Source organism: Phytomonospora sp. NPDC050363 (assembly GCF_040655735.1).
GTDB lineage: Bacteria > Actinomycetota > Actinomycetes > Mycobacteriales > Micromonosporaceae > Phytomonospora.
In genome coordinates this window covers 287,817-343,648 of record NZ_JBFAKK010000009.1, presented here as the reverse complement: position 1 = coordinate 343,648, position 55,832 = coordinate 287,817, and the positions used below count along the sequence as shown (strand labels likewise).

General features: G+C 71.4%; 52 protein-coding genes and 2 pseudogenes (2 of these 54 cut by a window edge). 21 read left to right on the top strand and 33 right to left on the bottom strand.

What is annotated here, in order from left to right; translation table 11 throughout:
• On the bottom strand, positions 1 to 220 hold the 5' portion of the coding sequence (locus tag AB0I28_RS25300) for a glycosyltransferase 87 family protein (protein ID WP_357497234.1). 1,031 nt of this gene lie to the left of the window's left edge; the window shows 220 of its 1,251 coding nt (coding positions 1-220); its start codon is at positions 218 to 220; its stop codon lies beyond the left edge, outside the window.
• A gap of 247 nt (positions 221 to 467) precedes the next feature.
• Here AB0I28_RS25300 and AB0I28_RS25295 point away from each other — a divergent pair, with 247 nt between their 5' ends.
• Positions 468 to 1,079 (top strand): carbonic anhydrase, encoded by a 612-nt coding sequence (locus AB0I28_RS25295; protein WP_357497232.1) that lies wholly within the window; start codon positions 468 to 470, stop codon positions 1,077 to 1,079.
• Between the two features lie 37 nt (positions 1,080 to 1,116).
• On the opposite strand, the gene AB0I28_RS25290 is transcribed toward AB0I28_RS25295, so the two are convergent.
• The 3 genes from AB0I28_RS25290 to AB0I28_RS25280 form a co-directional block, all read right to left on the bottom strand.
• Positions 1,117 to 1,740: a hypothetical protein gene (locus AB0I28_RS25290; RefSeq protein WP_357497230.1), complete on the bottom strand. Its 624-nt coding sequence runs from the start codon at positions 1,738 to 1,740 to the stop codon at positions 1,117 to 1,119.
• A 57-nt stretch (positions 1,741 to 1,797) separates the two neighbouring features.
• Positions 1,798 to 3,327: a glycoside hydrolase family 3 N-terminal domain-containing protein gene (locus tag AB0I28_RS25285; protein ID WP_357497228.1), complete on the bottom strand. Its 1,530-nt coding sequence runs from the start codon at positions 3,325 to 3,327 to the stop codon at positions 1,798 to 1,800.
• A 140-nt stretch (positions 3,328 to 3,467) separates the two neighbouring features.
• Complete coding sequence (locus AB0I28_RS25280) at positions 3,468 to 3,959, bottom strand: DUF3145 domain-containing protein (protein WP_357497226.1); 492 nt, start codon at positions 3,957 to 3,959, stop codon at positions 3,468 to 3,470.
• 455 nt (positions 3,960 to 4,414) lie between these two features.
• Here AB0I28_RS25280 and AB0I28_RS25275 point away from each other — a divergent pair, with 455 nt between their 5' ends.
• Positions 4,415 to 4,747, top strand: coding sequence for a hypothetical protein (locus AB0I28_RS25275; protein WP_357497224.1), 333 nt, complete (start codon positions 4,415 to 4,417; stop codon positions 4,745 to 4,747).
• 71 nt (positions 4,748 to 4,818) lie between these two features.
• Here the strand turns inward: AB0I28_RS25275 and AB0I28_RS25270 are convergent, their stop codons facing one another.
• Positions 4,819 to 5,427, bottom strand: coding sequence for a helix-turn-helix domain-containing protein (locus AB0I28_RS25270; RefSeq protein ID WP_357497222.1), 609 nt, complete (start codon positions 5,425 to 5,427; stop codon positions 4,819 to 4,821).
• A 98-nt stretch (positions 5,428 to 5,525) separates the two neighbouring features.
• Between AB0I28_RS25270 and AB0I28_RS25265 the strand changes: the two genes are divergently transcribed.
• The 4 genes from AB0I28_RS25265 (at position 5,526) to AB0I28_RS25250 (ending at position 8,570) form a co-directional block, all read left to right on the top strand.
• On the top strand, positions 5,526 to 6,674 hold the full coding sequence (locus AB0I28_RS25265; RefSeq protein WP_357497219.1) for an FAD-dependent monooxygenase: 1,149 nt from the start codon (positions 5,526 to 5,528) through the stop codon (positions 6,672 to 6,674).
• A 28-nt stretch (positions 6,675 to 6,702) separates the two neighbouring features.
• Entirely contained in the window at positions 6,703 to 7,254 is a 552-nt protein-coding gene (locus AB0I28_RS25260) for a hypothetical protein (RefSeq protein ID WP_357497217.1), read from the top strand.
• 52 nt (positions 7,255 to 7,306) lie between these two features.
• Positions 7,307 to 7,831 (top strand): ATP-binding protein, encoded by a 525-nt coding sequence (locus AB0I28_RS25255; protein ID WP_357497215.1) that lies wholly within the window; start codon positions 7,307 to 7,309, stop codon positions 7,829 to 7,831.
• Positions 7,832 to 7,937: 106 nt separating this feature from the next.
• Positions 7,938 to 8,570, top strand: a complete 633-nt coding sequence (locus tag AB0I28_RS25250) for an MBL fold metallo-hydrolase (protein ID WP_357497213.1) — start codon at positions 7,938 to 7,940, stop codon at positions 8,568 to 8,570.
• A gap of 52 nt (positions 8,571 to 8,622) precedes the next feature.
• Here the strand turns inward: AB0I28_RS25250 and AB0I28_RS25245 are convergent, their stop codons facing one another.
• Positions 8,623 to 8,883 carry a MerR family transcriptional regulator gene (locus tag AB0I28_RS25245; RefSeq protein ID WP_357497271.1) on the bottom strand — a complete coding sequence of 87 codons (261 nt, stop codon included), beginning with the start codon at positions 8,881 to 8,883 and terminating at the stop codon, positions 8,623 to 8,625.
• A 2,832-nt stretch (positions 8,884 to 11,715) separates the two neighbouring features.
• On the opposite strand from AB0I28_RS25245, the gene AB0I28_RS25240 reads away from it, so the two are divergent.
• Positions 11,716 to 12,639 carry an ABC transporter ATP-binding protein gene (locus AB0I28_RS25240; protein ID WP_357497211.1) on the top strand — a complete coding sequence of 308 codons (924 nt, stop codon included), beginning with the start codon at positions 11,716 to 11,718 and terminating at the stop codon, positions 12,637 to 12,639.
• Positions 12,636 to 14,204 carry an ABC transporter permease gene (locus AB0I28_RS25235; RefSeq protein WP_357497209.1) on the top strand — a complete coding sequence of 523 codons (1,569 nt, stop codon included), beginning with the start codon at positions 12,636 to 12,638 and terminating at the stop codon, positions 14,202 to 14,204. The genes AB0I28_RS25240 and AB0I28_RS25235 overlap by 4 nt, the downstream gene beginning before the upstream one ends.
• 35 nt (positions 14,205 to 14,239) lie before the next feature.
• Here AB0I28_RS25235 and AB0I28_RS25230 read toward each other — a convergent pair whose 3' ends face one another.
• The 6 genes from AB0I28_RS25230 to AB0I28_RS25205 all read right to left on the bottom strand — a co-directional run bounded on the left by AB0I28_RS25230 (position 14,240) and on the right by AB0I28_RS25205 (position 20,230).
• Positions 14,240 to 15,004 carry a hypothetical protein gene (locus AB0I28_RS25230; RefSeq protein ID WP_357497207.1) on the bottom strand — a complete coding sequence of 255 codons (765 nt, stop codon included), beginning with the start codon at positions 15,002 to 15,004 and terminating at the stop codon, positions 14,240 to 14,242.
• Positions 15,005 to 15,172: 168 nt separating this feature from the next.
• Positions 15,173 to 16,603, bottom strand: a complete 1,431-nt coding sequence (locus AB0I28_RS25225; protein WP_357497205.1) for a carboxyl transferase domain-containing protein — start codon at positions 16,601 to 16,603, stop codon at positions 15,173 to 15,175.
• Positions 16,604 to 16,610: 7 nt separating this feature from the next.
• Positions 16,611 to 17,831: a beta-ketoacyl-ACP synthase II gene (fabF, locus tag AB0I28_RS25220; RefSeq protein WP_357497203.1), complete on the bottom strand. Its 1,221-nt coding sequence runs from the start codon at positions 17,829 to 17,831 to the stop codon at positions 16,611 to 16,613.
• Entirely contained in the window at positions 17,828 to 18,070 is a 243-nt protein-coding gene (locus AB0I28_RS25215) for an acyl carrier protein (protein WP_357497201.1), read from the bottom strand. The genes fabF and AB0I28_RS25215 overlap by 4 nt, the downstream gene beginning before the upstream one ends.
• 43 nt (positions 18,071 to 18,113) lie before the next feature.
• Positions 18,114 to 19,070, bottom strand: a complete 957-nt coding sequence (locus tag AB0I28_RS25210; RefSeq protein ID WP_357497199.1) for a beta-ketoacyl-ACP synthase III — start codon at positions 19,068 to 19,070, stop codon at positions 18,114 to 18,116.
• Positions 19,067 to 20,230: an acyltransferase domain-containing protein gene (locus AB0I28_RS25205; protein ID WP_357497197.1), complete on the bottom strand. Its 1,164-nt coding sequence runs from the start codon at positions 20,228 to 20,230 to the stop codon at positions 19,067 to 19,069. The genes AB0I28_RS25210 and AB0I28_RS25205 overlap by 4 nt, the downstream gene beginning before the upstream one ends.
• Positions 20,231 to 20,396: 166 nt before the next feature.
• Between AB0I28_RS25205 and hrpA the strand changes: the two genes are divergently transcribed.
• Together hrpA and AB0I28_RS25195 are read left to right on the top strand one after the other, a co-directional pair.
• Entirely contained in the window at positions 20,397 to 24,293 is a 3,897-nt protein-coding gene (gene hrpA, locus AB0I28_RS25200; RefSeq protein WP_357497195.1) for an ATP-dependent RNA helicase HrpA, read from the top strand.
• A 44-nt stretch (positions 24,294 to 24,337) separates the two neighbouring features.
• The gene (locus AB0I28_RS25195; RefSeq protein ID WP_357497193.1) at positions 24,338 to 24,871 is read left to right on the top strand and encodes a GNAT family protein; all 534 of its coding nucleotides are present in this window, start codon (positions 24,338 to 24,340) and stop codon (positions 24,869 to 24,871) included.
• Positions 24,872 to 24,896: 25 nt separating this feature from the next.
• Here the strand turns inward: AB0I28_RS25195 and AB0I28_RS25190 are convergent, their stop codons facing one another.
• Positions 24,897 to 26,423: a DUF1707 domain-containing protein gene (locus AB0I28_RS25190; protein ID WP_357497191.1), complete on the bottom strand. Its 1,527-nt coding sequence runs from the start codon at positions 26,421 to 26,423 to the stop codon at positions 24,897 to 24,899.
• Between the two features lie 82 nt (positions 26,424 to 26,505).
• Here AB0I28_RS25190 and AB0I28_RS25185 point away from each other — a divergent pair, with 82 nt between their 5' ends.
• From AB0I28_RS25185 to AB0I28_RS25175, 3 genes and pseudogenes are all read left to right on the top strand, one after another.
• Positions 26,506 to 26,799 carry a cupin domain-containing protein gene (locus AB0I28_RS25185; protein ID WP_357497189.1) on the top strand — a complete coding sequence of 98 codons (294 nt, stop codon included), beginning with the start codon at positions 26,506 to 26,508 and terminating at the stop codon, positions 26,797 to 26,799.
• Between the two features lie 33 nt (positions 26,800 to 26,832).
• Positions 26,833 to 28,923: a prolyl oligopeptidase family serine peptidase gene (locus AB0I28_RS25180; protein WP_357497187.1), complete on the top strand. Its 2,091-nt coding sequence runs from the start codon at positions 26,833 to 26,835 to the stop codon at positions 28,921 to 28,923.
• Between the two features lie 531 nt (positions 28,924 to 29,454).
• Positions 29,455 to 29,751, top strand: a pseudogene (locus AB0I28_RS25175) (MarR family transcriptional regulator); the annotation flags it as partial.
• Positions 29,752 to 29,763: 12 nt separating this feature from the next.
• Here AB0I28_RS25175 and AB0I28_RS25170 read toward each other — a convergent pair.
• The 10 genes from AB0I28_RS25170 to AB0I28_RS25125 form a co-directional block, all read right to left on the bottom strand.
• Entirely contained in the window at positions 29,764 to 30,204 is a 441-nt protein-coding gene (locus AB0I28_RS25170; protein WP_357497185.1) for a nuclear transport factor 2 family protein, read from the bottom strand.
• A 68-nt stretch (positions 30,205 to 30,272) separates the two neighbouring features.
• Complete coding sequence (locus AB0I28_RS25165) at positions 30,273 to 31,094, bottom strand: glycoside hydrolase family 16 protein (RefSeq protein ID WP_357497184.1); 822 nt, start codon at positions 31,092 to 31,094, stop codon at positions 30,273 to 30,275.
• 134 nt (positions 31,095 to 31,228) lie between these two features.
• A complete protein-coding gene (locus AB0I28_RS25160) occupies positions 31,229 to 32,389 on the bottom strand; it encodes a helix-turn-helix domain-containing protein (protein ID WP_357497182.1) in 1,161 nt (386 codons plus the stop codon).
• Between the two features lie 63 nt (positions 32,390 to 32,452).
• Positions 32,453 to 33,481: a hypothetical protein gene (locus tag AB0I28_RS25155; protein WP_357497180.1), complete on the bottom strand. Its 1,029-nt coding sequence runs from the start codon at positions 33,479 to 33,481 to the stop codon at positions 32,453 to 32,455.
• 4 nt (positions 33,482 to 33,485) lie between these two features.
• Positions 33,486 to 33,845, bottom strand: coding sequence for a YbaB/EbfC family nucleoid-associated protein (locus AB0I28_RS25150; RefSeq protein WP_357497178.1), 360 nt, complete (start codon positions 33,843 to 33,845; stop codon positions 33,486 to 33,488).
• 8 nt (positions 33,846 to 33,853) lie between these two features.
• Entirely contained in the window at positions 33,854 to 34,201 is a 348-nt protein-coding gene (locus tag AB0I28_RS25145) for a YbaB/EbfC family nucleoid-associated protein (protein WP_357497176.1), read from the bottom strand.
• Between the two features lie 112 nt (positions 34,202 to 34,313).
• Entirely contained in the window at positions 34,314 to 35,198 is an 885-nt protein-coding gene (locus AB0I28_RS25140; protein WP_357497174.1) for a hypothetical protein, read from the bottom strand.
• 138 nt (positions 35,199 to 35,336) lie between these two features.
• A complete protein-coding gene (locus AB0I28_RS25135) occupies positions 35,337 to 35,957 on the bottom strand; it encodes a lactate utilization protein C (RefSeq protein WP_357497172.1) in 621 nt (206 codons plus the stop codon).
• Positions 35,954 to 37,384 carry a LutB/LldF family L-lactate oxidation iron-sulfur protein gene (locus AB0I28_RS25130; RefSeq protein WP_357497170.1) on the bottom strand — a complete coding sequence of 477 codons (1,431 nt, stop codon included), beginning with the start codon at positions 37,382 to 37,384 and terminating at the stop codon, positions 35,954 to 35,956. The genes AB0I28_RS25135 and AB0I28_RS25130 overlap by 4 nt, the downstream gene beginning before the upstream one ends.
• The gene (locus AB0I28_RS25125) at positions 37,381 to 38,139 is read right to left on the bottom strand and encodes a (Fe-S)-binding protein (protein WP_357497168.1); all 759 of its coding nucleotides are present in this window, start codon (positions 38,137 to 38,139) and stop codon (positions 37,381 to 37,383) included. The genes AB0I28_RS25130 and AB0I28_RS25125 overlap by 4 nt, the downstream gene beginning before the upstream one ends.
• 125 nt (positions 38,140 to 38,264) lie before the next feature.
• Between AB0I28_RS25125 and AB0I28_RS25120 the strand changes: the two genes are divergently transcribed.
• Positions 38,265 to 38,798: a hypothetical protein gene (locus AB0I28_RS25120; RefSeq protein ID WP_357497166.1), complete on the top strand. Its 534-nt coding sequence runs from the start codon at positions 38,265 to 38,267 to the stop codon at positions 38,796 to 38,798.
• Between the two features lie 3 nt (positions 38,799 to 38,801).
• Here AB0I28_RS25120 and AB0I28_RS25115 read toward each other — a convergent pair whose 3' ends face one another.
• The 3 genes from AB0I28_RS25115 to AB0I28_RS25105 form a co-directional block, all read right to left on the bottom strand.
• Positions 38,802 to 39,383: a DUF4352 domain-containing protein gene (locus tag AB0I28_RS25115; protein ID WP_357497164.1), complete on the bottom strand. Its 582-nt coding sequence runs from the start codon at positions 39,381 to 39,383 to the stop codon at positions 38,802 to 38,804.
• Between the two features lie 458 nt (positions 39,384 to 39,841).
• A complete protein-coding gene (locus AB0I28_RS25110) occupies positions 39,842 to 40,423 on the bottom strand; it encodes a DUF4352 domain-containing protein (RefSeq protein ID WP_357497162.1) in 582 nt (193 codons plus the stop codon).
• A 614-nt stretch (positions 40,424 to 41,037) separates the two neighbouring features.
• Positions 41,038 to 41,385, bottom strand: a complete 348-nt coding sequence (locus tag AB0I28_RS25105) for a hypothetical protein (RefSeq protein ID WP_357497160.1) — start codon at positions 41,383 to 41,385, stop codon at positions 41,038 to 41,040.
• A gap of 161 nt (positions 41,386 to 41,546) precedes the next feature.
• Between AB0I28_RS25105 and AB0I28_RS25100 the strand changes: the two genes are divergently transcribed.
• On the top strand, positions 41,547 to 41,942 hold the full coding sequence (locus tag AB0I28_RS25100) for a GNAT family N-acetyltransferase (RefSeq protein WP_357497158.1): 396 nt from the start codon (positions 41,547 to 41,549) through the stop codon (positions 41,940 to 41,942).
• A 30-nt stretch (positions 41,943 to 41,972) separates the two neighbouring features.
• Here the strand turns inward: AB0I28_RS25100 and AB0I28_RS25095 are convergent, their stop codons facing one another.
• Complete coding sequence (locus AB0I28_RS25095) at positions 41,973 to 42,512, bottom strand: NADAR family protein (RefSeq protein WP_357497269.1); 540 nt, start codon at positions 42,510 to 42,512, stop codon at positions 41,973 to 41,975.
• Between the two features lie 108 nt (positions 42,513 to 42,620).
• Here AB0I28_RS25095 and AB0I28_RS25090 point away from each other — a divergent pair, with 108 nt between their 5' ends.
• A complete protein-coding gene (locus AB0I28_RS25090) occupies positions 42,621 to 43,013 on the top strand; it encodes a hypothetical protein (protein ID WP_357497156.1) in 393 nt (130 codons plus the stop codon).
• Between the two features lie 2 nt (positions 43,014 to 43,015).
• Positions 43,016 to 45,580: a DUF4132 domain-containing protein gene (locus AB0I28_RS25085; RefSeq protein WP_357497154.1), complete on the top strand. Its 2,565-nt coding sequence runs from the start codon at positions 43,016 to 43,018 to the stop codon at positions 45,578 to 45,580.
• On the opposite strand, the gene AB0I28_RS25080 is transcribed toward AB0I28_RS25085, so the two are convergent.
• On the bottom strand, positions 45,568 to 46,473 hold the full coding sequence (locus AB0I28_RS25080) for an ADP-ribosylglycohydrolase family protein (protein WP_357497267.1): 906 nt from the start codon (positions 46,471 to 46,473) through the stop codon (positions 45,568 to 45,570). The two genes, AB0I28_RS25085 and AB0I28_RS25080, sit on opposite strands and share 13 nt — an antisense overlap.
• A 99-nt stretch (positions 46,474 to 46,572) precedes the next feature.
• Here AB0I28_RS25080 and AB0I28_RS25075 point away from each other — a divergent pair, with 99 nt between their 5' ends.
• From AB0I28_RS25075 to AB0I28_RS25065, 3 genes are read left to right on the top strand one after another with little or no spacing between them, the layout of a single operon-like run.
• A complete protein-coding gene (locus AB0I28_RS25075; RefSeq protein ID WP_357497152.1) occupies positions 46,573 to 47,562 on the top strand; it encodes an aldo/keto reductase in 990 nt (329 codons plus the stop codon).
• Positions 47,559 to 48,407: an amidohydrolase family protein gene (locus tag AB0I28_RS25070; RefSeq protein WP_357497150.1), complete on the top strand. Its 849-nt coding sequence runs from the start codon at positions 47,559 to 47,561 to the stop codon at positions 48,405 to 48,407. Before AB0I28_RS25075 ends, AB0I28_RS25070 begins: the two co-directional genes overlap by 4 nt.
• A gap of 11 nt (positions 48,408 to 48,418) precedes the next feature.
• Complete coding sequence (locus AB0I28_RS25065) at positions 48,419 to 48,745, top strand: L-rhamnose mutarotase (RefSeq protein WP_357497148.1); 327 nt, start codon at positions 48,419 to 48,421, stop codon at positions 48,743 to 48,745.
• On the opposite strand, the gene yaaA is transcribed toward AB0I28_RS25065, so the two are convergent.
• The 3 genes from yaaA to AB0I28_RS25050 form a co-directional block, all read right to left on the bottom strand.
• On the bottom strand, positions 48,732 to 49,511 hold the full coding sequence (gene yaaA / locus AB0I28_RS25060; protein ID WP_357497146.1) for a peroxide stress protein YaaA: 780 nt from the start codon (positions 49,509 to 49,511) through the stop codon (positions 48,732 to 48,734). The genes AB0I28_RS25065 and yaaA overlap by 14 nt on opposite strands.
• Before the next feature lie 54 nt (positions 49,512 to 49,565).
• Entirely contained in the window at positions 49,566 to 50,291 is a 726-nt protein-coding gene (locus AB0I28_RS25055; protein WP_357497144.1) for a hypothetical protein, read from the bottom strand.
• Positions 50,292 to 50,471: 180 nt separating this feature from the next.
• Positions 50,472 to 52,541, bottom strand: a complete 2,070-nt coding sequence (locus tag AB0I28_RS25050) for a cellulose binding domain-containing protein (protein ID WP_357497142.1) — start codon at positions 52,539 to 52,541, stop codon at positions 50,472 to 50,474.
• 25 nt (positions 52,542 to 52,566) lie between these two features.
• Between AB0I28_RS25050 and AB0I28_RS25045 the strand changes: the two are divergent.
• Positions 52,567 to 54,207 (top strand): annotated as a pseudogene (locus tag AB0I28_RS25045) (NAD(P)/FAD-dependent oxidoreductase); the annotation flags it as partial.
• Positions 54,208 to 54,324: 117 nt separating this feature from the next.
• On the opposite strand, the gene AB0I28_RS25040 reads toward AB0I28_RS25045, so the two are convergent.
• Positions 54,325 to 55,230, bottom strand: a complete 906-nt coding sequence (locus AB0I28_RS25040) for a cation diffusion facilitator family transporter (RefSeq protein WP_357497265.1) — start codon at positions 55,228 to 55,230, stop codon at positions 54,325 to 54,327.
• A 236-nt stretch (positions 55,231 to 55,466) separates the two neighbouring features.
• Positions 55,467 to 55,832, bottom strand: partial view of an anthrone oxygenase family protein gene (locus AB0I28_RS25035; protein ID WP_357497140.1) — the 3' portion only. Its footprint extends 99 nt past the window's final position; 366 of the gene's 465 nt are visible here — the last part of the coding sequence; the start codon falls outside the window, past its right edge; the stop codon is at positions 55,467 to 55,469.

Here is a 55,832-nt window from a genome sequence, read left to right as displayed (position 1 = left end):
AGTAGGCGTAGAGATCGTCGCCGTCCAGCCAGCCGGCGATGGCGTTGTGGTAGATCCGCAGGTCGTAGAGGCGGTAGAAGGGGACCGCGGCGATCAGCGCGGCGGCCCACACGACGCAGAGACCGCCGACCGCGACCAGGGTCCTGCGACGCTTGCGGACCCTGTCGACTGTGGACGCTTCGGTCCCGGTGGCGGTACGGCTGCGCAGCTCAAGAGGCATGAGAACTTTCCGGACCGTTGGGAGCTTTCCGTTTGGCAGCCTAGACGATGGCGACAAGCGCCGGTGCCGGGACACGGCGCGTCCATCGGGGCTCCTGAGCATTATGTCGAGTATCGTCCCATTCATGCCCGTCCATCGACACGCCCTCGTCCCGCGCGGACATGTGCGCGCCATCACCGCCGTTCCTCATCACAGGGAAGTGGGAAAGGCTTGCGACCTTCTGAGCCCCACTGGAAGGATCGGCGGCATGTCGATCAAGCTGAACGCGGCGGAGACCCGTCCCAGCGCCACCGAGGTACTTCGGCGGCTGCAGGAGGGCAACCGGCGGTTCGTGGCCGGCGAACCCGAGCACGGCCATGATGTCGCCGCGGCCCGGCGCCACGCCGAGGAGCAGAACCCCGTCGCGGCGATCTTCACCTGCGTCGACTCGCGGGTGACCGCCGAAGCCCTCTTCGACCAGGACTTCGGGCAGCTCATCGTCGTGCGGACCGCCGGTCACGTCCCCGACCGCGCGGCGATCGGGTCGCTGGAGTTCGCCGTCGCCAAGCTCGCCGTTTCGCTCATCGTCGTCCTCGGGCACGGACATTGCGGGGCCATCGAACTGGGTGTCAAGGCCGCCCGCGACACCATCGAGGGCACCGCCGCACCGAGCGGCTCGATGTCCTACCTGGTCGGACAGCTCTACCGCTCCTCAGCGCAGGCGCTGCGCGAGGATCCGGAGAACCCGAACGAGGCCGCGATGCGGCTCCAGGTGATGCACACCGTCGCCGAACTGCGGGCGGCGAAGGACCTCGCGGCCGCCGACGTCGTGGGCGCGCGCTACGACCTGGGTTCGGGTCTCGTCCGGCTCGTCGACTGAGAAACGCCCGTCCCGCCGTCACCGGCGGGACGTTTCGCTACCTGCGCTTCGGCGGGGCCATCTTCAGCCCGCCGCGCTCGATGGCGCGCCCGAGCAGCCAGATGCAGCGACCGGTGCCCCGAAACAGCAGCCCGAAGCCGATCCGGAAGACCCGCGCGACCTTCTGGCCGCCCGTGGTCGCCGGCGGGAGCGGGGGCGGCGGCTGCCAGGCCTGCTCCGCCCGGTAGTCCGGCGTCACGGCCTGCGGGTTGTAGGGCTCCCGCGAGGACTCGTAGCTCGGCATGTCATAGGCCGGGGGCGTGTACGCGGCCGGTTCGTACTCGTAGGAGGGCTGCGCCGGAGGGGGCGGAGCCGGAGTCGCCGCGACCTGCTTCTTGCGACGTTGCGTCTGCGCGGGCTGCTGGGCGACGGTGGTCGCCGGAGGAGGAGGCGGTGGCGGCGCGCTGCCGCTGCGACGGCTCCCGCTGGTCTCCGCGGGCGGCAGCGAGAAGCTGCCCGCGCTCGGCGCGGCCTGCGCGGCGGGCTGCGAGGGCGGATCCCACAGGGGGTTGCCCGGCGTCGGCTCGGCCGGGCGGGCCGTGGCCGGCGGCCTCGGAGCGGCCGGACGGGCCTCCTCCGGCCACAGTGGAACGTCCGACGGCAGCTGCGGCGGATTGGTCATGGCACGGCCTCACAGGGGTTCGGGTGCGTCAATCGTACGCAGCGGGCGCAAGCCCGGTCAGCAGCTGCTTCCCGGTACGCCCTTCACCGTGACGGGCAGGTGGCCGGGGGCCTTGGCCTCGCCGGTGAGCACGTCGGCGACGGCCTCCATCGAGGCCTTCGTGGTCCCGAAAGCCGCCACACGCACGCCCGACTTCACCTTGCCCAGGATGAAGGGCGCGTCAGTGGAGACGATCACCTCGGCGTCGACGTCCACGTCGGCGGCGGTGTCGCCGAAGCCGGCGAGCTGGATCGTCGTCCCGGCGTCGCCGCGGACCTCGACGCCCCTGGCCGAGAGCGCCTTCGCCAGCCGCTCGCGGGTCGTGTCGGCGCCGCCGACCACCCGCACCGGCGAGCCGATCGACTTGCCGCACTCACCGGCGACCTGCGTGATCGCCGCCCGGGAGATCTCGGCGGCGACATCGCGCGCCGAACCCAGGACCTCGTCGAGCTCGTCGGCGGGCGGGCGGGTGAAACCGGCCAGCCACTGCTTGAGGGCGACCACGCGTGTGGCGGCCTCGACGAGGCGCTCGCGGGGGAGTTTCCCGCTGGCGAGGGCGTCGCGGAGGCCCTTGTACGCCTTCTTGAGGTTCTCGGGCATCAAGATCAGGTCGTTGCCGGCCATCAGCGCGCGCACGGCGGCCTCGCCGGCACCGTGGCGCTCGGTGATCGGCTGCATCTGCATGGCGTCGGTGACCACGACGCCCTTGAAGCCGAGCTCGTCGCGCAGCAGGTCGATGAGGACCTTCGACGACAGCGTGGCGGGCACGCCCGGGTCGATGGCCTGGACGTCGAGGTGCCCTGACATGACCATCGGCACGCCCGCGGCGATGGCGGCCTTGAAGGGGACCAGGTCGGCGGCGAGGAGTTCGTCGCGGCTCTGGTTGAGTTCGGGCATCGACTTGTGGCTGTCGACGTCGGTGTTGCCGTGTCCGGGGAAGTGCTTGACCGCGCCGGCCAGGCCGGCGCCCGCCAGGCCCGCGATCACGGCGACGACCTGCTCGGCGACCGCGGCGGGGTCGGAACCGTAGGAGCGCGAGCCGATGACGGTGTTGCCGGGGTTGGCGATCACGTCGGAGGTGGGCGCGAAGTCGACGTTGACGCCCAGCGCGGACAGCTCGCCTCCGACGCCCTGCCAAGCGCGGGTGGTCAGCGCGGGGTCGGCCGCGGCGCCGAAGCCCATCGCGGCGGGCAGTGCGGAGATGCCGGAGGTGATCCGGGTGACCGCGCCGAACTCCTGGTCGATGCCGATGACCAGGGGGAGTCCGCCGTTGACCTCGGAGGCGGCCTTCTGGAGGCCGTCGGTGAGGCGGCGGATCTGCTCGGGGGAGTCGAGGTTGGTGCTCGGGTTGGTGCCCGCGGTGGGGTCGTCGGCGGTGAAACGCATCAGGATCAACCCGCCGAGATGGTACTTCCGCACCATGTCACCAGGGGTGTCGACGCCCGCGTGGGCCTGATTGGCGGCGCGGGAGGCGGCCGTGACGTCGTCGGCGTCGTTGCCGTAGGCGTGCGGCATCAGGACAAGGCCGAGCAGTTCCTCGTCGGTCATGGCCGCCACCATAGCTTGCGCCGGGGACTCGGGCGAAGGTACCGACGAGGGGGGCGAGGTGGGTTCCTCCTTGGCCTGGCAGCCGGCGAGCGCCGAGACGCCCGCAATCGCGAACAATGTCCGTCGGGTCAACACCCGCGCTAACTTACCTGCGTCAACCAAGTGGCGGGAGCGCCCTCACCGGCGTGACGGTAGGGCTCGAGTTCGGCGTCCCAGGACGTGCCGAGCAGTTTCTCCATGCCGTGGCGGATGGCCTCGGCGCCGGCGTTGCCGGAAAGGAGAGCGCGCAGGCGGTCCTCCGGCACGACGAGGTCGCCGTTGGCGCTCATCGTGGCACGGAACACACCGCGTCCGGGGACGTACATGATGCGTTCACCGTCGACGCCCGGACTGGGCTCCTCGGTGACTTCGAATCGCAGCATCGGCCACTGTTTGAGGGCAGCGGCGAGCTGCGAGCCCGTGCCTGCGGCACCGGACCAAGTGCATTCGGTCCGCAGAGTTGTCGGATCCGCGGACTGCTTCGTCCACTCAAGACTCGCGCGGGTGGCGAGCACCCTTGCGATGGCCCACTCGACGTGCGGACACACGGCGGTTGGGCTTGAGTGGACGTAAACGACCCCTCGCGTGGGCACGTGAGACCTCCTGGGTTGTCCTTGATGCGCCTTCCCCCAACGCACCTGGCGAACCGCAAGAACGGCCCGTACCCACGAGCCGATCCCCATCTTGACTTATGGGTCCTACGTTGCGCCAGTGATTCGGCGAGATTGGCCGCCAGGAATCTGACTATCCAAGGTGGAGGATACGGGGAGTCACCATCGGCTCCACTCCGCTGTCGGCTGGATGCACGCTCGGCCGATCGGGTAGAGTTCGCCTGTTGCGGGTGACCCCGCACCGCCGGGCCGCCGAGCGGCCCGTGTCGGGAAACACCGCCTCCCCGGGGGTGGTGCCCCAGGTGGCGCTGGCCGCTGCGGGAGGTCAACGGGTAGAGTTGCCCGGTCCGTCTTTCGCGAGACGGGCGAGTGACTTGTTGAAGTGACTTGTGTGAAGTGGAAATATTCAGCAATACCTAATCGTGAGGAGTAGCTGCGTGGCCAGCAACACGTCTAAGACCGCGCGCGCATCGGTCCGCGCCGGCCAGGCAGGCCAGGGTGGCGGTCTGAGCGTGCTGGGTGAGTTCAAGTACCTCATCCCGCTCAACCAGGGCAAGCACGTTTACGTCCGCAACCTCACCAACGGCAAGACCGTTCACGCGGCTACCGACTCGGAGCGGTTCGTCGAAGAGGTCCGCTCGCTTGGCGAGGCCGGCCACGGCGCGAAGATCCAGGCCGAACTGGAGGCGCTGACGACGGCGTTCCCCTCGGACGGCTGGGACAAGACCTCGAAGCGTCTCGCGGACGCTGGAGTCTTCGGCGGCGAGTAGACCGCTGCCGGGCCCTTGGCTCGACGCGCACCCGGGTTACCGGGTGCGCGTTTTTTCTTGCCCTCGTGCGGTCACTCCGCCTGGGTCCAGGGGCGCAGTGCCACCTTCGTGGCCGCCTTCAGGTCCTCGCGCATCGCCGCCGGGTCGCCGTCGAGCGCGCCGGGCCGGTCGAGGATCGCCTGGAGCGCGCCCGTCACCGCGCCGATGAACGCACCCACGAGGGCGCCCGCCGACACCTCGTCGAGCTGGTCGGGGAAGGCGTCGCGAAGATGGCGGGCGATCTCGCGCTGCGCGTCGAGCTGCAGCTGGAGGCCCCGGCCGCGTACCGCCGGGACGGTGGCGGTCAGGCGCAGGCGCAGCGCGGCCGTCCGGCCGAGCATCTCGTCGGCGGCGGGCCCGAGGTCGGTGAGCGTGCGCACCAGCACCTCGGCGGGGGTCTCGCCGGGGGTGCGCGTGGCGACGGCCTCGACGGCGGCGGCGATGCGCGCGTCGGCCTCGGGGAAGAGGACCTCCTCCTTCGATGCGAAGTAGCTGAAGAAGGTGCGGGTGCCGATCTCGGCGGCCGCGGCTATGTCGGCGACGGTCGTCTCGTCGTAGCCGCGGGTCTCGAACAGCTCGGTGGCCGCCTCGACGAGCGCGCGGCGGGTGCGTTCGCGCTTGCGGTCGCGCAGGGACGTCATGCGCGCGAGTGTACTGCATCCGATGTCGGCTCGCACTCATTGCAATTCTGCACTCGATGCAGTTACGCTTTCCTCATCCCCCCGAGAGGAGCGTTCCCATGGACGTCCTTGTTTCCGGGGCCGGCGTCGCCGGCCCGACCCTCGCCTACTGGCTCGCGCGTGGCGGCCACCGGGTCACCGTCGTGGAGCGCGCCGGCGACCTGCGCTCCAGCGGCAGCCCTGTGGACGTGCGTGCCGGCGCCGTCGAGGTCGCCGAGGCCATGGGCGTCATGGGGCGTCTCAGGGAGGCGGCGACCGAGGTCGACGGCCTCAGCTTCCTCAACGGGAAGGGCCGCCGCACCGGGTACGTCGACCTCCGCGCCTTCCAGCGCGTAGGGGGCGGTCGTGAGGTCGAGATCCCGCGCGGCGACCTCGCGGCGGTGCTCCACGAGGCGAGCCGGGACGTCGCCGAGTACCTGTTCGGCGATTCCATCGCCGCCCTCGTCCAGGACGCCGAGGGTGTCGACGTCACCTTCGAGAAGACCGCGCCCCGCCGCTTCGACCTCGTCGTGGGCGCCGACGGTCTGCACTCGACGACCCGCCGCCTCGCCTTCGGCCCGGAGGCCGAGTACGTCCGCGGCCTCGGCCTATACGTCGCGACCATGCCGGTCGAGGGGGAGGTCGGCCGCGACGTGCTGATGTTCAACACCCCCGGCAGGATGCTGTCCCTGCACCCTTCGCGCGGACGGGCGCTGGCGGCCTTCATCTTCCGGCACCCGCCGATCCCGGACTTCGATCACCGCGACACCGCCCGGCACCGGCGGGTTCTCGCCGAGGTCTACGCCGGCGACGGGTGGCGGGTCCCCGAGCTGCTCGCGCGGGTCGCCGAGACGCCCGACCTCTACTTCGACGCCGTCAGCCGCGTCGACATCGACTCCTGGACGAAAGGACGCGTGACCCTTCTCGGCGACGCAGCCTCCTGCGTCTCGCTGTTCGGCGACGGCACGTCGACGGCCATGGTCGGCGCCCGCGCCCTCGCCGAGGAGCTGGCCGACGGCTCACCGGTGGCCGTCGCGCTGCGCCGTTACGAGGAGCGCCACCGCGCGGTCGTCGGCGCCAAGCAACGCGGGGTGGGGGCGGCGGCGAACCTGCTGATCCCCGCCACCCGCGCCGGCATCGCCGTACGCAACATGGCCACGCGCCTGTGGCCGGTCGTGGCCGCCGGCCGCCGGCTCACCAGCCGCCGTCGCGCGCCCGTGGCGGCGTGATCTTGCGGGGCTCCCTTACCCTCCCGGCATGTCAGTGAGCGGTGTGCACGCCCAGCCCGGCGGGCGCGTGCGGGTCAAGGCCTCGGCGCGTGGACTCCACGTCTGGCCGCAGGGCCGGTGGGACTTCCTCGGAGAGGACTGGGCGGTCGGGCTGTCGGCGCTGTGGCTGCTGGTGGTCGGGCTCATCGGTGTCGGGCAACTCGGGTCGGGGAGCGTGCCTCTGGGGGCGGTCCTCCTGCTGGCGGGGATCGTCGGGGGCGTGCCGGCGCTCGTCCAGCTCGTCGCCGAGGCGATCGGCCACGTGCTCTTCCTCATGCTGCTGCCGGTCGTGGTCATCGGCTTCCCGCTGCTGTTCTTCCGGCCCGTGCGCCGCACGCTGGGGAAACTTTGGGGGAAACCCCTCAAGGACCGGTATCTGACGCCGGCCTCGGGCATCGCCGAGCTTCGTTTCCATCCCGGGCCGGTCATCGACGTCGTTCGCGTCGACGGGGGCGGTGTGCGCCTGTCGGCGAGCGGCCGGGCGGGGGAGAAGTTGAGCGCCGAACTCGCGAAGCTGGGGGCGGTCCGGCGTATCCCGTGACTCTGCGAGGAGCGGGAAGCACGAGATCCGGCCCGCCTGACAAGATCGGGGCGTGACGACCTTGTTCCTGACGGTCGGGCTGCCGGGGTCCGGAAAGACCACGAGGGCCCGGCTGCTGGCGAAGCGGCACAGCGCGCTGCGGCTGACTCCGGACGAGTGGATGATCCCGTTGTTCGGCGATCCGCAGCCGGACGGGAAGCGCGACGTGCTGGAAGGACGGCTGCTCTGGCTCGGTCTGGAGGCGCTGAGGCTGGGGACCAACGTGGTGTTGGACTTCGGATGCTGGTCTCGGGACGAGAGGTCGGCGATCCGCTGGCTGGTGACGTCCGTGGGCGCGTCCTGCGAACTCGTGTACATGCCGGTGGACCATGAGACCCAGCGCGCCCGGATCGCCCATCGCCGGTCGACCACGCCTGAGCAGACCTTCGCGATGAGCGAGGCAGATCTCGCGCACTGGAGGACGCTGTTCGAGGAGCCCGACGCCGCCGAACTCGCCGGGCCCGGGCCTGGAGGCCCGCCCCCTGGGTGGTCGGGATGGCCGGAGTGGGCCGCCGATCGGTGGCCGTCCCTCGCGTGACTGTCGGGCCGGCGTCGGTGGGGCGAGTCCGGGGCCGACCGTGAGCGCCCCGAACGATTCGACGACGCGGCGGAAAGATTCGCCGGACGGTCCTAGTCTGAGGGCCATGCGACTGACCAAGTTCACCCACGCCTGTGTCCGCCTTGACGACGGGGACCGCGCCCTGGTGATCGATCCCGGTGTCTGGGTCGAGCCGGAGGCACTCGACGGTGTCACCGACGTGCTGGTCACCCACGAGCATTACGACCACCTCAACGCCGAACTCCTCGCCGAGGCCGCCAAGCGAGGTGTGCGCATCCACGCCCACCCCGACGTGGCCGAGCAGCTGACCGACCTCGCCGACGCCGTCGAGCCGATCAGCGCGGGCGAGAACCGTACCGTCGGTGGTTTCCTGGTCGAGGCCGTCGGCGGCGAGCACGCCGAGATCTACGAGGGCAGGCCGGGTTGTGCCAACCTCGGCTTCCTCGTGGACGCGCCGAGCGGGGTCGTCTACCACCCCGGGGACTCGCTTTTCGTGCCCGGGGTGCCGGTGGGGACGCTGCTGGTGCCGGCCTCCGCGCCGTGGCTGAAGCTGTCGGAGGCGCTCGACTTCGTGCGGGCGGTGCGGCCGCATCGCGCGCACCCGATTCACGACGCGATCCTCAGCGAAGCGGGGCAGGGCCTGGTCGACGGCTGGTTCGACATGGCCGGCCGTACGGTGTACAGCCGGATCCCGGTCGGCGAGAGCGTCGAGGTCTAGGGGGTCGGGGTGTAGGGCGTCGAGGTCGAAGGCGTCGAGGTCAGTGCGCGTCCTAGGTCTTGCCGTGGGCGTCGCGCTCGGCGTTGATGCGCAGGGCTTCGGCGAGCTGGTCTTCGAGGATGATGATGCGGCAGGCCGATTCGAGGGGTGTGCCCTTGTCGACGAGTTCGCGGGCCCGGCCGGCCAGGCGGAGCTGGTAGCGGGAGTAGCGGCGGTGGCCGCCGTCGGAGCGCTGCGGGGTGATGAGCTCGGCGGTGTCCAGTGAGCGGAGGAACGCCTGCGTCACGCCGAGGAGTTCGGCGGCCCGGCCCATGCTGTAGGCGGGGTAGTTGTCGTCGTCGAACTTGTCCTCGTGGCCCGTGGTGGGGATGTCCTGTGCTTCCAATAAACGCAACCTTTCGATGAACGCGGACAGGGGCTCCGGTGCGGATGCACCGGAGCCCGGAGTGTTCTTACACCATCAACCGGCCGTTAGAGCCGGTACCGAACTGCGCGTCGACCACGAAGGTGGCGGCGACACGCGAATGCGTTGTCGATACCGCTGACCACCTCCCTTTCGATGGGACCGCTGCACCCGGCGGGGGTCGTGCGAACCGCTCGGGTGATATCGGATGGCGCGCTCACTCCTTTCCCATGGATTTCCGGCCGCTGGGGCCTTTACTGTTTCGGTGTTGCCGACTTGCTTGTCGCTGGTTCTGCTGTGTTGCTGATGTTGCGGCGGTTCTGATGTTGCCGTGTTTCTGGTATTGCGGTCTTGCCTGGTATTGCTGTTTCTAGTAGCGCTGGTTTTCTGGTATCGCAATGTTTCTGGTAGTGCTGTGGTTCTGGTAGCGCTGTGTTGCTGTTCGCGGCTCACCGCCCCGGAACCCCGTGCGCTTACCTGGTCCCGGCCGCCTGAGCCGCGCTCTTGCCGTGCACTTTCACTTCACCCTTTCCCAGGGACGGTCTGTGTTGCCGACCGTCCGCGAACCTCGCCGGGAGCCCGTTCCCTTAGCGGCTCGAACCGGCGGGTCTGCATCCAGCACGGACGACTAGTCGCTGTCGTCCCTTATGGACCCTCTTAGTTCTACAAGAGAAAAGATAGCACTCGAGGCAAGGGATGTCTACAGCGGCGGGTGGAGATTTTCTGGCGGGGTGTGGGGAGGCATCGAGTGCGGCTGGGGGACCGGGGTGGGGGAGGAGTGGGGAAGGAGTGGGGGATGGGGTGGAACGCCTGGTGGCAAGGCATGGGGACGGCGGGACGGGTGGGGAGGAGGTGATGGACGGCGGGGGAGATGGGAGGAGGAGATGGGGAAGTGATGGATGGGGTGGGAGGGAAGTGCCGAGCTCCGCGAAGGACCGTCCCACCCGAACCGAACCGAACCCGAACCCCGGCCGCGCAGGGGGAAGGGAGATGGCGGTGGGTGGGGGGGAAGGGAGATGGCGAGTGGAGTGGGAGGGAAGGGAGATGGCGAGTGGAGTGGGAGGGAAGGGAGATGGCGGTGGGTGGGGGGAAGGGAGATGGCGAGTGGAGTGGGAGGGGTTATGGGGGATGTCGGCGGGGAGGGGTCGCCGGCCCTCGCGCGGCAAGCCCAGGGAAGGAACGCGATCGGCGCCGGGGCTGAGATGACGGGCCGGGCTGGGACCGCGGGGCGGGGCGAGCGGAGGAGTGGCGTGCACAGGCCTGCGTCGCAGGTGTGGGCCGAGAGGCAGAGGGGTGCGTGGGCCTGGCGCGCCTGGTGGATTCCACCCTGTGTCTTCACCTCGCGGCATGGCGGTGCGCGGGTGGAGGACCGCAAGGCGTGCCTGCCCGGCGCTGGCGATGGCGATGGCGATTGGGGCCGCAGCGGTGGTCGTGGAGCGGGGCGGGCGCTGTTAGCGTGGCGCACGCACAGGGCGGGCCGGGCCGGGTGAGGCAGGGCCAGGTAGAACCAAGCAGAACCAGGCCGAGCCGTACTGGCCGAGACGGGCCGGGTCGTGCGAGCCGAGCTGGGCCGGGCCGTGCGGGCCTCGGTGTGAGGGTGGCGGCCGCGTCGCGCGCTGCCGACGTGAGGACCGCGCCGTCAACTCCCACCCCTCCGCGCGCGACCGTGCTGCGGTGGTGAACACGTCTCCCAGGCCGTTCTCGCGCGGCCGCAGGTCACCGGTGGCGGTGGTCCGCCGGGCGCCTTTCATCTGTCCATGGCGGGACCTGCGGGGGCGCCCCTCGGCCGACCATCCGGTTCTCCTGCTCGCGTTCCCCTCTCGCCAGTCGGCGTCGTCGGGCATATCTCCTGCCGGACTCACGCCAATCCGCCAATCCGCCAATCCGCGACTCACGCTGGTCCGCCGGTCCGCCGGTCCGGCGTCCCGAGCCCCGGCCTCCTTGCGCGGGATTCCCGTCCCGGTTGCCCGCTCCATCCGCTCGCCCGGCGCCGCCGGGTTCTCCGCCGAGGCGTCGGCCCAACGTCGGCGGGTTACCTCTTCCTCCCGGCGGGTCTGCGCCCACGACCGGTTCAGAGGCGTCAGGTTTTCCCGCTCCCTCGCCGCTCCTGCGCCCACCGGCTGCGCGCCGCCGGGCTTCCCCTTCCGCCGGTCGGACCTGCGCTCACGCGCTGGTCCGGCACCGTGGGGCTTCCCGGTCTCTCCCGCTGGACCTGCGCTCACGCGCTGGTCCGGCACCGTGGGCTTCCCGGCCTCTCCCGCCGGACCGTGCCCACGCGCTCGCCCGCCAGCGTGGGACTTTCCGGCCTCTCCCGCCGGACCTGCGCCCAAGCGCTGGCCGTCGCCGGATTCGCCTTCCTGCGAGTTTGCGCTCGCGTGCCGCCCAGCACCGCTGATCCCCTGCGGGACATTCGTTGCCCCGTTCCGCGCCCAGTCTGCCTAGTCCAGTCCTCCGGCAGGCCCTTCCCGCAGCCCGCCCCGCGCCCAGCCCGGCACCGCCCCTCGCCGGGTGTCCGCCCGCCGGGTTCCCCGCAGTCCCCGCCACCCGCCCAGTCGCCACGCGCAGTCCGTGCCCAGCCCGCCCCCTGCCCCCCCGCAGCCCTCACACCGGATCTCCACCCGCCCCGCCTGCCCCGCTCCACCCCAGCCCTGCCCGCTCCACCCGCCCCCTAGCCCTCGTCCCAGCACGGGTGTACCGTCAACAACGTTCAGAAGGTTCACTACTTACTGAAAGATAAAAACCATGATCGCTCCCACCCCCATCACCGCCACCGGCCTCCGCAAGCGCTTCGGCGCCACCACCGCCCTCGACGGCCTCGACCTCGAAGTCCACGCCGGCGAGATCCACGGTTTCCTCGGCCCGAACGGCGCCGGCAAGTCCACGACGATCCGGATCCTGCTCGGCCTCATGCGCGGCGACGGGGGGCGGGCCGTCGTCCTCGGCGGCGACCCGTGGCGCGACGCCACCGAACTCCACCGCCGTATCGCCTACGTCCCCGGCGACGTGGACCTGTGGCCGCAGCTCACCGGCGGCGAGGCGATCGACCTCCTCGGCGCGGTCCGCGGCGTCGCCTCCACCCGTGCCCCCAACACCCCCACCGCGCGCCGCAACGAGCTCATCGAACTCTTCGACCTCGACCCCCGCAAGAAGTGCCGCGCCTACTCCAAGGGCAACCGCCAGAAGGTCGCCCTCATCGCCGCCTTCGCCTCCGACGCCGAACTCCTCATCCTCGACGAACCAACCTCGGGCCTCGACCCGCTGATGGAGGCCGTTTTCCAGCGCCGCGTCCTCGCCGAACGCGACCGGGGCCGCACGATCCTCCTGTCCAGCCACATCCTCTCCGAGGTCGAGGCCCTCTGCGACCGCGTCAGCATCGTCCGCAAGGGCCGCACCGTCGAGACCGGCACGCTCGCCGACCTCCGCCACCTCACCCGCACGTCGGTCACCGCCACCCTCGCCGGACCCCCGGCGGGCCTGGCCGCCCTCCCCGGCGTCACCGACGTCGCCACCGACGGCGACACGGTCACCTTCCACGTCGCCGACGGCCGCCTCGAAGCCGCCATGAGGCTCCTGGCCGCCGTCGGCATCCGCTCCATCACCAGCCGCCCGCCCACCCTCGAAGAACTCTTCCTGCGCCACTACGAAAGCGAGGCGACGGTCCGATGACCGGCACACTCCGGCTCCTGCGGCTCGTCCTGCGCCGCGAACGCGTCCTCGCTCCACTGTGGATCCTCCTGCTCGGCTCCTTCGCCGCCGGGCAGGCCGGCCGCTACGCCGCCACCTTCACCTCCGACTCCGCGATCGCCGACTTCGCCGCCGAGATGGCCGGCAACAAGGCCCTGCTCGCCTTCTCCGGCCAGGTCTACTCACCGACTCTCCCCGGCATGACCGTCTGGAAGATCGCCGACACCGTCTTCGTCCTCATCGGCCTCGTCGCCGTCCTCACCGTCGTGCGCCACACCCGCGCCGAGGAGGACGGCGGCCGCGCCGAACTCCTCGGCGCCGGAGCCGTCGGCCGTGCCGCACCGCTTTCCGCCGCGCTGCTGTTCACCTGGTCGGCCTGCGCCCTCACCGGACTCGTCGCCGCCCTCGGCATGATGAAGCAGGGCTTCGACGCCGAAGGCTCCATCGCGTTCGGCCTTGCCGTGGCCGCGGTCGGCATCGTCTTCGCGGCCGTCGCCGCCCTCGCCGCGCAGCTCACCGACAACGCCCGCGGCGCCGTCGGCCTCGCCGGACTCGCCCTCGCCGTCGGCTACGTCCTGCGCTTCCTCGCCGACGGCGGCGACCGCGAACCGCTCAAGTGGTTCTCCCCGCAAGGCTGGAGCCACCTCGTCAAGGCCTACGCCGGCAACGACCTCACCCCGCTCGCCCTCAGCCTCGCCCTGACCACGGCGGCCACCACCGGCGCCTACGCCCTGCGAGCCCGGCGCGACCTCGGCGCCGGCCTCATCGCCCAGAAGTCCGGCCCCGCCGACGGTCGGCTCCGCTCCCCGCTCGCGCTCGCCTGGCGCGTCCAGCGCGGACTGCTCACCGGGTGGCTCGCCGGGATCACCGTCGCCGGAATCGCCTTCGGCTCACTCGCCACGGCCATCCCCGGCCTGGCCGGGCAGGGCGCGTCCATCACCGAGTTCTTCGACCGCTACGCAGCTGGCGGCCACACCGACCTCGTCGACACCTACCTGTGGCTCATGGCCCTCAGCCTCGGCTACGTCACCGCCCTCTACCCGCTCCTCGCCGTCCTGCGCATGCGCGCCGAGGAGACCGGGGGCCGCGCCGAACTCCTCCTCGCCGGGGCCCTCTCCCGCACCCGCTGGGCCGGCGGGCACCTGCTCATCGCCGCCGCCGGCTCCGCCGCGATCCTCACCCTCGGCGGACTCGCGATGGGCGCGGTGGCCGGCGACCCGTGGCGCGTGCTCGGCGCCGTCGCCCTCCAGACACCCGCCGTCTGGGCGACCGCCTCGGTCGGCGTGCTCGCCTTCGGGCTGCTGCCGAAGGCGACCGGCTGGATCTGCTGGGGCGTCTTCCTCTTCGTCAACCTCTTCGGGGAGATCCTCGGGCCGATCGTCGGGATCCCTTACTCGGCCTCGAAGACCGTCATTCCCTTCCTGTACCTGCCCAAGGTGATCTCCGGCGGCGACTTCACGGCCCTGCCGGTGCTCGCCCTCGCGGCCCTGGCGGTGCTGTTCACGGCCGCGGGCGTGGCCGGGCTGCGCAGGCGCGCGGTCGCCTGACCGCGATGCCCCGGCCGTCGTGCCGGGGCATCTGCTCACCTCCCCGAGCGCCCGGTCCCACCGCACAGGTCGCACATGCTCCCATCGGCGTAGCCGCCGGTCCCCGCGCAGATCGTGCAGGGCAGACTCCGCGCGCCGGGCGTCTCACCGTGGAACACCGCGCGCTCGACGGCCTGCACCAGGTACTCCGCGCCCGGCGTGAAGCCGGTGACCGTCACGGTGCCGCCGCCGTGCAGCAGGAAGCGGCAGTGCCCGTCTCGGCCGGTCACCCGGTGGTACCAGCCGCCGTTGCCGGGTGTGGGTTTCACATCGGCGATGGTGTCCCACGCGAAGGTCCTGGTGGCACCGGCGTAGGAGTGCGCGAGGCCGCCCTCGTGGACGTCGAAGACCTCACCGCGCCTGGCCCAGGAGAGGCCGCCCAGGACGAGCCCGAAGGCCACGGCGCCCAGCCCGCCGCCGAGCAGGACACCGCCGCAAGGGCCGGGGGTCGTGACGCTGTCCCAGGTGAGGACCGTCGCCGGAACCGCGAAGGCCAGCACGATCAACCCGCCGCAGAACGCGCAGATCGCGGTGACGGCCCGGCGGTTGTTGTCGGTGGTGTAGGTCTGCACGTGGCGGCCGAGCGCCTCGACGGAGACCGGTGAGCCCGCGGGTGGAAGCCGTGCCCGCGATGGCCGGGTCGCGGCGAGCGCGGCGACCCGTTCGTTTTCCTTGCGGCGGGCGACGACGTAGGCGATTACGCCGACGGTGACCGGGAAGACGACGATGAGGGCTGTCGCGAGGACGATCGCGGGATCCATCTCGGCTCCAAACGTCGAAGAGGCGTCGAACGCCGACAACGTTGCACAAGTCCGTCGAATCGCACAACGGTCATCGCGCCGGGTCGAGACGAGGCCACGCGTGCGGGCTCCAGGACGCATCGATGCCCCGGTCCGCACCGGACCGGGGCATCGTGAAAGCGCTTCGTCCTACAGGGGGATGTTGCCGTGCGCGCCGCGCGCGGCCGGTGCCGCCGCGATCGCCTCGGCGATGCGCCGGCGCGTGTCGGCCGGCTTGATGACCTCGTCGACGACGCCGATCTCGACGGCCTTGGCAACACCGCCGGCGACCCGCTCCTGTTCGGCGATCAGCTCCTGCCGCAGGACCTCGCGCTGCTCGGGCGGGCAGGCGGCGAGCTTCCTGCGGTGCAGGATGTTCACCGCGGCGGCGGCGCCCATGACGGCGACCTCGGCGTCGGGCCACGCGAAGACCGCCGTCGCGCCGAGCGCGCGTCCGTTCATCGCGATGTAGGCGCCGCCGTAGGTCTTGCGCGTCACGAGGGTGACACGCGGGACGACCGCCTCGGCGAAGGCGTGCAGCAGTTTCGCGCCGCGTCGCACCACGCCGTCCCATTCCTGGCCGAGGCCGGGCAGGTACCCGGGCACGTCGACCAGCACCACCAGCGGAACCCCGAGCGCGTCGCACATGCGCACGAAGCGGGCCGCCTTCTCCGCGCTGGACGTGTCGAGGCAGCCGCCGAGCCGCAGCGGGTTGTTGGCGATCACGCCGATCGTGCGCCCGCCGAAGCGGCCGAGCGTGGTCACGATGTTGGGCGCCCAGCGGGCGTGCAGCTCCACCGGCGCCTCGATGTCGCTCCCCTCGGGATCGTCGAGGAGACGCCGCACGACCGGCTTGACGTCGTAGGCGCGGTTGGCGCGGTCGGGGAGCAGCAGCGACAGGTCCTCGCTCGGCGAGGCGTCGGCCACCGACAGGCGGCCCTGCCCGCCCAGCAGGGAGGCGACGCGGCGGCCCGTGTCGATCGCCTCCGCCTCGGTCTTCGTGGTCACGTGCACCACGCCCGAGCGGCGGCCGTGCGGTTCGGGACCGCCGAGCCTGGCCATGTCGACCTGCTCACCGGTCACGCTGCGGACGACCTCGGGACCGGTCACGAAGATCCGGCCCGCGTCGGACATGATCACCACGTCGGTCAGCGCCGGCCCGTAGGCGCCGCCGCCGGCGGCCGGGCCGAGCACGATCGAGATCTGCGCGACCCGGCCCGACGCGCGCACCATCGCGGCGAAGACCTGCCCGACCGCGTCGAGCGCCACCACGCCCTCGGCGAGGCGGGCTCCCCCCGAGTGCCAGATCCCGACCACCGGCACGCGCTCGCGAACGGCGAGGTCGATCGCCTCGACGGTGTGCGCGCACCCGTCGAGCCCCATCGCGCCGCCCATCAGGCGGGCGTCGGAGCAGTAGGCGACCACCGGTGTCCCGTTCACGTCGCCGCGCGCGGTCATCACGCCCGAGTCGTCGCGACCGGAGATGTGGCGCATCGTGCCCTGGTCGAACAGGTCACGCAGCCGCACCTCCGGGTCGCGCCGGTCGATCACGGGCGCCTCGGCGGTGACCGGGGTCGTCATTTCGTCCTCAGGCCTTCACGAACAGCAGCGACACGTTGTGCCCGCCGAAGCCGAAGGAGTTGTTCAGGGCGGCCGGGACGGCCATCTCCCGCTTGACGTCGCGGGCGACTTCGAGGTCGAGCGCGTCGTCGGGGTCCTCGAGGTTGATGGTCGGAGGGACCACGTCGTTTCGCACGGCCAGGATCGCGGCGATCGACTCGACGGCACCGGCGCCGCCCAGCAGGTGACCGGTCATCGACTTGGTGCTGGTCAGCAGCACGTGGTCGCCGATGGCGGTCTTGATGCCGTGCACCTCGCCGACGTCCCCGACGGGAGTCGAGGTGGCGTGGGCGTTGACGTGCTTGACGTCGCCGCCTTCCAGGCCTGCGTCGCTGAGCGCGAAGCGCATCGCGCGGATGCCGCCCTCGGGGTCGGGCTGGACGATGTCGAAGCCGTCGGAGGTCAGACCCGCGCCGGCGAGCCTGGCGTAGACCTTCGCGCCGCGCGCGGCGGCGTGGTCGGCACGCTCCAGGACCACCGCACCGGCGCCTTCGCCCATGACGAAGCCGTCGCGGGCCTTGTCCCAGGGACGGGAGGCGCGCTGCGGTTCGTCGTTGCGGGTCGAAAGGGCCCGCATCGAGGCGAAACCGGCCAGCGGCAGGGCGTGGATGACCGCCTCGCAGCCGCCGGCGACGACGATGTCGGCGCGGCCGGAGCGGATCATGTCGAGGCCCCACGCGATGGCCTCGTTGCCCGTCGCGCAGGCGCTGGTCGGGGCGTGCACCCCGGCCTTGGCGCCCAGTTCGAGGCCGATCCAGGCGGCCGGCCCGTTCGGCATGAGCATCGGCACGGTGTGCGGCGACACCCGGCGGGGGCCGGAGGCCTCCAGGATGTCGTCCTGGGCGAGCAGGGTGGTCGCCCCGCCGATCCCGCTGCCGAAGCAGACGCCGAGGCGGTACTTGTCGACGTCGTCGTCGACCGCGGCCAGTCCGGCGTCGGCGTAGGCCTCACGCGCGGCGATGATCGCGATCTGCTCACTGCGGTCGAGCCGGCGCAGGCGCACCCGATCGATCTTCTCCGAGGGCTCGACGGCCAGCTGCGCGGCGATGCGCACCGGCAGCTGCGCGGCCCAGTCCTGGGTGAGCGGTCCGACACCCGAGCGGCCTTCGAGCATGGCCTCCCAGGTGGACGCGACGTCCCCGCCGAGCGGGGTCGTCGCGCCTAGACCTGTGATGACTACGTCGGTCACTTGGGAGCCTTCTCGATGAACGTCACGGCGTCACCGACCGTCTTGAGGTTCTGGACCTCGTCGTCGGGGATCTTGACGTTGAAGCGCTCTTCGGCGGCGACGACGACCTCGACCATGGACAGCGAGTCGACGTCCAGGTCGTCGGTGAACGACTTGTCCTCGGCGGCGTCCTCGGGGTTCACACCGGCGACCTCTTCGAGGATTTCGGCAAGGCCTTCACGGATCTCGTCACGGGTCATTACTGGTTCTTCCTTCCGGTTGTCAGTCACTTCTGGGTGACAGCTAGGGGCAACGGATGATCTGGCCGGCGTAGGTGAGCCCGCCTCCGAAGCCGAAGAGCAGGACCGGCGCGCCCGAAGCGATCTCGCCGCGCGCCACCATCTTGGACAGAGCGAGAGGGACCGACGCCGCGGAGGTGTTGCCCGACTCCACGATGTCACGGGCGATGACGGCGTTGTCGGCGCCCAGTCGTTTCGCGATGCCCTCGATGATGCGCAGGTTGGCCTGGTGGAAGACGACCGCGCCCACGTCACCGATGTCGACCCCGGCCGCCTCGGCGGTCTTGCGGGCCAGCGGGGCGAGGGTCGTGGTCGCCCAGCGGAACACCGACTGGCCGTCCTGGTTGATGTAGGGGTGCTCGGCGGAGATGCGCACGGCGGTGCTCATCTCGGGAACCGATCCCCACACGACCGGGCCGACTCCGGGGGCCTCGTCGCCCTCGACGGGGGCCAGGACCACCGCGCCGGCGCCGTCGCCGAAGAGGATGCACGTCGAGCGGTCGGTCCAGTCGGTGAAGTCGGAGAGCTTCTCGACGCCGATGACCAGCGCCCTGGTGGCGGCGCCGGCGCGGATGGCGTGGTCGGCGACGGCGACGGCGTGGGAGAAGCCCGAGCAGGCGGTGTTGACGTCCATCGCGGCGGGCGCGGTGATCCCGAGCCGGGCGGCGACGGTCGCGGCGACGTTGGGCACGCGGTCGACGGCGCTGCACGTGGCCACGACGACGATGTCGACGTCGGCGGCGGCCAGGCCCGAGCCGGCCAGGGCCTTCTCGGCGGCCGAGGCGGCCATGTCGGCGACCGACTCGTCCTCGGCGACGCGCCGCTCCTTGATGCCGACCCGGCTGACGATCCACTCGTCGTTGGTCTCGACCATCTTGGCGAGGTCTTCGTTGGTGAGGATCTTCGACGGCTGGTAGTGGCCGATGCCGATGACCTTGGTCCCGTTGACGCCGGTGGTCACAGGATGCCTCCAGGATGGATGCGGGCGAGCGGTTGACCGGCGGCGATCGGGTCGTCGTCGGAGGCGAGCCATTCGACGAGCACTCCGGTGTGCGCGGCGACGAGGTCGACGGGCTCCCGGCGGGTCAGCACCCGTCCGAGCAGGTCGCCCTCGGTGACCTCGGCGCCCTCGGCGATCTCGGCCGGGGCGAATCGCCCGGCGGCCGGTGAGACCGCGACGTGGAACGAGACGCCGGGCTCGGTGCTCGGCACCACCCCGTGCCGCGCGATCAGGTCGCGGGCCTTGCCGAGGTCGTCGGGCGTGTTGACGGTGACGATCTCGATGCCCTTGAGCGCGCGCTTCGCCAGACCCGCGAGCGTCCCGGCGGGCGGCAGCTCGATGATCGCGGTGACGCCGAGGTCGGCGAGCGTCGTCATGCACTTGTCCCAGCGGACCGGCGAGGTGACCTGGCGGACCAGACGGCGCACGGTCTCCTGGCCGCCCGCGACGGCGGCGCCGTCGGCGTTGGACAGCAGGATCCGGCGCGGGTCGTGGCTGGTGATGCCGCCGGCGAGCTCTTCGAGGGCCGCGCGGGCGGTGGCCATGTACGGGGTGTGGAAGGCACCGGCGACCTGGAGCTTGATGATCCGGGCCTTCGCGGGCGGCTGCGCGGCGAGTTTGTCGATCGCCTCGGCCGAGCCGGCGGCGACGGTCTGCCCGGCGCCGTTGACGTTGGCGGCGTAGGCGCCGGCGGCCTCGATGGCGGCGGCGACCTCGTCGGGGTCCCCGCCGAGGACGGCGGCCATCCCGGTCTCTTCGAGGGCGCAGGCGGCGGCCATCTCGCGGCCGCGGACGGCGGCCAGCGTCAGCGCGGTCTCACTGGAGAAGACCCCGGCCAGCGACCCGGCGGTGATCTCGCCGATCGAGTGCCCGGCGAGCAGGCCCACGTCGTGCAGCGGGAGGTGCTCGGCGGCCAGGAGACCGGCGGCGACCAGCAGGGGCTGGGTCTTGGCGGTGTCCTTGATCTCGTCGGCGTCGGCTTCGGTGCCCAGGTGGACCAGGTCGACGCCGGCGAGGGCCGACCACCAGTTCAGGCGCGCTCGCGCGCCCGGGAGGTCGAGCCAGGGGGACAGGAAGCCGGGCTTCTGGGAGCCCTGGCCTGGAGCCAGTAGAGCTAGCACCCGTTGACTGTCGCCCACTTGTCACTCTCCGCGCGAGAGCGCCGCCTACGAGATCGAACGAGGTCTGTTGGAGGGTTCCTACAAATGGGGCTGGTGGGTATGCCCAAGAGGGCGTGACGGAAAACCAGACGACCTCGTCACAGTGCTGGCCTATTCTTGATCGGCCATGACTGCGCCTGACCGATCCTCCCCCGCCGCCCTGCGCCGCCGCCTGTCCGAGCTCCTGCCCGCCGACGAGGCGCGCCTGCGTCGCAGGCTGGACGGTCTGCGCGGGGCCGAGCCGAACCCGGGCGTCCTCGCCGAACTCATCACGAACATAGAGCAGGCCGAGGCCAAGATGGCCTCCCGCCGCGCGGCGGTGCCGAAGATCACCTACCCGCCGCAGTTGCCGGTCAGCGAGCGCCGCGACGAGATCCTGGCCGCCATCCGCGACAACCAGGTCGTCATCGTCGCCGGTGAGACCGGTTCGGGCAAGACCACCCAGATCCCCAAGATCTGCCTGGAGGCCGGCCGCGGCATTCGCGGGCGCATCGGCCACACCCAGCCGCGCCGCCTGGCCGCACGCACCGTCGCCTCCCGCATCGCCGAGGAACTCGGCACCGAGCTCGGCGGCGCCGTCGGCTGGAAGGTCCGCTTCACCGACAAGGTCGGCGACAACACCCTCGTCAAGTTGATGACCGACGGCATCCTGCTCGCCGAGATCCAGTCCGACCGGCTGCTGCGCGCCTACGACACGATCATCATCGACGAGGCCCACGAGCGCAGCCTCAACATCGACTTCATCCTCGGCTACCTCAAGCAGCTCCTGCCCCGCCGGCCGGACCTGAAGGTCGTCATCACCTCGGCGACCATCGAGACCGAGCGCTTCTCCCAGCACTTCGGCGACGCGCCCGTCATCGAGGTCTCGGGGCGCACCTATCCCGTCGAGGTCCGCTACCGGCCGATCTTCGACGAGGCCGAGGACCGCGACGAGGACCCCGACCAGATCTCGGCGATCATCGAGGCCGTCGAGGAACTGTCCCTCGAAGCGCCCGGCGACGTGCTGGTCTTCCTGTCCGGCGAGCGCGAGATCCGCGACACCGCCGACGCGCTGAACAAGAAGAAGTACCGCAACACCGAGGTGCTTCCCCTGTACGCCAGGCTCTCCAGCGCCGAGCAGCAGCGGATCTTCCAGTCGCATCCCGGCCGGCGGATCGTACTGGCCACCAACGTCGCCGAGACCTCGCTGACGGTCCCGGGCATCAAGTACGTGGTCGACCCGGGCACCGCGCGGATCTCGCGCTACAGCCACCGCACGAAGGTGCAGCGCCTGCCGATCGAGCCGGTGTCGCAGGCCTCGGCCAATCAGCGCAAGGGCCGCTGCGGCCGTACCTCCGACGGCATCTGCATCCGGCTGTACGCCGAGACCGACTTCACCTCGCGTCCGGAGTACACCGATCCGGAGATCCTGCGCACCAACCTGGCCTCGGTCATCCTGCAGATGACCGCCGCCGGGCTCGGCGAGATCGAGAGCTTCCCCTTCATCGACCCGCCCGACCGCCGCAACATCAAGGCCGGCATCGAGCTGCTGGTCGAGCTGGGCGCGATCGACCCGGCGCAGGAGGATCCGCGCAAGCGCCTGACGCAGTTGGGCCGCAAGCTGGCCGCGCTGCCCGTCGACCCGCGCCTGGCGCGGATGGTCCTGGAGGCCGAGCGCAACGGCTGCGTGCGCGAGGTCATGATCATCGCCTCGGCGCTGTCCATTCAGGACCCGCGGGAGCGTCCGGTCGAGAAGCGCGAGGCCGCCGACCAGAAGCACGCCCGCTTCGCCGACCCCGAGTCGGACTTCATGGCCTACGTCAACCTGTGGAACCACCTCACCGAGCAGCAGCGCGAGCTGTCGTCGAACCAGTTCCGCCGCACGGTGAAGTCGGAGTACCTGAACTTCCTGCGGGTGCGCGAGTGGCAGGACATCCACAGCCAGCTCCGCCAGGTCCTCAAAGGACTCGGGATCCAGCCGGGCGACACCGTCGCCGACCCCAAGAACGTGCACACCGCGCTCCTGTCGGGTCTGCTGAGCCACATCGGCCTCAAGGACGGCGACAAGCGCGAGTACACCGGGGCCCGGGGCGCGAGGTTCGCGATCTTCCCGGGCTCTTCGCTGTTCAAGAAGACGCCGCGCTGGGTGATGGCGGCCGAACTGGTCGAGACCTCCCGCCTGTGGGGCCGCATCGCCGCCAAGATCGAGCCCGAGCAGGTCGAACCGCTCGCCGGCCACCTCGTGAAGCGGACCTACAGCGAGCCGCACTGGGAGAAGAAGGCCGCCGCGGTGATGGCCTTCGAGAAGGTCACGCTCTACGGCGTGCCGATCGTGGCCAAACGCAAGGTCAACTACGGGCGCATCGACCCGCCGGTGGCGCGGGAACTGTTCATCCGCAGCGCCCTCGTCGAAGGCGACTGGGACACCCACCACCGCTTCTTCAGCGACAACCGCGCGCTGCTCGACGACGTCGAGGAGCTGGAGCACCGGGTCCGCCGCCGCGACATCCTCGTCGACGACGAGACGCTCTTCGACTTCTACGACCAGCGGATCCCCGCCGACGTCGTCTCCGGCAGGCACTTCGACTCCTGGTGGAAGAAGGCCCGCCACGATCAGCCCGACCTGCTGAGCTTCGAGAAGTCGATGCTCATCAACGAGGGCGCCGGCGGCGTCAACCGCGACGACTACCCCGACTTCTGGGACAGCGCGGCCGGCATCCGGTTGCGTCTGTCCTACCAGTTCGAGCCGGGCGACGCCGCCGACGGCGTCACCGTCCACATTCCACTCCCGGTGCTCAACCAGATCACGCCGGAGGAGTTCACCTGGCAGATCCCGGGCCTGCGCGAGGAACTGGCGACCACGCTGATCAAGTCGCTGCCGAAGAACCTCCGCCGCAACTTCGTGCCCGCCCCGGACTACGCCCGCGCCGCGCTGCACACCATGTCGCCCGGCGAGCGCTCGATGACCGACGAGCTGGAGACGGCGCTGCGGACCCTGACCGGCGTGCCGGTCCCGCACGGTTCCTGGGACTTCACGAAGGTCCCGGCGCACCTGCTGATGACCTTTCGCATCCTCGACGACAAGGGCAAGCGCATCGGTGAGAGCCGCGACCTCTCGGCGCTGCGCACCGAACTGGCCGGCCAGATCCGCGCCGAGGTGAACCTCGACGCCGACAGCGTCACCCGCGAGGGCCTGCGGACCTGGGACTTCGGCGCGCTGCCGCGCCTGTACGAACGCAAACGCGGCGGCTACGAGATCAAGTCCTACCCGGCCCTGGTCGACGAGGGCGCCAGCGTCGCCATCCGCCTGCTCGACACCCCCGCCGAGCAGAGCCGCGCGATGTGGGCGGGCACCCGCAGGCTCCTGCTGCTCAACAGTCCCTCGCCGATCAAGCACGTCCTCGGGCGCCTGTCCAACCCCGCGAAGCTGGCGCTGGCGGCCAACCCCTACGCCAAGATGGGCGACCTCTTCGACGACTGCGTCACCTGCGCCGCCGACACCCTCATGACCCGCAACGGCGGGGTCGTGTGGGACCGCGACTCCTTCACCGCGCTCCACGACGCCTTCCGCGCCGAGCTGATCGACACCACCGACCTGGCGGTGCAGACCGTCCGCAAGGTGCTGGTCATCTGGCACCGCATCGACAAGCGCCTGAAGGGAACGGGCAACCTGGCCTGGCTGCCGTCGCTGACCGACATGCGCCAGCAGCTCAACGGCCTGGTGTTCCCCGGGTTCGTCTCGGCGACCGGGCTGCACATGCTCGCGCACCTGCCGCGCTACCTGGAGGCCGTCGACCGGCGCCTCGACCGGATCGGCCAGAACCCCGGCCGCGACCGGGACCTGACCGAGCAGCTGGAGTACGTCGAGGAGGCCTACGCGAAGCTGCTCGCCGAGCTGCCGCCCTCGCGGCGGTCCTCGGTCGACGTCAAGAACATCCGCTGGATGATCGAGGAACTGCGGGTCAGCTACTTCGCGCAGGGGCTCGGCACGGCCTACGCGATCTCCGAGCAGCGCATCGCCAAGGCGATCAACTCGGTGCGCTAGTTAAGCGGTCGACACGGTGATCACCAGCGGCGACGATGCCACCGATGACTACACATGACGTACCACCCGTCCGCCTGGTCGACCTGTCGCACGAGGCACTGAAGGCCCTGCTCGCCGACGACCTCGCCGAGGGCAGCCGCCTGACCGGGATCGAGCTGACGCCGGAGCTGATCAGCGAACGCAACAAGCGCACCTGGAAGTACCGTGTCGATTTGCTGGCCGTGGACCCCGCCGCCGAGGCGTGGGCCCTGCCGCAGGTGGCCCTCAACGCCGACGGTGAGATCGTCGGGCGCGGCGGCTTCCACGGCCCCCCGGATGAGCGGGGCATGGTCGAGGTCGGCTACTCCGTGGATCCCGGGCACCGCCGCAAGGGCTACGCCACGGCGCTGCTGGCGGCCATGCTCAAGCGGGCCGCCGAGGCGCCCGACGCGCTCGTCGTGCGCGCCTCGGTCAGCCCGGACAACGTCGCCTCGCTGGCCACGATCGCGAAGTTCGGCTTCGTCCACGTCGGCGAGCTGATGGACGACGAGGACGGCCTGGAACTTCTCTACGAGCGCCCCGCACAGGACGCGTCCTGATGTAGGCGGCCGGCCCGGGCCGTTCCTAGTCCGCGTCGGCGGGCATCCAGCCGTACGGCCGCGGGCCGTACCGGTGGCGCAGTCCGGTCTCGTGGGGGCCGAAGCGCTCGGTCCTCGACGTGCCCTCGGTGCGGCCCGCTCGCGTCTCCTCGCGGTTGGTGACGGTGAGGCCCGACAGCGGATAGAGCCTGCTCTGCCAGCAGAGCCTGACCGCCTCGTCGAACAGGGCGTCCGGCACACCCTTCACACCCGGAGCGGGATGGAAACCGACCGTGACCGTGCCGTCCCCGAACTCGGCCTTGCACGTGCGCGCCTCGGGGCGAGTGCCGAGCTCGCGGGCGATGCCCGCGATGACCTCGCGGGTGCGTGCCTGAACCTCCTTGGCGCCGATGTGCGCGAGCGCGTGGATCCCCAGGAGGAGCGCGACGACCGGCACCCAGCCGCCGCCGACGGTCAGGCCGAGCAGCACGGTTCCGCCTGCGGCGATGCCCCAGCCCCAGGCGGCGAGGACCGCGATGAAACCGAGCTTCCACAAGGGCTTGGGATGCAGCCGGCCCCACCAGTGGCGAGGCCGGGGGAGCAGCGCGGAGTTGTGCACACCCGCGTCGAATAGCCGGTCGAGCGGGCCGCGCCAGGCCGGGCGCGCCGGGACGGCGAGGTCGGCGAGCAGCGGGCGGGTCTGGGCGACCGTCTTGGCGGCGTAGGCGGCCTTGAGGCGGCTGTCGTACTCGTCGAGGTCGAGGCGGCCGTCGTCGAGCGCGCTCTTGAGCAGGGCGGCGGTCTCGGCGCGGTCGGCGTTGCTCAGGCGGCGCGACCTGCCGGTGAGATCCTGGGTGAGCCGCCCCAGGTCGGCGGTCGTCCGCGCGGAGGCCGCGCGTCCGGCGCGGGTCTCGTACTTCCCGTGGTCGAGGCGGCCGTCGTCCAGGGCGGCGGCGAGTTGCCCTGCGACGCGCGAGCGGTCGGCGTCGCTCGCGCGCTCGTGAAGGCGCCCGGTGACCGCCGCCAGGCCGCCGACCAGCCCGGCGGAGGCGATCTCGGCGGCGAGGGCCTCGTGCTCGCCGGGTTCGAGGCGGCCGTCGGCGACCGCCCGGGACAGCTCGGCGAGGGCCGCGTCGCGGTCGGCCTCGGCCGGGCGCAGGTCCGCCTCGGTCGCGCGGGGCCAGTCGGGCAGGCCGTGCAGGATCCGCGCGAGCCCGTCGTAGGTCACGGCCTCGCCGAGGCCGAGGACCCGCTCGGTGTACTCCTCCGGCGTCAGGCGGCCCGCCGAGGCGGCGTCGCTGAGCACACCGGCGGCCAGATGCCTGTCAGCGGCACGGATCCGGGCGCCGTCGACCCAGTCGCGTTCGTTCCTGCGGGCGGGCAGGTCGGCGACCACTGCCGCGAGCCGGCCGCGAGCCTTGGCCGAGGCGACGGTCAGCAGCCGCTGCTCATGCTCCACCGGGTCGAGGCGACCCTCCTCCAACGCGAGATCGACGATGCGGCGCACCGCGTCGCGATCGGCGTGGGTGGCGCGCAGACCGGGCGAGCCTCCGTCGGACCAGCCGAGCATCATGCGGGGATCGTAGAGGACGCGTGCGCACGACGCGCACGCCTGAGCGCGACCCTTCCCGCCCGCGATCGGTACCGTGTGCCACATGCGCAGACTCACCCTCGCCGACCTGGAGTCCCGGGGCATCGGCCCGGTCTACGTTCCGGTCGTCGCCGGTCATTCCGCCGACGGCAACGACGGTGACGGTCATCACCCGCCGCACGACGTGCCCGAGGTCCTGTGCGTGCTGCACGGCGAGGGCATCGTCGAGATCGACGGCATACCGACCCCGTTCGGCAGCGGCGACGTCTTCATCATCGAGCCCGGTGAGCAGCACCGCCTGATCGGCCACGGGGACCTCCCCGTCGTCCACGCCTGGCTCCAGTTGCGCGGAGCCTGACGTTCCCTCGGCGGGCGTGTCAGGATGATGGTCATGTCCGCCGAGAGCCTTCCCCGCCAGCTCAGCCGCACCCGCCACTTCGGCTCGGGCGCGCCCGGGTCCTTCGCCGTCTCCGCCGACGGCGGCACGGTCTTGTTCCTCCGCTCACGCGCCGGCGACGACCCGGTCGCGCTGCTGTGGGCGCTCAACGTGGCCACCGGCGAGGAGCGGGTCCTCGTCGACGCCGCAGCGCTGGCCGTCGAGGGCGAACTGCCCGAGGCGGAGAAGATTCGCCGGGAGCGCGCCCGCATCCGCTCGGCGGGCATCACCGCCTTCAACACCGACGCCGAGACGCGCCTTGCCGTGTTCGCGCTCGCCGGTCAACTGTGGACGGTCGAGGTCGCCACCGGTGTCGCCAAGCGCGTCGCGGGGACCGACGGCGCGGTCGACCCGCGCATCGACCCGACGGGCCGCCGGATCGCCTACGTCCGCGACGGTTCCGTGCGCGTCGTGGAGTCCGACGGGACGAACGACCGCGCGATCGCCGAACCCGACGGCCCGGTCGTGCGCTACGGCGTCGCCGAGCACGTCGCCTCCGAGTCGATGCACCGCTACCGGGGCCACTGGTGGGCGCCCGACGGCGAGCGGCTGCTGATCACGCGGGTCGACGAGTCGGCCGTCGACGTCTGGTACATCAGTGATCCGGCCGAGCCGGCCGCCCCGCCGCGCGAGTTCCGCTACCCGGCGGCCGGAAAGACCAACGCCGACGTCGGCCTGTGGGTGTACACATTGGACGGTTCCGCGCCGGTCGAGGTCGACTGGGACCGCGCCGGCTTCGAGTACCTCGCCGAGGCCGGCTGGGACGCCCACGGCCCGATCGCGGCCGTGCAGAGCCGCGACCAGCAGACCGTCCTCGTCCTGGCCGTCGACCCCGCCGACGGTTCGACCACCGTCCTGCACACCGAGCGCGACGACGCCTGGGTCGACCTCATCCCCGGCACGCCCGCCCGGACGGCCTCGGGTGATCTGGTGTGGATCGGAACCCTCGACCGCCGCCTTTACATCGGCGGAGAGCCCGTCACCCCCGAGGGCCTCTACGTGCGCGCGGTCTCGGCCGTCGACGGCGACACCGTGCTCTTCAACGCCTCCACCGCCCCCGTCGCGGTCCACCTGTGGACCTGGCGACCCGGCGAGGGCGCCCGCCGCCGCAGCGTCGAGCCCGGCCTGCACCGCGGGGCCGTCGGTGGAGACACACTCGTCCACACCGCCTACACCCCCGAGTCGGTCGCCGCGCGCGTCCGCGTCACCCGCGAGGACAGGCCTGCGGCCGAGATCAAGTCCTTCGTCGAGGAGCCGGTGCTCACCGCCAAACCCGAGTTGCTCGTGCTCGGTGAGCGCAAGCTCAACACCGCGCTGTTCCTGCCGTCCTGGTACGTGCCGGGCGAGGCGACGCTGCCGGTTCTGATGGACCCCTACGGCGGCTCGGCGGCCCAGAAGGTCATGGCGGTGCAGAACTTCTCGACGCTGGTGTCGCAGTGGTTCGCCGAGCAGGGCTTCGCCGTGGTCGTCGTCGACGGCGCCGGTACCCCCGGCCGCGGCCACGCCTTCGCCCGCGAGACCTACCTGGACAAGTCGACGCCGGTCCTCGAAGACCAGGTCGCCGCCCTGCTGGAACTGGGCAGGCTGCGTCCCGAACTGGATCTGTCCAAAGTGGGCATCCGCGGTTGGTCCTTCGGCGGCTACCTCGCCGCCCTCGCCGTTCTGCGCCGTCCCGACGTCTTCCACGCGGCGGTGTCGGGCGCGCCGGTCACCGACATGCGCATGTACGACTCGCACTGGCAGGAGCGCCACCTCGGCGACCCCGAGGGCAAGCCCGAGGTCTACGACCACAGCTCCCTCATCGCCGACGCCGAGCGCCTGTCCCGGCCGCTGCTGCTCGTGCACGGCCTCGCCGACGACAACGTGTTCCCCGTGCACACGATGCGGCTGTCGGCGGCACTGCTCGCCGCCGGCCGTCACCATGAGGTCCTGCCGCTGATGCGCGCCACGCACATGCCCACCGACGGCGCCGCGGCCGAAGGGCTGCTGTACCACCAGGTGCGCTTCCTCAAGCGCTCCCTGGGAGTCGAGGAGCAGCCTGTCTGATCACTGCGGGCCGCCGCCGATCCTGTCGAGGTACGCGCCGATCTCGGCGTTCCCGCCTCGCGCCGCGATGTGACCGGCCGGACCAGCACGAGCTCGGGTCCGGTGACGCCGTAGGCGTCCCGGCCGAGCTCGCCGCTCACCCGGTGGACCCGCAGGTCGATCCAGGCGGGTACCGGCGGCGCGTCGGCGTGGCCGCCGAAGGCGAGCAGCGTCCAGTGCGGCCCGCGGAACACGTCGAAGAGGCGGATCCTCCCGCCGGTCGACGGATCCGCGCCGACGGCGTCCGGCGCGCGCTCGCCCGGTCGTGCCGGGTGTCGTCCGGCGAGTGGGGTCGCGGTGAGCGGACTGTTGGGGTAAGCGATGTGAGACCGGTGGTGAAGTCGTCGGTGAGACCGCGCTGTGCGGCCGGGCCGTCGTCGGCGGCCGCCGCGCGCATGACCATGCGCATCTTCTCGGTGCTGTCGGCGAGGACCGCGCGGGCCACCGGCAGGCGCTCGGCCTCGTAGGTGTCGAGGAGAGTCCCGGCGCGTCGGCGAGATAGCCACGAGAATGCAGGTGGAGGGCCCTCACGTCACCCGGCATCTCAACGGGCTCGAACAGCGTGGCCTCGTCGAACGGGTCGTGGTCACCGATGATCGTCGCGCTCGCCACGTCGCGCTCACCGAGGCGGGGGAGGAGACGGCCGACCGTTGCCTGCGCGCGGTCCGCGACTGGTTCGGCGAGGCGCTGGCGGACTGGCCGGCGGCCGACCGGAAAGACCTCACACGCCTGCTCGGCCGCCTGATCGACGACCTCGCGGCACATGCCGCCAAGGGCGACTCGCGGTGAGACGAGGGCTTCCTACCCCAGCCGCACGGCGTCCGACCCCCGCGTGTGCGTCAGCGTGAACACCATCGCCGAGCATCGCCACCCGGCGGGGGTCCGGACGAGCGTGTGCTCGTAGGTCCCCCAGAACTCCCACAGGTCGTTGTCGAGCTTGTTGTACCCGGCGCCCTTCGAGAACACCCAGGCGGTGTCGCCGTCGAGGTTGATCTCGTGGTTGGTCCGCAGGTGGTAGCTCGACTTGCGCTCGTGCAGGTTGGTGCGCCACGAGGCGACCAGCGCGGCCGCCGGGATGACGGTCGGGGCACCGCCGCCGAGGCTGGAGAAGTCGACGTGCACGTGCTCGGTGAACAGCGAGAGGCAGTGCTCCCAGTCCTTGACGTCGACGGAGTTGTCGATCGCGTCGACGACGGCCTTGATCTCGTGCATGTCCGCGAGGAGCTCGATGGGTTTGGGCATCACGGATCGGTCCTTACGCGCGGGAGTGGAACGGTCGTGACAATAGTGCGCCACGACCGCCCCGAGGGCTACCAGGCCCTCGCGTAGTCGACGGTGAGGGTGCTGTTCATGTCCGGATCGGGCGAGACCTTGCACTCCCACGTGCCGTCGGGGCACTGGCGGTCGGTCGCCCAGCCGCCCACCGCGACGTTGAGCACGATCTTGGCCGGGGAGTTCGCCGGTACGACGAAGGGCTCCTCGACGACGAAGACGCCGTCGATGGAGATCTTCACGGTGCCCTGCGGACCGGTGGTCCACTCGGCCTCGTAGATGTGCCACTGGCTCGGGTCGATGCCGGCGAACTCGGCCCCGTTGCCGTTGGCGGGTGTGTGCACGTGCCACTGCGGGACCCAGGATCCGCCGCCGCCGTTCTCCATCAGGTCGATCTCGCCGTACTGCGGCCAGACGTCCTCGGGCTGCCCGAGCGTCCAGATCGCCGGCCAGGCGCCCACCTCGAAGCCCGACATCCTCGCCCGGACCTCGACGCCGCCGCCGGCGCCGATGAGCGTGTTCGACTCCACACGCGCCGAGGTGTACTGGTAGGACTTGCCGTCCACGACGGTGACCTCGTCCCGCGCGGTGATCACCAGGTTGCCGTTGCCGTCCAGCTCGGCGTTGTGGCCTCCGTCGGTGTAGCACTGCCGCTCCTTGTCGGCAGGCCGTCCGCCCCACTCGCAGCCGGTCTGCTGGGTCCACCGGGTCGTGCTGGGCTGTGCTCCGGCGGTGCCGTTGAAGTCCTCGTTGAAGACCCAGTCGGCCTGGGCCGGTTCGGAGACGATCACCGAGGCCGCGGTCGCGGCGACGGTCACGGCTGCCAGGGCGGCCGCGCGCAAGGGCTTGGTCAGGCGCATGGAGGGCGGTCCTTTCGTCGAGGGACCGCGCCAGGCTATTGGATCATCCACAGTGGGGGAAGAAGGCCGGGTGGAAACCTTCCCATCGCACGGGTGCGACTGTGCGGAGGGCTATGCGCTGAACCGGTCCACCGCTAGCGCGGCAGCTCCCCGCTCGGATCGAGCCGCCCGATCGCCAGCGCCAGCCGCAGCGTGAAAGCGTCATGGGAGACCGTCGGCGAGAACCCCGTCACCTCGGTGATCCGCCGCAACCGGTACCGGACGGTGTTGGGGTGCACGTACAACGCGCGCGCCGTCCCCTCAAGGACGCCGCCGCTGGTGATGAACGCGTCCATCGTCTCCAGCAGCTCGCCGCCGGCCTTCGTCAGCGCCGTGTAGATCTGCGTCGACAGGACCTGCCGCGCGTGCTGGTCGCCCAGCAGCGCCCGTTCGGGCATCAACTCCGTCGCCGACACCGGACGCGGCGCATCCGGCCAGGCCGCCGCCGCGCGAAAACCCATCTGCGCGGCCCGCGCCGACTCGCTCGCCTGCTCCAGCGTCGGTACCGCCGGACCCACCACGATCGGCCCGTCGCCGAACTTCCCGGCCAGCTTCTCGACCGTCGCCAAAGGCTCGGCGACCCCGCCGAGCACCGCCACCAGCCGGTCTCCGTGCACGCCCGCCAGCACGTCGACGCCCAAACGGCGGGTCGTGCGGTGCAGCGCGTGCAGCACGGCACTGGCCTCACCACCGGGGGAGCGCCCGACCGCCACCGAAACCGGCGTCGCGTCCGACCAGCCGAGAGCCGCCGCGCGCGAGGTCAGCTCGTCGCCGGCCTCACCGCGAAGCAGCGCGTCGACCAGCAGCGCCTGAAGGCGCGCGTCCCAGGCGCCCCGCGTCTCGGCGGCACGCGCGTACACACGCGCGGCGGCGAAGGCCACCTCGCGCGAGAAGCGCAGCACCGCCTCGGCCAGCTCGGCGTGCTCGCCCTTGGCCGCCAGCTGCGGCACCTGCTCCTCGACGACCTCGATGGTCACCTTCACCAGTGCCACGGTGTGCTGGAGGGTGATCGCGCGCGCAAGCTCCATCGGCGCGGCCTCGAAGACCTCGTCGGAGATCGCCGAGTCGACGCCATCGGCGCGCAGCCACTCGACGAAGGACCGCACGCCGGCCTGCGCCACGAGCATGACCATCGACCGTTGGTCGGCGGGCAGATCGCGGAACCACGGGAGGACCTCGTCCATCCGGGCAACGCTCTGGGTGGCCAGCGCTCCGGCCGCCCGCTCGACGTTGCGGATCGTGGCAGCGAGTTTCATCGCGTCAGCCTGCCATGCGCTGAACCGGTACAGGCGGGGCGGTCGGACATGCTGCTCCGTGGGCTACTGGTCGTCCATCTGCTTGTTGAACGAGGACGTGGTGTCCTCGTCGATCATGCCGTACAGTTCGCCGATCTCGCTCAGGGAGCCCGCCACGGAGTCCATGCGCGCGTCGGCGTCGCGGTAGAGACGCCGGTCACGGGCCATGACCGCGTGGACGTCGGCGTAGAAGTCGACGCCGATCCCGAAGGCGCCCGGCGTCAGGTGGGCGTCGGCGGCCTCGGCCTGGTGGCGGGCGGCGCTGCCCCAGTACGTTCCGTTGTTCCGAAAGGCGGCGACCATCGTGGCCATGGCCTCGGTGTCCATCCGCAGCTCTCCGCCGGGCCGCCAGTTGTCCTTGCGGTCGGCGTCGCTCCACGACGGGTTGGCCGCCTGGTCGGTGGGGACGGGCAGGCGCGGATCGCCGAGGTCGGCGACGCCGGGGAGGGCGGCGACCTCACCGAGCTTCTCGCCGGCCTTGTACTGGTTGTTGGCCAGGTTGATCAAGGCCCCGGCGATGCCGCTGACGTGCGCGGCGTAGCGGTCGACGATGCCCAGCACCAGCGCGACGGCGACGGCCTGGTTGCCGCCCGCCTGCGCGACGGCCGCGGTGACCTCGGCGCCGGTGTTCCAGGTCCGCTCGACCACGCGCTGCCACAGGTCGTCGAGCGCCTGCCGGAACAGCCGGACGGCCTCGGCGGTCGTCAGCGCCGACTCCTCCATCGACTCGATCACCGCGAGCAGCTTCGGCAGGTAGGTGTTGAAGGACTCCGCGCCGCCACCGGTCCACGAACCGGTGAACCGGGCGCCGGCCGCGCCGATCTCGTCGCGCGCGGCGATGATCTCGGCGGCCACCGAGCGGTCGAGCAGCTCGCTGCCGGAGTCGAGGAGCTCGGGCTTGCCGCGGGTCTCGCGCAGGATCTTGAAGGAGATCGCGAGGGTCTCCTCGGCCTCCCAGGCGACCACGATGACCTTGGCGTACAGGTCGGCGGCGGCGGCCCGCAGGTCCACGGGAAGGCTCGCCAGGATCGAGGACATGCTCTCACCGTTCACGCTCTCACCCCTGCGTCCCGAAGGCGGCGGCGACCGCGGCGCCGGGATCGGCGGGGTGCCTGCGCCAGTTGCCGATGGTGTCACCGGCGACGCGCACGTCGTCGTAGGCGTGCTGGCGGAGCGCGTCGACGGCCCGGTCGGCGGCCTGGAGGGCGGCGGTGATCATCTCGCTCATGCTCTCCGGACTGTGCTGGAGCTTGGCGCCCGGGCGCAGTTCGAGGCTGATGGCCCGGCCGTGCCCGTCGTAGACCGCGCGGGCGATGTTGCGCGGGGAGGTGGCCGTGATGCGAGCGGCGGTGAGCCGGTCGGCGAGTTCGGCGACCTGAGCGGCCGCGCCGTCCCCGGCCGTATCGCTGTCCTCCACGTGACCTCCTAGCGCCGGGCGGTCTGTTCGTATTCGCGCCAGTGCACGGCGGCGATCTTCTCGGCTCTGCCGCGGGCCAAGCTGAGCGCGGTGAGTACCGCTGCGCACAGTTGTTCCTCGGTCGCTCTGTTGTACCGGACCGTGTCAAGTTCGACCCGCTGGAGTTTGCCGTGCCCGTCGCACACGACTCGCGCCAGGCCGTCGGGGGAGCGTGCTTCGACACGTTCGTCGGTGATCTGCTCGCGGAGGTCCTCGGCGCGTTCGGCGGCGGCGAGCATGGTGCGGCGGGCCGCGGTGAGCTGGCCGAGCAGACTCTCGACCTCTGCGGCGCGTTCGAGCATCTCCGCGTTGCTCATGGGCTCCTGACCGGCGGGCGTGCGCGTTGGACCGACGTGAGTCAGTGTGCCAAAGATGCCACGCCGGACGCGTCCGCCTTCATCGGCGGGTTTGGGTGGAGCGGCCGTACGGTCAGCCGAGCGGGTCGTCATGGGCCGGAAGCGGCGCGGCGCGGGCGAGCATGACGATCACGGCGAAGGAGGCGGCGGCGAGCACGACCGAGCCGGCGAACTCGCCCAGTGCCCGGCCCGAGGTCAGCGAGATGAGGCCGGAGAGGGTGAACAGGGTCCAGATGACCGCGCTGAAGACGGCGGCGACCATCGCGGTCTTGCGGGCCGCGCGGACACCGCGGATCACCCAGGACGTCAGCGCTGCGACGAGAATGCCAGCGTAGGCGCCGAGGTAGCCGGGGTCGGTGATCGAGGTGAGGATGAGCCAGGGGCGTTCGATGAGGTCCGGTCCGCGGACGACCAGCAGGAAGAGCACGCTGGCCGCGCCCGTCGCGAGCATGAGAACGGGCAGGGGACGTCCGGGCAGGGGGCCGGTGACGGCGGGTTCCTCCTCGGCGGGCGCCTCGCCCTCGAACCACGCGTAGGCCGGTCCGGAGCGCAGCATCCGCAGCGCGACGGCGTTCATGATCGCCACGGCGGCGCCGACGACGGACACGAGGCCGAAGACGATGACGCCGATCGCGGCCAGGCCGTGGCGGTCCTCCTGGCCGGCGCGGGTGAAGGCCAGCACCGCGCCGATGGCGCCGATCGCGGCCATCGCGGCCAGGTTGATCGTGGCGAGGGTCGTCGCGGTGCGCCGCGGCGCGGGACGGCCCTGGCGGAACATCAGCGTCGTGACGCCGGCCGCGAGCGCCGAGCCGGCCAGGGCGGCGGTGGCCAGGCCCAGGGAGTTGGTGAACCAGCCGGCGACGAGTCCGCGGAGCAGGACGAGGGCGGCCAGGCAGGCGGGTACGGCCAGTAAGGCGGTGGCGAGCCGTACTTCACGAGGTTTGGGCAGCACGGACACGAGCACTCCGTTCGGCAAAACATCCCCCAATGTCGCGGCGCGTCCCACGCGCCGTGCCGGTGTCCTTCGAAGGCCACCGGCTCGTGTCGGGGAGTTTGCCAAAGCCGATCGGAGGCTGCAACCCGTCGAACGGTCAGCTCACCCGTCCGCTGCATAGACGAGAACGACGTCGAGCCGTCGCGGACCGTGCACGCCCTCGACCCGGCGCAGCTCGATGTCGCTGGTCGCGGAGGGGCCGCTGATCCATGTCAGGGGCGCCGTCGGCGTGTCCAGGCGGGCCAGGGCCTCGGGGACGCCGGCGACGACCTGCTCGGCGAAGAGCACGCAGATGTGGCGGTCGGGGACGAGCGTCAGGGCGCGGCGGCCCTGCGCGCGGCCGGCGTCGAGGATGATCGTGCCGGTCTCGGCGATCGCGACGGCCGCGCCGGTCAGTACGGCGTCGCTGGTGTCGAGGCCGTCGACGCCGGGGTCTTCACGAAGCTCGCCGGTGTGCCCGGCGAGCCATTCGGGGGGAAGGCCGGCGGGCACGGCGAGGACGGCGACGTCGGCGAGGACCGCGGCGAGCGTGGCGGGCAGGCCGTCCGGTTCGGTCTCGTGGACGGTGGCGCGGTAGTCGCGCAGGCGGTCGACGAGCAGTGCCCGCAACTCCTCGGGGTCGGCCGTTCCCGTGCGCCGGTAGTCCCGGACGGGCTCGGGTTCCTCCGGGGCGGCGCGCAATGCCGTCCGCAGACGGCCCAGGATCTCCTCTCGGGCGTTCAACGGCCTTCCCCTTCCCGCTTCCACCAGTCCCGGAACGACTCCTTGGGAGGGACCGGCAGGTCCCTCGACGACGTCCAGCCCGACATCGGCCACGGCATGTGCTTCAGTGATCCCTTGGCGCGCCAAGGGAACGAGCCCATGCGCGCCGCCCGCAGGCCGGCCTCGTAGCGCCGCCTGCTGCCCATCACCCAGGCCGCCGCGCCCATCGCCGACTTCTCCGCGAGGTTCTTGGGCGACTCCTGCCGCAGGTGTACCAGCACCTCCGGAATGTTGATCTTCACCGGGCAGACCTCGTAGCAGGCGCCGCACAGCGTGGACGCGAACGGCAGCGTCTTGTTCGCCTCGATCCCGGTCAGCTGCGGCGAAAGGATCGCCCCGATGGGGCCCGGATACACCGAGCCGTAGGCGTGCCCGCCGGTCCGCTCGTAGACCGGGCACACGTTGAGGCAGGCCGAGCAGCGGATGCAGTGCAGCGCCTGGCGCCCGACCTCGTCGGCCAAAGTCGCCGACCGCCCGTTGTCGATCAGGACGATGTGGACACTCGACGGTCCGTCGCCCTCGGTCACCCCGGTCCACATCGACGTGTACGGGTTCATGCGCTCACCGGTCGACGACCGGGGGAGCAGCTGCATGAACACCTCCAGGTCGGCGAACTCCGGCAGGATCTTCTCGACCCCCACCACGCTGATGAGCGTCTCGGGCAGGGTCAGGCACATCCGCCCGTTGCCCTCGCTCTCGACGACCACCAGCGTCCCCGTCTCGGCCACGGCGAAGTTCGCCCCCGACACCGCCACCTTCGCCGACAGGAACTTCGCCCGCAGATGCTTGCGCGCGGCCTCGGCGAGGTCGCGCGGCTCGTCGGTGAGCGAGTCGTCGGTCCCTGGCATGCGCGCGCGGAACAACTCACGGATCTCACTGCGGTTCTTGTGGATCGCCGGGACCAGGATGTGCGAGGGCTCGTCCCCCGCGAGCTGCACGATCAGCTCGGCCAGGTCGGTCTCGGTCGCCGCGATCCCCTGGGCGGCGAGGGCTTCGTTGAGGCCGATCTCCTGGGTGGCCATCGACTTGACCTTCACGACCTCGCGCTCGCCGGTGCGGCGGATCAGGTCGGCGACGATCCGGTTGGCCTCACCGGCGTCGCGCGCCCAGTGCACCACCGCGCCGGCCTCGGTCGCCTTGGCCTCGAAGCGTTCCAGTAGCTCCGGGAGGTGGCGCATGGTCCGCGCCTTGATGGCCCGGCCCGCCTCGCGCAGCGGCTCCCAGTCGCCGGTCTCCTCGACCTCGCCGACCACCGCCGCGCGCTTGGCGCGGATCGTCCCCGTCGCCCGCCGCAGGTTGGCGCGCAGCCCGATGTCGCGGACCCGCGGCTTCGCCGCCGTCGGGAAAGGCAGGCCCACCAGATTTCCCGAACCGTGGGGGATGGTCATCGAAGTGTCCCTTCGTCGACGTGGCCCGCGCTCGGACCGAGATCGTGCTCTCGCGCCGCCAGGATCTCCGCGTAGTGCATCACGCGCATCCCCGCCCGCATCCGCGACAGACCGCCACCGATGTGCGTCAGACACGAGTTGTCGGCCGCGGCCAGCACCTCGGCATCGGTCGACAGGGCGTTGCGGCACTTGTCGGTCAGCATCGCCGTGGACACCTCGGCGTTCTTCACCGCGAAGGTCCCGCCGAAACCGCAGCACTCCTCGGCGGCCGGCAGTTCGGCCAGCTCGATCCCGCGGACACCGCGCAGCAGCGACAAGGGCTTGTCGCCCAGCCCCAGCATCCGCAACCCGTGGCAGGTCGGGTGATAGGTCACCCGGTGCGGGAAGTACGCGCCGGTGTCGGTCACGCCCAGCACGTCGACCAGCAGCTCGGACAGCTCATAGGTCCGCGACGACACGCTCGCCACCCGGTCGTCGCGCGGCACCAGGCCGGGATAGGAGTCGCGCACCATCGCCGCGCACGAACCACTGGGCGACACGACCGCGTCGTAGGACCCGAACACGTCGGCGAAACGCCGCACCAGCGGCACCGCCTCCTCGCGATAACCGGTGTTGGCGTGCATCTGGCCGCAGCAGGTCTGCTCCAGCGGGAAGTCGACCTCGTGGCCCAGACCTCGCAGCAACCGCACCACGGCCTTGCCCGTTTCGGGGAACATCAGGTCGTTGACGCAGGTGATGAACAGGGCGATGCGCATGGCCGCCATCCTGCCCGACCCCGGCGGTGATCTTGGCCGGTGGTGCCCGGCGGGTTCCGGAACGTGGGATGCGCCGGTAGGGCATCATCGCACCACACCCCGGCAAACCTTGAAGGACAACGACCTTGTACCCCGACGCACTCGCCGACCTCGAGCACCGACTGCGCAGTAATTACGGCGCCGCCGACGCGACCGTACTCGCGGCCATCCCAGCGCTGCTGGCCAAGGCGGTACACGCCGACCCGGCCTTCCGCGAACGCGTGCTGCGCCTCGCGGTGACCGCCGTCGTCGGCCACGCCTCGGCCTATCCCGAAGACCTGGAGCCCAACTGGGAGCGGACCTGGCGGCAGTCGCTGTCGACGGTGCTGACCCTCGTCGAGCACGAGTACCCCCAGGTCCGGCGCATGGCGGTCTTCCTGCTGTCCGACGCGAGCTACCACGCCGACGACGTCTGCCGCGCCCTGCGGACCCGCTGGCTCGACGAGCCGGAGCCGATGATCAGGCTGACCATCCTGCACACGGTCGGTGCGCTGCTGCGGCACGTCGAGCAGGGTTCGCGCAAGGAGCTCTTCGAGTGGCTGTCGGGGCTGACGCACCCGGCCGGGTCGGAGATCGCGCTGGCGGCCTCCCTCGCGCTGCGCGGGCTCGGGAGGCAGTGACCGTCACTTCAGTGAGACGGTGACGCCCGGGCTGCCCGGAGCCTCGTGCAGCTCGATCGCGCCCGGTTCGGTGCCGTCGGCGACGTCGAAGGCGATCTTGACCTCGATGGACAGGCCCGGGTTGATCTCCTCGTAGAAGGAGGAGCCGTCCTCGTTGAGGAGCAGGTCGGCGGTGAAGTTGACCGCGTACTCCTTGCCCTCGGTGTCGAAGAGGCGCTGGTCGGCGTCGGTGAAGAACTGCGGGACGTCGCCGACGTTCTTCGCCGTCAGGTGCACGATGACGAACTCGCCCTGCGCGGTCTCGCCGAAGAACTCGTCGCCCACCGACTGGACGCCGGTCTCGACCTGAGTGACCGTGAAGGCGAAGACGCCGTCGCGGGCCTCCTCGCCGACGCCGGACCCCGGCCCCGTGCCCGGCGCCTGCGGCGTCGTGGGCGGCTGGGCGGGGAGTTCGTCGCGGGTGTCGTCCTCGGCCGCCGGCTGCGCGGGCGTCGCCGACCTGTCGCCGTCCGACGCGATCGCCACGGCCGTCAGGGCGCCGATGAGGAGCAGGACGCCCGCCACCGCGCCGAGGGTGATGAACATGGCGCGCCGGGAGGGGCGCTGTGGAGTCGGCGGCTGCGGGGCCGGGTGATCAGGCGGCGCGGGGTGAGGGGGTGGGGTGCCTTGTGCGCCTCCTGTGCCTCCCGCGGCCTGCGTGGTGTGTGCGCCGTGGGCTGCGGGTGGGTACATCCGCGGCCCGGCGGGCGGGAGGTCGGCGTCCGGGGGCGTTGCCCGGGCCGGGTCGAGGTCCTGCGCACCGGATTCGCTCCGGTCGTGCGGTGAGAGCGGCATGTGAACTCACCCCCGTCGTCGGAGTCCACTCGGCTCCGACGCTACCCTGCCGAACCGGGTCGTAGCTGGAGGAATGCGGAGTTATCTGAATGTTCTTCTCAAACCGGGGGAGGGGGCTGAGGCGTGGGCTCGGCGTCGGGGCGCTGGAGGGGTGGGCGGGGGTTGGGGCGGGGCTGCCGCGATGCTTGTCCGGCGACGGCCCCACCGTGTTACTTCAGCGCGACGGTGACGCCGTCGCTGAGGAACGAGTCGTGCAGCTCGATGGTGGACAGCTCGGCGCCCTCCGGGACGTCGAAGGCGATCTGGACATCGATCTTGTTGCCCGGATTGATCTCCTCGTAGAGGGCTGAGCCGTCCTCGTTGAGGTACAGATCAGCCGCGGTGTCGGCGGAGTACTCGTTGCCGTCGGCGGTGAACAGGCGCTGTTCGTCGTCCATGAACGGCTTGGGAACATCGCCGATGTTCTCGACAGCGAGGTGCACGATGGCGAACTCGCCCTGCGCCGACTCGTTGAAGAACTCGTCGCCGACCTCCGTTGCCCCGGTCTCCACGTCAGTCACGGTGAAGGCGAACAACCCGTCGCGCGCCTCATCGCCGATGCCGGGCATGGCGTCCTCCTGGCCGTCCTGCCCGTTCTCCGTCGCCGGCTGAGCGGGTGTCGCCTCGTCGCCGCCGTTGTTGGCGACGAGGAGGGCGATACCGCCTCCGCACACCACCAGCAGCGCCACGACGACGCCGAGCACGATGAAGCGGCCGCGTTTGGAGCGCTTCTTCGTCGGAGTGAGCGCCACGTACTGCGGCGGAGCACTCTGAGGAGTGTAGGGAGCCTGGTAGCCCGGAGGCGGCGGCCCCGCGTGTGGAGGTGGATAGGGCGGCGGGTGACCGGCCGGGCCTGCGGTCGGTGTGCCCGGTGGCGGGTGGGCCGATGGCTGCCCGGTGGTGCCTGCGGCCGGCTGTGGCGCGTATCCGGCGGGGCCGGCGGCCGGCGCGTCGGATGACGGGTGCTCTGGAGTGCCGGGTGGCAGATCGTTCTGCGATGTGCCGCCGGGTGGCGTCGTTGGATTGGTGTCGGCGCCGGGCGCTTCTGATCCGCCCGGGTCATGCGGTGGGGTAGTCATGTGAACTCACCCCCCGATATCAGAGTTCACTCGAAATCGACGCTACTCCGTCAAATCATCCCGCACATTACTTAACCATCGGGAACCTCCGATTTCGCTCGGCGGTAGCACCCTTCCGTGCTCCCAGATCCCTTTCCGCAACAGTTGTTCCACTTCCGGGTACGGTCGGCGGCGCCGGCCTCCCGCGCAACACTCGCCCCGCCCCTGCTGACCGCCCCGGAGGACCGCCCCCCAACACGCGAAGGCGCGGCACCCCCCGAGGATGCCGCGCCTTCGTCTCCCGGCGTCTAGTCCTCCCGCCGGTTGCGCTGCCTGCGCCACATCCACGCGCCGAGCGGGATGAGGCCCGCGCCGAGCGCGGCCACACCCACGAGCCCGACCTGCGAACCGTCGTCATCCCCGTCCGGCTCGGTCAACGGCGTGCCGGAATCCGACGGCGATCCGGAATCCGACGGCGTCCCGGGACTCGACGGCGTCCCGGGCCTCGACGGCAGGACCGGCCACCCGCCTTCGTGGTCGACCGCGCCCTGCTCCGGCATCACCGGTGGTTCGGCCGCCGCCGCACCGGCGAGACCGGCGACCACCACCCCGGTCATGACAGCGCTGACGGCCGCGAACTTCAAGCCCGACTTCACATCCACCCCCTGGTTGACGTATGGCGGGCCATACCCGGCCCACCCGCAACGTCTTCGACCGTAACATCCGTATTCGTCCTAATGTCGACAAAAGTACGTTCTGTCGAGTTCGCGGCATAGGCTTGACTGGCACCCCGCTGGCGGGGTGCCAGTCTTGGCCGGTGACAGAGATCGAACTGAGCGCCCACGCGCACGTGACCGACGACGAACTGAACGCCCTCTTCGCCGCCTCCTGGCCCGGCGACCACAGCCCCATCGACTTCGCCCGCATCCACGCCCGCAGCCTGACCTGGGTCATCGCCCGCCTCGACGACGAGCTCGTCGGCTACGTCAACGTCGCCACTGACGGCGGCTCGCACGCCTTCCTGCTCGACACGACCGTCCACCCCGACCAGCGGCTGCGCGGCCTCGGCCGCCAACTGGTGATCGAGGCGATCGAGGACGCCCAAGCACGTGGAGCGGCGTGGCTGCACGTCGACTATGAGCCGCACCTTGAGGGCTTCTACCGCTCCTGCGGCTTCGGGCCGACCGCCGCCGGGCTGCTCAGGCTGAACTGAGCCCGGCGCCGGGCGCCGGCCCGACCGCGCTCACGCGAGCCGGTCGCGTGCCGCCATGAGCGCGAAGCCGAGCAGGTTCGGGCCGCGCCATTGGCTCGGACGGTCGGCGCGCGGATCGTCGGCGGCCAGCCCAATGCCCCAGATGCGGTCACGGGGGCTTGCCTCGACCAGTACCCGCGCCTTCGTCCCGGCGAGGAACCCGCCGAGTTCGGCGTGCTCACCGAACTTGCCGACGTTGGCGGCCACCACGATCTCGAAGCGCTCGGCCTCCCAGCGGTCCTGGTCGAAGCCGCGCACCTTGCGGCCGAGAGTCTTGGCGGTGCGGGGATGCGCGGCGGCGAGGATCCGCCGCTCCATCTCCTCGTCACCGAACAGTCGCGCCTTTCCGGCCATCATGTAGTGCTCGCAAGTGGCGTACCCGACACCGTCCACAGTGAACGGTGCCGGCCACCACTGACTCAGGCAGGAGGCGGTCACCCGGCCGTCGGGGGAGGGCGCGTGGCCCCAGAAATGCAGGAACCGCAGGCGTTGCCCCGCCGCCTCGGCGGCCACGGCGGAGGCGAGGTCCATCGGTAGCTCGGTCACGGTGACACCCTGGCACGGGCCTGTGACGGCGGCACCGGAATTTGTCCCAGCGGCGTGCCATCATGCGCTGCGAAATCTACTTTGGAGGGACGCATGGCGACCGTGACATTCCGCGACGAGAGCATGACCGGCAAGACCCTCGCCGAGTTCGACGTGCCGGACCTGCCCAGCCGCATCAGCGTCGGCGAGCTGATCCGCCTTCGGGTGCGCGAGGAGGTCGCCCGCTACAACGCGGCGCCGTCGCGGCATTTCCAGGGCCTGGTCAAGCCGACCGACGCCGAGGTGGAGCTCAACGGCTACAGGCTCGCCGAACCGCGTCGGCTGGACTGGGAGCGCCAGGCCGACGCGGCGCTGGAAGCCTTCGGGCGCAACGGTTTCATCGTGCTGGTCGGCGACCGCCAGGTCGAGTCGCCGCAGGACGAGGTGGACCTCGACGCCGACCCGCTGATCGCCTTCGTGCGGCTCGTCCCCTTGGTCGGTGGCTGACGATGGGCGACTCCTTCATCGGCGCCGGCGGAATCGATCCGGAGCAGGCCGAGCGGCTGGCCTCGGCGATCGGCGCGAAAACGAAGCACCTCGCCGACTGGCTGCCGCCCGTCGACGAGCGGCTCATCGAGGTCGGCCACTCCTTGCGCGAGTTCGCCGTCGGCCGGCGTTTCGGCTGGCGCGACACCTTGAAGAACTCCGGCGCCGGCACCCATCTGAGCCTGCTGTCCACAGAGGACCTTCGCGCGGCCGGGCTGTGGGCGATGCTGTGCCGCTGGACCGGCGGCCCGGAGCGGGCCACCTACCACCTCTGCAACGCCGTCACCGACGCCGTCGCCGTGCGCAAGCTCCCCTGGACGCTCGCCGAGATCGGGGTCCTGTTCGCCTGCGCGGCCGCCTCCGAGGCCTACCGCGATCTGCCCACCGTCATGCGGCTTCCCGTGTCGGCGGCGGCGCGACTGACCGACGACGAGCTGAGCACCCTGCGCGAGCCGATCCTGGCGGCCAGGGCCCGCGCCGCCGAGGTCTTCGAGGACATGAACCCCGGCCGTCGCGGCACGCTCGTCAAGCAGCTCGACCAGCTCGCCGCCCGAGTCGGCGCGCAGGCCGACGAGGAGCTGCCCGCGATGATCCTCAACGACAACGACGCCTTCGGCCCGCGCGTCCGCGACACCCTCCGCGACCGCCTCTCCGGCCCGGCGCTCGTCGCGCTCCTCAAGCACTGCGTGGCCATCAGCAGCGGCTCGCGGCCGACGGCCTCGTGGCGCAAGAAGGCCGCGACCCTCGTCGGCCCCCGCGTGCACGGTGACGTCCGCGACCTGCTCACCATGCTCGTCGCGCACCGCGAGGACCTGATCGTCGAGGACTCCGGTTACGGTGCCTACACCACCGCGCGCTACCTCGACGGCGCCAACCTCGACGCCATGCGCGGCCTGGTCTGGGCCGCGGCCTCCCTCGACGCGCCGTGGGTCGCACCGCTGCTGGGAGACCTCGCGATCGTGGCCGCCGCGCGGGTGACCGGCGGCTGGGGCGAACTGCGCAGCGAGCGCCTCGTCAACGCCGCCATCGGCTCCCTCGGTGAGCGCACCGACGACGCCGCCGTCGCGCAACTCGCCCGCGCCCGCTCGCGGCTTCGGCGCAAGACGACGCTCAAGTCCGTCGACAAGGCCCTCGCAGCGGTCGCCGAACGCACCGGAATGACCCGCGACCGGCTGCTCGACCGGACCGTCCCCGACCACGGCCTCGACGCCGACGGCGTGCGCCACGAGGCCGTCGGTGCGTACACCGCGATCCTCGCCCTCACCGACGACGGTGTCGGGCTAGCCTTCGCCGACGCCGCCGGAAGGCGCATGTCGGGCGTTCCCGCCGCCGTGCGCGCCGACCACGGCGACGTGCTCGCCGACCTGCGCCGGGAGGCCAAGGAGCTCAAGCAACTGCTTCCGACGCAGCGCCACCGTGTCGAGGAGGCGCTGATCTCCGGGCGTTCCTGGGCCGGTGGCGAATGGCGCGCGTACTGCCTCGAACACCCGGTGACCGGCCGGATCGCGCGCTCGCTGATCTGGGAGGTGTCCACCGACGGCGGCCAGAGCTGGCGCGCCGGGCTGCCCGCCGAGGGCGAACTGTCCATGGTCGACGGCGGCCTGCTGGTCGTGCCCGCCTCCGCCGAGGTCCGCCTGTGGCATCCGGTCCGCGCTGCCCGCGAGGAGGTCGGCGCCTGGCGCGACCGCCTCGCCGAGGAGCGGCTGCGTCAGCCCTTCAAGCAGGCCTTCCGCGAGATCTACCTGCTCACGCCGGCCGAGGAGGCCACGCGCTTCTACTCCAACCGCTTCGCCGCGCACGTGATGCGGTACGGGCAGGCCAAGGCCCTGCTCGCGTCGCGCAACTGGAGCGGGCTGAACCTCGGCTACTGGGACGCCGGCTACGACGGCGAGGCCGACCGCGTCTATCGCGACGAGGCCACGGCCGCCGATTACCGGGTCCACTTCGGATTCACCCTCGTCGACGCCATCACCGCCGACGGCGGGATGACCCCGTCGCTGGCTTCGAGCGGCCGGGTGCGCTTCACCCGCGACGGCGCCGAGGTGGACCTGACCGAGATCCCGGCGCTGGTGCTGTCGGAGGCCTTCCGCGACTGCGATCTGGCCGTGGGCGTCACCTCCATCGCCACCGACCCGACCTGGGCCGACACCGGCCGCGACGGTGCCCACTGGGACTACTGGCGCACCGCGAGCGTCGCCGAGCTGGGCGCCGCCGCCCAGATCCGCCGGGAGGCGCTGCTGCGCCTGCTGCCCCGCACGAAGGTCGCCGACCGCGTCGAGATCGGCGAGCGCTTCGTGCGGGTCAAGGGCAAGCAGCGCACCTTCAAGGTCCACATAGGATCGGGCAACATCCTGATGGAGCCCAACGACTCCTACCTGTGCATCGTCGCCAAGCCGCACAGCGGAAAGCAGGTCTTCCTGCCTTTCGAGGAGGCCGACGGCATGCTCGCGGTGATCCTGTCGAAGGTGTTCCTGCTGGCCGCCGACGACAAGATCACCGATCCGACGATCACCCGTCAGCTCGCCTGAGCCGCGTTCTCCGGAAGGGCTTCGCGCGAGCGGAGCCATTCCGCGGCGATCCCGTCGGGGCCGGTGTTCGCCGCGACGATCCCGCCGACGATCGCGCAGGTGGTGTCGACGTCGCCGCCCGCCGACGCGGTGTCCCAGAAGGACTTCCGGAAGTCGGCGAGTTCGTGCGCGGCGACCCACAGGCAGAACGGGACGGTGTCGTGGGCGCCGGTGTGGGAGCCGTTGCCGAGTTCGCGGGCGACGTCCGCTGGTTCGGTTCCGCGTGGCATGGCGCGGGCCCGTTCCAGGCGGCGTCGGACCTTGCCGTCGTCGAGGCGTCCGATGACCTCGGTGAACAGGTCGCCGGGCTCGGGGGTCTCGTCGGCCGAGGCCAGCGCGGCGGCCAGCGCGACCGCCACCGCCCCGGCGACCCCGTCGCCGTGGCGGTGGGTGATCTCGGCCGACAGTGCCGCCTGTCCGGCGGCGCGGTCGAGGTCGTCGGCGAACCAGGCGCCCAGCGGCGCCACGCGCATCGCGGCACCGTTGCCGAAGGAGCCCGAGCCGCCGAACATGGCGGCCGACAGTTCGCGCCAGTCGCCGCCGTCGCGGACGAGCCGCAGCAGGCGTCCCGCGCCCGGACCGTAGCCGCGGTAGAGGTCGAACTCCGCGGCGAAGGCGGCGGCCAGGTCGTCCTGGCGGACCTCGCCGAACTCGCGCAGGTGCTCGGTGAGCACCCATGCCATCTGCGTGTCGTCGGTCCAGTCCCACGGTGCGGGCGGGACCGTGCGTGCCTCGAAGTGCTCCCGGTTGGCCGGGACGAAGAACTGGGCGCCGAGGGCGTCGCCGACGCTGAGGCCCGCCAGTGAGGCGGCGGCGCGCTGCCGGCGGTCGGCGGAGCCGAATGTTCTGGTGATGGGTTCGTTCCTTTCGGGTCGCGCGAATTCTATGACGGGGCGAGCGCCGTGCGGGACCCTCGACGCGACCCTCCCGGCCTGCGCCTATGCTGTGGCGCTATGCCGAACCCGTACGAGCCCACCGCCCGCGTCCCACTCGGCCGCAGCGGCCTGCCGGTGACCCGCCTCGGGCTCGGCCTCGCGCCCATCGGCGGCCTGTACTCCGGGGTCGGCGCGCAGTCCGCGCTCGACACCGTCGACACCGCCTGGGATGCCGGGATCCGCCTGTTCGACACCGCGCCGCTGTACGGCGCCGGGCTGTCCGAGACGCGCTCGGGCGAGGCACTGCGCCGGCGTCCCCGCGACGAATACGTGCTGTGCACGAAGGTCGGACGCCGGCTCGTCCCGGGATCCGAGGGACAGCAGGAGGCGTGGGCCGAGGACACCGGGCTGGTGCCCGTCTTCGACTACGGCTACGACGGCGTGATGCGCTCCCTGGAGGCCAGCCTCGAACGCCTCGGGCTCGACCGCGTCGACGTCCTGCACATCCACGACCCCGACGACCACTGGGACGAGGCGATCTCCGGTGCCGCCGTGGCGCTGGCCGAACTGCGCGACCAGGGCGTCATCGGCGCCGTCAGCGCCGGCATGAACCAGGCCGCGATGCTCACCCGCTTCGTCCGCGCCGGTGCCGTCGACTGTGTCCTGCTCGCCGGGCGCTACACGCTGCTCGACCAGTCCGGACTCGACGAGCTGCTTCCCTTGTGCGAGCGGGAGGACATCGGCGTCATCCTCGGCGGCGTCTACAACTCCGGGCTGCTGGCCGATCCGTCGGAAGACGCCCGATACGACTACGCAACGGTCGATGCGGGCACTTTGGCCAAAGCTCGCGCGCTGGGCGAGGTCTGCGCACGCTACGATGTGCCGCTACGTGCGGCCGCACTGCGGTTCTCGCTGGCCCATCCGGCCGTGAGCGCCATCGTGGTCGGTGCGCGCAGTCCAGAAGAGGTGACCGACAACGTGGCGATGGCCCGCCACGACATACCCGCTGAGTTGTGGCCCGACCTGAACCGGGCCGGTTTGCTCGACGAGAAAGCACCCGTCCCATGATCATAGACGCCCATCACCACCTGTGGCAGTACAACAAGGGCTACAAGTGGCTCGACGCCGAGCCCGGACTGGCGCCGCTGCGCCGTTCGTACACAGTGGACGACCTGGTCGCGGTCACCGGACCCGCCGGGGTCGACAAGACCGTCCTGGTCGAGGCGGGCCTCGGCAAGACCGGTGAGGTGGCCGAGTTCCTGGCCCTCGCCGCCACCAGCGACACGATCGCCGGAGTGGTCGGCTGGGCCGACATCCGTGACCCCGGCATCGGCCGCACCCTCGCCGAGTACCGCGAACTCCCCGGCGCCGACAAGCTCGTCGGCGTCCGCGAACAGCTCCAGTCCGACTCCTTCCCCGCCGACTGCTCGACCGCCGAGGTCGTGCGCGGCGTACAGGCCGTCGCCGACGCCGGGCTCACCTTCGACCTGGTCCTGCGCGTTGAGCAGCTGCCGTACGCGGCGAAACTCGCCGGCGCCGTCGAGGACACCCTTTTCATTCTCGACCACCTCGGCAAGCCCCAGATCGGCGCCGACGGCTTCGCCGCCTGGCGCGAGGCCATCGCCCCGCTCGCCGAGCACCCCCACGTCGTTGCGAAGGTGTCCGGCCTGGTCACCGAGGCCGACTGGGAGAAGTGGACCATCGCCGACCTGCGCCCCTACTTCGAGTGCGCCGTCGAGACCTTCGGTCCCGAACGCCTCATGTGGGGCTCGGACTGGCCGGTGTGCACCCTCGCCGCCGAGTACAAGCGCGTCCTCGACGTGACAGGCGAACTCCTCGACGAGTTCGCGCCCACCGAGCGGCGCAGGATCCTCGGCGGGACCGCCGCCGAGGTCTACGGACTGGAAGGCTGACGGGAGAACGCATGGAGATCGCCCTGCACACGCGACTGGTCCCCGGCCGCGAGCTCGACTACGACGAGGTCCACGAGACCATCCCGGCCGAGCTCGCCGCCGCACTCGAGGAGGCCGGCGTGCGCGACTGGCGGATCTGGCGCGACGGCACGCATCTCTTCCACATCATCGACGTCGAGGACTACCAGGCGATGCGGGCCGCGCTGCGTGAGCACCCGGCCAACGTCGCCTGGCAGGAGCGGGTCGGGCCGCTGCACGAGGTCAAGGACAACTACGACGGCCGCGACTCCGGCATCGCCCACGTCTGGTCGCTCAGCGAGCAGGTCAAAGCTCGCTGACGACCACGTCGGCGCGGCCGGGGCCGTCACCTTCGACGTGATAGCCGAGGTCGCGCATGGCGTCGAGGAGTTCGGCGGCCTTCTTCGGGCGCACACCGGCGATGAGCAGGTCGCGCACGAGGCGGCCCTTGGTCGCCTTGTTGAAGTGGCTCACGACGGTTCGGGTCGGTTCGCCGCCGACCAGCCGCTCCTGAAGCACCCGCACGGTGACGACCTGCTCGTCGGCCGGACCCGGTCGCCAGGCCGGTATGTAGGGCGAGGAGCGCAGGTCGAGCACGACCCGCTCGGTGACCAGCGCGGGCATCACCGTGGCCAGGTGCCTGCGCCAGAAGCCCGCCAGCGAGCCGATCCCGGGCAGCCGCACGTTCATCGAGCACCGGTAGGGCGGGATCCGGTCGGCCGTGCCGACCATGCCCCACAGTCCGGAGAAGACGCGCACCGAAGAGGTCGCCCGGCGCTTCGCCGCACTGTCGAGAGTGGACAGACCCAGGGCCTCGTAGAGCACGCCCGAGTAGAGCTTCGCCGCCGCCGACGCCGGGGCGGTGAACAGCGCAGCGTCCTTGTCGAGCTCGCCGTCCTGGCCCCCGCTGATGCCGAGCACCTCCCGCGCCCGCGCGCGGTCCGGGTCGGCCGCCAGCCTCACGAGGGCCTCGCCGACCTCGCGGCGGGCGTCGTTGAGTTCGGGGGAGGACAGGCCGGCGAAGTCGACCGGGGCGCCGCGCCTGGTCGCGGTCTTGCCCTCGGAGGGCGGCAGGAGGATCAGCACGTGGGGAGTTTATGCGGTGGCGACCGGCGAGGTCGAGGTCCTCGCCGGTCGGCGTCAGCCCGTCACCGTCCGGCCGCCGCCCTCCGGGTCGGTGCGGCCCGAGGGAGCCCGCCACGCGATCACCTGCCAGAAGTCGTCGCCCGTCGAGAACGTGCGAACGGAGGGGCGATCGGCGTCGTGGTCGTGGGACCTGAGGAGGCGGTCGGGTTCGAGCCGTGCGTTCCACCACGTGGTCTGCTTCCGCGCGCCCGCCCAGCTGAAGCTGAAGTGCACGTGGTCGGTGTGCGGGTTGTCGGCGGTATAGGCGACCCAGTCGTGATCCGCGCCCTCCGTCAAGGGCAGGTAGCGCCTGTTCCAGATGATGTACTTGATCCCGAGCCGGCGGGCCATGGCGTGGTCGTTGCCGTAGCGGTCCTCGGCCAGCAGCCAGTCGAGCACGACCTCGGCCACGGCCTTGTCCTCGGCGTCGTCGGCGTCGACCATCCAGTCCCAGGCCCTGCCCTCGTTGTGCTCGAAGCCGCTACAGGCGTGGATACCGCCGTTGGAGGTCCCGGGATACAGCGGGAGGACGAAGTCCCGGAAGGCGGCGACTCCGGGCTGCTCGACCTTGTCGAGGCACTTGCCGGGCGTCTCGTCGGGCGCGTAGTCGTCGATCGACGGCCCGAACTTCGGCGTCGGCGGTTCCTTCGGGGCCGCCCAGGCCGGCCCGGCCGTCAAGGTCACCGCGACCAGCGCGGCCGCGGAACCGACGATGACTCGGCGCAGAGTGCTCGCTCGCATGTGGACCCGATCCCCTCATGGAAGACGACAATTGTCGAATCATCGTCCATAACGGGCACCGAGGGCGGTCCGACCGGCCGTCGCGGCGGGGATTCTTGCCGATGTTCCTTCTCCCCGGCCGCGCGAACCATTCTGGGTAGCGCTCCCACACGGCTCGGTCCGGGGTCAGGGGTCAGGGCGTCAGACCGTGCGGCACACGGTCCCGTTGAGGGTGAACACGGTCGGGCGGACGTTGGGTCCGCTGTAGCCGCCGACGAAGCCGACGTTGGTGGTGCCGCCTCCGGCGGCCAGCGAGCGGTTGTGGTCGAGCGGGGTCACCTTGACGGACCTGCCGGTCTGCGTCCAGTCGGCGTTCCAGCCGCCGTTCATCTGCTGCCAGGCGGTCGGCCAGGCGAAGGTGAGGGTCCAGCCGTCGAGCGCGACCGGGCCGGTGTTGGTGATGTCGACGCTCGCGACATAGCCGTTGCCCCAGTCCGTGTCGGTGCCGAACCGCACGGAGCACGTGCTCGACGCCGGCGTACCGGTCGTGAAGGTCAGCGGCGGTGAGGCCCAGGAGACGCGCCCGGCGGTGTCCCTGGTGAGGACGTTGACGGTGTAGCGGGTCCCCGGCACGAGGTTGCCGACGGTGATGGACGTCCCGCCCGTCTCGCCCAGCTGCTCGCCGACCGGCCCGTTCTGCCGGTACAGCTCGTACTTGGCGACCGGCGCGGCCCCGGCCGATCCGGCCGGCCACGAGATCCTCGCCGACGTGTCGGTCACCTGCGCGGCGACCGGCTGCCCGGGAGCTCCGGGAGCGCCGACGGCCGGCTGCGCCGGACGCAGCACCAGCGTGGTGAGCGAGTACGGCGGCAGGGTCCGGCTCGTCGCGCCGCCGCTCGCCGACTCGGTGATCGAGGTGGCTCCGTTGGTGTAGGTGTGTACCGTCGGCGGTGTGCTCGCCGGGGCGAAACCGGCGTAGTCGACGGTGATGTCGCGGGCGTTGTCGGGATCCTTGTTGAGCAGCAGCAGCGCCAGGTTCCCGTCGGGCCGCCGGACGGCGTGCGCGGCCACCAGCGGGTCGCTGGTCCCGGCGGCGACGAAACGGTCCCCGGGCCGCGCGAAGCGGTCCATCATGGACAGTCCGAAGTAGGGCGCGAAGGGCGTGTTGAAGGCCGGCTCGCAGACCGATCCGTCGGCGGTGCAGGTCCCGCTGGAGAGCAGGCCGAAGTCGCCGTAGTCGGTCTGCCCGGCGACCGTCGAGACCGTGCCGATGCCGTTGTGCACGTTCCACCAGTTGACGGTGAAGACGCCCTCGGCGAGCAGTTCGCTGTAGGCGTCGGCGAGGAAGAGCGCGCCCGGCTGGGTGTTCGGTCCGACGCCGACGTTGAGCTCGGTCATGCTGATGCCGATGCGGGAGGCGCCGGCCCCGCCGTGGCGGACGATCTGCTCGCGCAGCATCCGCACGGCGTCGCCGATGTGCTCGGTCCTGGTCAGCGACTCGGCGGCACTGCTCCCACCGGGGTACCAGTGCACGTCGACGAAGTCGATCGACGGTCCGGCGATGGACAGCACGACCTGGTTCCAGGTGCCGGCGTCACCGGCGGTGACGATGCCGTCGGGCCAGTTCCCCGGCGTGGTCAGCACGGCGCCGACCTTGATGGAGGGGTCGACGGCCTTCATGGCCTCGGCGTAGGCGACGACCTCGGCGGCGTAGTAGGCCGGGTCCTTGCGCGGCCGCTCGTCGGCCTCCCAGGCGCTGCCGTAGTGGCCGTTGCCGTAGTTCTCGTTGCCGACCGTCCAGTAGCGCGCGCCGTAGCCCTTGGTCACGTTGGCGTACCTGACCCATTCGGCGGCCTCCCCGGCACTGGCGGTGCCGTAGTTGGCGATGATCATCGGCTCGGCGCCGGTCCGCTCGGCGGCGGCCATGAAGGCGTCGAAGTCCGTGCCGGGGGCGACGTAGCCGCCCGGGGCGGTGTGGGTCTCCCAGTGGTAGATGTCGGCGTAGGACCCGCCGGGGTAGCGGACCATCCGCACGCCGGCGTCGGCGAGCAGGTCGGCGGTCTCGTCGGAGGCCAGTTCGGCGTCCCAGATGGCGTGGTTGACGCCGAGGCCGGTCTCCGGCATGGTGGCCAGCCCGGCGTTGGCGTTGACGGTCACCGACACGGCGCCGTCGGCGGCGGCCGCGTCGGGTGGGTTCGGTGCGGCTAAGAGGCTCGCGGTGGCCAGCGCGAGCGCGGCGGCCGCCGTCAGTGGAAGGCGATGATGTCGCATCAACTGCTCCTATCGAAGCGTTTCGATGAATTGGCGACATCGTGGCGCCGTCGTGAACCGGTTGTCAAGGGACGGTCACGGACCGGAGATCATCGGCCTTCTCGTGATCCATTGTGGATGTCGCGAGCGCGGCGCGCGGCTTGTGTCCGGATGGCGCTTATCCTATGCATTCGAGTGTTTTGACACCGTTGTAGAGGAGCCTGCCATCACCATCGCCATCGATCGTCTTACCGAGGTCGCCAGTGACATCACCCGGCGCGATCCGGTCGACGGTTCGGATCTGACCGCGCGCTATCGCGCGATGCTGACCGGGGATTCGCCGCTCACCCAACTGGCCGACCGCAGCGTGGTCGTCGTCGGCGCGGGAGTGTCCGGGCTGCTGGCGGCCTCGTTGCTGCGGGAAGCCGGCGCCCGGGTCACCGTCCTGGAGGCCGACATCCGCCTCGGTGGACGGATCAAGACGGTTCGGCAGCCGTGGCTGCTGCCCGACTCCTACGCCGAGGCGGGCGCCATGCGCTTCCCGGTGGACCACACCCTGGCGCACGCCCTGATCGGGCGGCTGGGCCTGGAGTCACGGCAGTTCCTGATGGGACACCCCCAGCGGGTCATGGACTGCATGCACCTGCGGACGACGCGGGGCGAGTACCAGGCCGACCCGCGTGCGCTGAACGCCGAGTTCGGCGTTCGAGACGAACGCAACTCGGGCGCGATCCTGGGCGCGGCGCTGGACGGGATCACCCCGGCCAGGCACGACACCGAGGGGTGGCGCTCGCACCTCACCGAGTACGGGGAGTGGTCCCTGCGCCGGTATCTCACGGAAGGGGCGGGATTCAGCGAGGACCTCATCGACCTGGTGGGCACGCTGGAGAATCTGACCGCGCGGATGCCGCTGTCGCTGACGCACACCCTGCTGTCGCGGACGTTCCTGTCGCGGGGCGTCGAGATGGTGGAGATCCCCGGCGGTTCGGACCGGATCATCGCGGGGCTCGCCCAGCTGGCGGGGCCGGTGCGCGCCGGGCACAAGGTGACCAGGATCGACACGGGCGCCGAGGACTGCGTCGTCACCGCCACCGACAGCACCGGCCGCGTTCGGCGTTTCACGGCCGACATGGTGGTGCTGACCTGCCCGCACCCGGTGTTGCGGCACATCGAGTTCGCTCCGGAGCTGTCGTACCACAAGCAGCGCGCCATCAGCGAGCTGCACTACGACGCGGCCACCAAGATCATGCTGGAGTTCGATACCCGCTGGTGGGACCGCGACGGCACCACCCCCGGCGGCGTCGACGTCACCGACGGTCCGCTGCGCTACATCGTGTACCCCTCGCACCCGAATGGCGAGGGCGGCGTCATCTACGCGTCCTACACGTGGAGCGACGACGCCCGGGGCTGGGACGCGCTGGGCGCCGCCGAGGCCGCGCGCACCGCGATCACACACCTGGAACGGCTGCACGGACCGGCGGTCTCGGAGTCGTTCACCGGCGGCTACCACGTCGAATCGTGGGCCCGGAACCGCTACAGCGGCGGCGAGGCCGCGGTGTACATGCCGGGGCAGGCCGTCGAGGTCGGCCCGGACACGCGCCGGCCGGAGGCCGGGGGGCGGCTGGTGTTCGCCGGGGACGGGACGTCGACGGCGTACCGCTGCTGGATCGAGGGCGCGATCGAGTCGACGTGCCGCGCGCTGGGGCAGTTGGCGCGGCGCTTATTCGACGGGCCCGCGAAGGCCCGAAAAGGCGGGAGACCCGCGCCGGATGTCCGGTGCGGGTCTCTGCGCTTCGGGGCCGTCTCACCAACCCGGTTCGTCACAGCCGCGGTGGCTGCGCGGCTCGACCTGCAAGGTGGCGTGCGCGATCTGGTAGTCGCTGCGCAGCAGGTCGCGGGCCCGGTCGAGGACCGCGTGGGAGTCGGCGTCCTCGGCGGTCACCAGGTGAGCGGTGGCCACGTGCATGCCCGAGGTGAGCGTCCACAGGTGCACGTCGTGGACGTCGGCCACGCCGTCGATGCCGGCCAGGGAGGAGCCGACGACGGCGGGCTCGATGCCCGGCGGCGCGTGCTGGGCGAGGACGGCGAGGACCTGCCGTCCGAGGGGGACGGCGCGGACGACGACGAAGACGCCGATCGCGATGGCCACGACGGTGTCCCAGATCGTGTCGCCGGTGGTGGCGACGAGGATTCCGGCGACGATGACGCCGACCGAACCGACGGTGTCGGCCACGACCTCCAGGTAGGCGCCCTTGACGTTGAGGCTCTCGCCGGCGCCGGCGCGCAGCATGACCATCGCGATGATGTTGACGACCAGGCCGAGCGCGCCGACGGTCAGCATGGGGCCGGTGGACACCTCGCCGCCGTTCCCGGCGCGGCCGACGGCCTCGACGACGATGTACACCGCGACGCCGAGCATCACCAGGACCGCGAAGCCGGAGGCGAAGACCTCGGCGCGGTAGGAGCCGTAGGTGCGGCGGCCGGTGGAGTCGGGTCGCGTCGCCAGTCGGGTGGCCAGCAGGGCGGTGCCGAGGGTGATCACGTCGGCGGCCATGTGCCCGGCGTCGGACAGCAGTGCCAGCGAGCCGGAGAGCAGTCCGAAGACGAGTTCGACGACGAAGTAGGCGCCGATGAGCCCGAAGGAGACCGCCAGGCGCCAGGCGTGGCGTCCACCGGCGTGCCCGGCTCCGTGGTCGTGGCCGTGTCCCATTACCCGGCCACCGCCGTCCCGGTCACCGGCAGGCTCAAGTAATCACATGCGAATATCTGCATGCATCAGACGGTAGGCGACCGTCCTCGCCGGCGTCAAGTCGGGGTCACTCTCCGATGGAAAGCGGGGGACGGGCGGCGGTAGGGCGCCGCCCGTCCGGTCCGGGTCGCCGTCCTTTGTGGACGGATGCCCGAAGGTTAGAGCCCGAAGCGCACACGCGGGCGCATACGCCCCGGTCAGTCCGTTTTCCGGCGGAGCGTCACGATCACGATGACGAGGACGAAGGCGGCGATCGCCGTCGAGGTCCGCAGGTAGTTGAAGGCCTCCCAGCGGGCCAGGATCTCGGCGTGGCCGGCCGGCGCGCCCTCGACCGCCCAGACCTTGATCCTGCCGTTGATGGGCACGTTGCCGAAGCGGGTCACCAGCAGTGAGGTCAGCGCCAGCGCGGCCGCTACGGCGGCGAGTACGCGGTCGAGTCCCCGGTTGGCGAGTGCCAGCGTGATCGAGCTCACGATGGCCACGCCCATCAGCGTCTGCATCACCGCGCCGTTCATCCGCATCAGTGCGCTGTGGAAGGACAGCCGCATGTCCAGCGGGACGAC

Excerpts from the sequence above, each read along its gene's own strand:
- AB0I28_RS25295 (WP_357497232.1), top strand. The coding sequence starts at position 468 with ATGTCGATCAAGCTGAACGCGGCGGAGACCCGTCCCAGCGCCACCGAG.
- AB0I28_RS25290 (WP_357497230.1), bottom strand. The coding sequence starts at position 1,740 with ATGACCAATCCGCCGCAGCTGCCGTCGGACGTTCCACTGTGGCCGGAG.
- AB0I28_RS25285 (WP_357497228.1), bottom strand. The coding sequence starts at position 3,327 with ATGACCGACGAGGAACTGCTCGGCCTTGTCCTGATGCCGCACGCCTAC.
- AB0I28_RS25270 (WP_357497222.1), bottom strand. The coding sequence starts at position 5,427 with ATGACGTCCCTGCGCGACCGCAAGCGCGAACGCACCCGCCGCGCGCTC.
- AB0I28_RS25265 (WP_357497219.1), top strand. The coding sequence starts at position 5,526 with ATGGACGTCCTTGTTTCCGGGGCCGGCGTCGCCGGCCCGACCCTCGCC.
- AB0I28_RS25260 (WP_357497217.1), top strand. The coding sequence starts at position 6,703 with ATGTCAGTGAGCGGTGTGCACGCCCAGCCCGGCGGGCGCGTGCGGGTC.
- AB0I28_RS25250 (WP_357497213.1), top strand. The coding sequence starts at position 7,938 with ATGCGACTGACCAAGTTCACCCACGCCTGTGTCCGCCTTGACGACGGG.
- AB0I28_RS25245 (WP_357497271.1), bottom strand. The coding sequence starts at position 8,883 with ATGGGCCGGGCCGCCGAACTCCTCGGCGTGACGCAGGCGTTCCTCCGC.
- AB0I28_RS25240 (WP_357497211.1), top strand. The coding sequence starts at position 11,716 with ATGATCGCTCCCACCCCCATCACCGCCACCGGCCTCCGCAAGCGCTTC.
- AB0I28_RS25235 (WP_357497209.1), top strand. The coding sequence starts at position 12,636 with ATGACCGGCACACTCCGGCTCCTGCGGCTCGTCCTGCGCCGCGAACGC.
- AB0I28_RS25230 (WP_357497207.1), bottom strand. The coding sequence starts at position 15,004 with ATGGATCCCGCGATCGTCCTCGCGACAGCCCTCATCGTCGTCTTCCCG.
- AB0I28_RS25225 (WP_357497205.1), bottom strand. The coding sequence starts at position 16,603 with ATGACGACCCCGGTCACCGCCGAGGCGCCCGTGATCGACCGGCGCGAC.
- AB0I28_RS25215 (WP_357497201.1), bottom strand. The coding sequence starts at position 18,070 with ATGACCCGTGACGAGATCCGTGAAGGCCTTGCCGAAATCCTCGAAGAG.
- hrpA (WP_357497195.1), top strand. The coding sequence starts at position 20,397 with ATGACTGCGCCTGACCGATCCTCCCCCGCCGCCCTGCGCCGCCGCCTG.
- AB0I28_RS25195 (WP_357497193.1), top strand. The coding sequence starts at position 24,338 with ATGACTACACATGACGTACCACCCGTCCGCCTGGTCGACCTGTCGCAC.
- AB0I28_RS25190 (WP_357497191.1), bottom strand. The coding sequence starts at position 26,423 with ATGATGCTCGGCTGGTCCGACGGAGGCTCGCCCGGTCTGCGCGCCACC.
- AB0I28_RS25185 (WP_357497189.1), top strand. The coding sequence starts at position 26,506 with ATGCGCAGACTCACCCTCGCCGACCTGGAGTCCCGGGGCATCGGCCCG.
- AB0I28_RS25180 (WP_357497187.1), top strand. The coding sequence starts at position 26,833 with ATGTCCGCCGAGAGCCTTCCCCGCCAGCTCAGCCGCACCCGCCACTTC.
- AB0I28_RS25170 (WP_357497185.1), bottom strand. The coding sequence starts at position 30,204 with ATGCCCAAACCCATCGAGCTCCTCGCGGACATGCACGAGATCAAGGCC.
- AB0I28_RS25165 (WP_357497184.1), bottom strand. The coding sequence starts at position 31,094 with ATGCGCCTGACCAAGCCCTTGCGCGCGGCCGCCCTGGCAGCCGTGACC.
- AB0I28_RS25160 (WP_357497182.1), bottom strand. The coding sequence starts at position 32,389 with ATGAAACTCGCTGCCACGATCCGCAACGTCGAGCGGGCGGCCGGAGCG.
- AB0I28_RS25145 (WP_357497176.1), bottom strand. The coding sequence starts at position 34,201 with ATGAGCAACGCGGAGATGCTCGAACGCGCCGCAGAGGTCGAGAGTCTG.
- AB0I28_RS25130 (WP_357497170.1), bottom strand. The coding sequence starts at position 37,384 with ATGACCATCCCCCACGGTTCGGGAAATCTGGTGGGCCTGCCTTTCCCG.
- AB0I28_RS25125 (WP_357497168.1), bottom strand. The coding sequence starts at position 38,139 with ATGCGCATCGCCCTGTTCATCACCTGCGTCAACGACCTGATGTTCCCC.
- AB0I28_RS25115 (WP_357497164.1), bottom strand. The coding sequence starts at position 39,383 with ATGTTCATCACCCTCGGCGCGGTGGCGGGCGTCCTGCTCCTCATCGGC.
- AB0I28_RS25095 (WP_357497269.1), bottom strand. The coding sequence starts at position 42,512 with ATGGACCTCGCCTCCGCCGTGGCCGCCGAGGCGGCGGGGCAACGCCTG.
- AB0I28_RS25090 (WP_357497156.1), top strand. The coding sequence starts at position 42,621 with ATGGCGACCGTGACATTCCGCGACGAGAGCATGACCGGCAAGACCCTC.
- AB0I28_RS25085 (WP_357497154.1), top strand. The coding sequence starts at position 43,016 with ATGGGCGACTCCTTCATCGGCGCCGGCGGAATCGATCCGGAGCAGGCC.
- AB0I28_RS25075 (WP_357497152.1), top strand. The coding sequence starts at position 46,573 with ATGCCGAACCCGTACGAGCCCACCGCCCGCGTCCCACTCGGCCGCAGC.
- AB0I28_RS25070 (WP_357497150.1), top strand. The coding sequence starts at position 47,559 with ATGATCATAGACGCCCATCACCACCTGTGGCAGTACAACAAGGGCTAC.
- AB0I28_RS25065 (WP_357497148.1), top strand. The coding sequence starts at position 48,419 with ATGGAGATCGCCCTGCACACGCGACTGGTCCCCGGCCGCGAGCTCGAC.
- AB0I28_RS25055 (WP_357497144.1), bottom strand. The coding sequence starts at position 50,291 with ATGCGAGCGAGCACTCTGCGCCGAGTCATCGTCGGTTCCGCGGCCGCG.
- AB0I28_RS25050 (WP_357497142.1), bottom strand. The coding sequence starts at position 52,541 with ATGCGACATCATCGCCTTCCACTGACGGCGGCCGCCGCGCTCGCGCTG.
- AB0I28_RS25040 (WP_357497265.1), bottom strand. The coding sequence starts at position 55,230 with ATGGGACACGGCCACGACCACGGAGCCGGGCACGCCGGTGGACGCCAC.